At 74.6% G+C, this 56,464-nt stretch carries 59 protein-coding genes (1 of these 59 cut by a window edge); 7 read left to right on the forward strand and 52 right to left on the reverse strand.

Features of this window, described 5'->3' with window-relative positions; translation table 11 throughout:
- Positions 1-390 precede the first annotated feature (390 nt).
- From dapB to HLA93_RS07655, 8 genes are all read right to left on the reverse strand, one after another.
- On the reverse strand, positions 391-1,200 hold the full coding sequence (gene dapB, locus HLA93_RS07620) for a 4-hydroxy-tetrahydrodipicolinate reductase (protein ID WP_222193809.1): 810 nt from the start codon (positions 1,198-1,200) through the stop codon (positions 391-393).
- A 57-nt stretch (positions 1,201-1,257) separates the two neighbouring features.
- Complete coding sequence (locus HLA93_RS07625) at positions 1,258-1,638, reverse strand: VanZ family protein (RefSeq protein ID WP_222193810.1); 381 nt, start codon at positions 1,636-1,638, stop codon at positions 1,258-1,260.
- A gap of 7 nt (positions 1,639-1,645) precedes the next feature.
- The gene (locus tag HLA93_RS07630) at positions 1,646-3,022 is read right to left on the reverse strand and encodes a M16 family metallopeptidase (protein ID WP_222193811.1); all 1,377 of its coding nucleotides are present in this window, start codon (positions 3,020-3,022) and stop codon (positions 1,646-1,648) included.
- On the reverse strand, positions 3,019-5,280 hold the full coding sequence (locus HLA93_RS07635; RefSeq protein WP_222193812.1) for a polyribonucleotide nucleotidyltransferase: 2,262 nt from the start codon (positions 5,278-5,280) through the stop codon (positions 3,019-3,021). Before HLA93_RS07635 ends, HLA93_RS07630 begins: the two co-directional genes overlap by 4 nt.
- A 256-nt stretch (positions 5,281-5,536) precedes the next feature.
- Entirely contained in the window at positions 5,537-5,806 is a 270-nt protein-coding gene (gene rpsO, locus HLA93_RS07640; RefSeq protein ID WP_029339129.1) for a 30S ribosomal protein S15, read from the reverse strand.
- A 226-nt stretch (positions 5,807-6,032) separates the two neighbouring features.
- Positions 6,033-7,004, reverse strand: a complete 972-nt coding sequence (locus tag HLA93_RS07645; RefSeq protein WP_222193813.1) for a bifunctional riboflavin kinase/FAD synthetase — start codon at positions 7,002-7,004, stop codon at positions 6,033-6,035.
- Between the two features lie 37 nt (positions 7,005-7,041).
- Positions 7,042-8,190, reverse strand: coding sequence for a branched-chain amino acid aminotransferase (locus tag HLA93_RS07650; RefSeq protein ID WP_222193814.1), 1,149 nt, complete (start codon positions 8,188-8,190; stop codon positions 7,042-7,044).
- Between the two features lie 195 nt (positions 8,191-8,385).
- Positions 8,386-8,712: an antibiotic biosynthesis monooxygenase family protein gene (locus tag HLA93_RS07655; RefSeq protein ID WP_222193815.1), complete on the reverse strand. Its 327-nt coding sequence runs from the start codon at positions 8,710-8,712 to the stop codon at positions 8,386-8,388.
- A 60-nt stretch (positions 8,713-8,772) separates the two neighbouring features.
- On the opposite strand from HLA93_RS07655, the gene larB reads away from it, so the two are divergent.
- On the forward strand, positions 8,773-9,471 hold the full coding sequence (gene larB, locus HLA93_RS07660) for a nickel pincer cofactor biosynthesis protein LarB (protein ID WP_222193816.1): 699 nt from the start codon (positions 8,773-8,775) through the stop codon (positions 9,469-9,471).
- On the opposite strand, the gene larE is transcribed toward larB, so the two are convergent.
- The 11 genes from larE to rimP all read right to left on the reverse strand — a co-directional run bounded on the left by larE (position 9,462) and on the right by rimP (position 20,248).
- Positions 9,462-10,295, reverse strand: coding sequence for an ATP-dependent sacrificial sulfur transferase LarE (larE, locus tag HLA93_RS07665; protein ID WP_222193817.1), 834 nt, complete (start codon positions 10,293-10,295; stop codon positions 9,462-9,464). The genes larB and larE overlap by 10 nt on opposite strands.
- 21 nt (positions 10,296-10,316) lie before the next feature.
- Positions 10,317-11,237 carry a tRNA pseudouridine(55) synthase TruB gene (gene truB, locus HLA93_RS07670; RefSeq protein ID WP_222193818.1) on the reverse strand — a complete coding sequence of 307 codons (921 nt, stop codon included), beginning with the start codon at positions 11,235-11,237 and terminating at the stop codon, positions 10,317-10,319.
- On the reverse strand, positions 11,234-12,583 hold the full coding sequence (locus HLA93_RS07675) for an MATE family efflux transporter (protein ID WP_308128001.1): 1,350 nt from the start codon (positions 12,581-12,583) through the stop codon (positions 11,234-11,236). Before HLA93_RS07675 ends, truB begins: the two co-directional genes overlap by 4 nt.
- A complete protein-coding gene (locus tag HLA93_RS07680) occupies positions 12,580-13,596 on the reverse strand; it encodes a DHH family phosphoesterase (RefSeq protein ID WP_308128002.1) in 1,017 nt (338 codons plus the stop codon). Before HLA93_RS07680 ends, HLA93_RS07675 begins: the two co-directional genes overlap by 4 nt.
- A gap of 1 nt (position 13,597) precedes the next feature.
- Positions 13,598-13,849 carry a hypothetical protein gene (locus HLA93_RS07685; protein WP_222193819.1) on the reverse strand — a complete coding sequence of 84 codons (252 nt, stop codon included), beginning with the start codon at positions 13,847-13,849 and terminating at the stop codon, positions 13,598-13,600.
- Positions 13,846-14,352, reverse strand: a complete 507-nt coding sequence (rbfA, locus tag HLA93_RS07690; protein ID WP_222193820.1) for a 30S ribosome-binding factor RbfA — start codon at positions 14,350-14,352, stop codon at positions 13,846-13,848. Before rbfA ends, HLA93_RS07685 begins: the two co-directional genes overlap by 4 nt.
- Before the next feature lie 85 nt (positions 14,353-14,437).
- Entirely contained in the window at positions 14,438-14,788 is a 351-nt protein-coding gene (locus HLA93_RS07695; RefSeq protein ID WP_308128003.1) for a DUF503 domain-containing protein, read from the reverse strand.
- 40 nt (positions 14,789-14,828) lie between these two features.
- Positions 14,829-17,867: a translation initiation factor IF-2 gene (gene infB / locus HLA93_RS20840; protein WP_222193821.1), complete on the reverse strand. Its 3,039-nt coding sequence runs from the start codon at positions 17,865-17,867 to the stop codon at positions 14,829-14,831.
- A 61-nt stretch (positions 17,868-17,928) separates the two neighbouring features.
- Positions 17,929-18,321: a YlxR family protein gene (locus HLA93_RS07705; protein WP_222193822.1), complete on the reverse strand. Its 393-nt coding sequence runs from the start codon at positions 18,319-18,321 to the stop codon at positions 17,929-17,931.
- 8 nt (positions 18,322-18,329) lie between these two features.
- Positions 18,330-19,451, reverse strand: coding sequence for a transcription termination factor NusA (gene nusA, locus HLA93_RS07710; protein WP_222193823.1), 1,122 nt, complete (start codon positions 19,449-19,451; stop codon positions 18,330-18,332).
- Entirely contained in the window at positions 19,448-20,248 is an 801-nt protein-coding gene (gene rimP, locus HLA93_RS07715) for a ribosome maturation factor RimP (protein WP_222193824.1), read from the reverse strand. Before rimP ends, nusA begins: the two co-directional genes overlap by 4 nt.
- Before the next feature lie 203 nt (positions 20,249-20,451).
- On the opposite strand from rimP, the gene HLA93_RS07720 reads away from it, so the two are divergent.
- The gene (locus tag HLA93_RS07720) at positions 20,452-20,946 is read left to right on the forward strand and encodes a hypothetical protein (protein ID WP_222193825.1); all 495 of its coding nucleotides are present in this window, start codon (positions 20,452-20,454) and stop codon (positions 20,944-20,946) included.
- A gap of 33 nt (positions 20,947-20,979) precedes the next feature.
- Positions 20,980-21,453 carry a ferritin-like domain-containing protein gene (locus tag HLA93_RS07725; protein WP_222193826.1) on the forward strand — a complete coding sequence of 158 codons (474 nt, stop codon included), beginning with the start codon at positions 20,980-20,982 and terminating at the stop codon, positions 21,451-21,453.
- Positions 21,454-21,499: 46 nt separating this feature from the next.
- Here the strand turns inward: HLA93_RS07725 and HLA93_RS07730 are convergent, their stop codons facing one another.
- From HLA93_RS07730 to dxr, 5 genes are all read right to left on the reverse strand, one after another.
- Positions 21,500-23,425, reverse strand: a complete 1,926-nt coding sequence (locus HLA93_RS07730) for a penicillin-binding transpeptidase domain-containing protein (protein ID WP_308128004.1) — start codon at positions 23,423-23,425, stop codon at positions 21,500-21,502.
- Between the two features lie 73 nt (positions 23,426-23,498).
- Positions 23,499-24,350 (reverse strand): GNAT family N-acetyltransferase, encoded by an 852-nt coding sequence (locus HLA93_RS07735; protein ID WP_222193827.1) that lies wholly within the window; start codon positions 24,348-24,350, stop codon positions 23,499-23,501.
- 37 nt (positions 24,351-24,387) lie between these two features.
- The gene (gene ispG / locus HLA93_RS07740; protein WP_222193828.1) at positions 24,388-25,542 is read right to left on the reverse strand and encodes a flavodoxin-dependent (E)-4-hydroxy-3-methylbut-2-enyl-diphosphate synthase; all 1,155 of its coding nucleotides are present in this window, start codon (positions 25,540-25,542) and stop codon (positions 24,388-24,390) included.
- An 18-nt stretch (positions 25,543-25,560) separates the two neighbouring features.
- A complete protein-coding gene (locus tag HLA93_RS07745) occupies positions 25,561-26,940 on the reverse strand; it encodes a M50 family metallopeptidase (protein ID WP_222194287.1) in 1,380 nt (459 codons plus the stop codon).
- Between the two features lie 13 nt (positions 26,941-26,953).
- The gene (gene dxr / locus HLA93_RS07750) at positions 26,954-28,153 is read right to left on the reverse strand and encodes a 1-deoxy-D-xylulose-5-phosphate reductoisomerase (protein WP_222193829.1); all 1,200 of its coding nucleotides are present in this window, start codon (positions 28,151-28,153) and stop codon (positions 26,954-26,956) included.
- A 121-nt stretch (positions 28,154-28,274) separates the two neighbouring features.
- On the opposite strand from dxr, the gene HLA93_RS22000 reads away from it, so the two are divergent.
- Positions 28,275-28,595: a DUF2631 domain-containing protein gene (locus tag HLA93_RS22000; RefSeq protein WP_222193830.1), complete on the forward strand. Its 321-nt coding sequence runs from the start codon at positions 28,275-28,277 to the stop codon at positions 28,593-28,595.
- A gap of 66 nt (positions 28,596-28,661) precedes the next feature.
- On the opposite strand, the gene HLA93_RS07760 is transcribed toward HLA93_RS22000, so the two are convergent.
- The 9 genes from HLA93_RS07760 to rpsB all read right to left on the reverse strand — a co-directional run bounded on the left by HLA93_RS07760 (position 28,662) and on the right by rpsB (position 38,036).
- Positions 28,662-29,369, reverse strand: coding sequence for a VIT1/CCC1 transporter family protein (locus tag HLA93_RS07760; protein WP_308128005.1), 708 nt, complete (start codon positions 29,367-29,369; stop codon positions 28,662-28,664).
- 5 nt (positions 29,370-29,374) lie between these two features.
- Entirely contained in the window at positions 29,375-30,553 is a 1,179-nt protein-coding gene (gene rlmN / locus HLA93_RS07765) for a 23S rRNA (adenine(2503)-C(2))-methyltransferase RlmN (protein WP_246626131.1), read from the reverse strand.
- Between the two features lie 78 nt (positions 30,554-30,631).
- On the reverse strand, positions 30,632-32,365 hold the full coding sequence (locus HLA93_RS07770) for a hypothetical protein (RefSeq protein WP_222193832.1): 1,734 nt from the start codon (positions 32,363-32,365) through the stop codon (positions 30,632-30,634).
- 151 nt (positions 32,366-32,516) lie between these two features.
- The gene (locus HLA93_RS07775) at positions 32,517-33,176 is read right to left on the reverse strand and encodes a TrmH family RNA methyltransferase (RefSeq protein ID WP_222193833.1); all 660 of its coding nucleotides are present in this window, start codon (positions 33,174-33,176) and stop codon (positions 32,517-32,519) included.
- A gap of 89 nt (positions 33,177-33,265) precedes the next feature.
- A complete protein-coding gene (locus HLA93_RS20860; RefSeq protein WP_222193834.1) occupies positions 33,266-34,501 on the reverse strand; it encodes a phosphatidate cytidylyltransferase in 1,236 nt (411 codons plus the stop codon).
- A 21-nt stretch (positions 34,502-34,522) separates the two neighbouring features.
- Entirely contained in the window at positions 34,523-35,080 is a 558-nt protein-coding gene (gene frr / locus HLA93_RS07785; protein WP_222193835.1) for a ribosome recycling factor, read from the reverse strand.
- Positions 35,081-35,189: 109 nt separating this feature from the next.
- Positions 35,190-35,975 carry a UMP kinase gene (gene pyrH, locus HLA93_RS07790; protein WP_439957964.1) on the reverse strand — a complete coding sequence of 262 codons (786 nt, stop codon included), beginning with the start codon at positions 35,973-35,975 and terminating at the stop codon, positions 35,190-35,192.
- Positions 35,976-36,123: 148 nt separating this feature from the next.
- On the reverse strand, positions 36,124-36,939 hold the full coding sequence (gene tsf, locus HLA93_RS07795) for a translation elongation factor Ts (RefSeq protein ID WP_222193836.1): 816 nt from the start codon (positions 36,937-36,939) through the stop codon (positions 36,124-36,126).
- Positions 36,940-37,064: 125 nt separating this feature from the next.
- Positions 37,065-38,036, reverse strand: coding sequence for a 30S ribosomal protein S2 (gene rpsB / locus HLA93_RS07800; protein ID WP_222193837.1), 972 nt, complete (start codon positions 38,034-38,036; stop codon positions 37,065-37,067).
- A 338-nt stretch (positions 38,037-38,374) separates the two neighbouring features.
- Between rpsB and HLA93_RS07805 the strand changes: the two genes are divergently transcribed.
- Positions 38,375-38,899, forward strand: coding sequence for a M23 family metallopeptidase (locus tag HLA93_RS07805; protein WP_222193838.1), 525 nt, complete (start codon positions 38,375-38,377; stop codon positions 38,897-38,899).
- A 218-nt stretch (positions 38,900-39,117) separates the two neighbouring features.
- The gene (locus HLA93_RS07810; protein ID WP_222193839.1) at positions 39,118-39,762 is read left to right on the forward strand and encodes a DUF4262 domain-containing protein; all 645 of its coding nucleotides are present in this window, start codon (positions 39,118-39,120) and stop codon (positions 39,760-39,762) included.
- 15 nt (positions 39,763-39,777) lie between these two features.
- On the opposite strand, the gene HLA93_RS20865 is transcribed toward HLA93_RS07810, so the two are convergent.
- The 15 genes from HLA93_RS20865 to rpsP form a co-directional block, all read right to left on the reverse strand.
- Positions 39,778-40,581 (reverse strand): phosphotransferase enzyme family protein, encoded by an 804-nt coding sequence (locus tag HLA93_RS20865; protein ID WP_222193840.1) that lies wholly within the window; start codon positions 40,579-40,581, stop codon positions 39,778-39,780.
- Between the two features lie 89 nt (positions 40,582-40,670).
- Positions 40,671-41,468 (reverse strand): RNA polymerase sigma factor WhiG, encoded by a 798-nt coding sequence (gene whiG, locus HLA93_RS07820; RefSeq protein ID WP_222193841.1) that lies wholly within the window; start codon positions 41,466-41,468, stop codon positions 40,671-40,673.
- 48 nt (positions 41,469-41,516) lie between these two features.
- The gene (locus tag HLA93_RS07825) at positions 41,517-42,476 is read right to left on the reverse strand and encodes a tyrosine-type recombinase/integrase (protein WP_222193842.1); all 960 of its coding nucleotides are present in this window, start codon (positions 42,474-42,476) and stop codon (positions 41,517-41,519) included.
- A 159-nt stretch (positions 42,477-42,635) separates the two neighbouring features.
- Complete coding sequence (gene dprA, locus HLA93_RS07830) at positions 42,636-43,859, reverse strand: DNA-processing protein DprA (protein WP_222193843.1); 1,224 nt, start codon at positions 43,857-43,859, stop codon at positions 42,636-42,638.
- Positions 43,856-45,376, reverse strand: a complete 1,521-nt coding sequence (locus HLA93_RS07835; RefSeq protein ID WP_222193844.1) for a YifB family Mg chelatase-like AAA ATPase — start codon at positions 45,374-45,376, stop codon at positions 43,856-43,858. The genes dprA and HLA93_RS07835 overlap by 4 nt, the downstream gene beginning before the upstream one ends.
- Positions 45,376-45,759: a YraN family protein gene (locus tag HLA93_RS07840; protein WP_222193845.1), complete on the reverse strand. Its 384-nt coding sequence runs from the start codon at positions 45,757-45,759 to the stop codon at positions 45,376-45,378. Before HLA93_RS07840 ends, HLA93_RS07835 begins: the two co-directional genes overlap by 1 nt.
- Positions 45,760-45,905: 146 nt before the next feature.
- Complete coding sequence (locus tag HLA93_RS07845) at positions 45,906-46,226, reverse strand: DUF2469 domain-containing protein (RefSeq protein ID WP_222193846.1); 321 nt, start codon at positions 46,224-46,226, stop codon at positions 45,906-45,908.
- Positions 46,223-47,023 carry a ribonuclease HII gene (locus tag HLA93_RS07850; RefSeq protein ID WP_222193847.1) on the reverse strand — a complete coding sequence of 267 codons (801 nt, stop codon included), beginning with the start codon at positions 47,021-47,023 and terminating at the stop codon, positions 46,223-46,225. Before HLA93_RS07850 ends, HLA93_RS07845 begins: the two co-directional genes overlap by 4 nt.
- 89 nt (positions 47,024-47,112) lie before the next feature.
- A complete protein-coding gene (gene lepB / locus HLA93_RS07855; protein WP_222193848.1) occupies positions 47,113-48,177 on the reverse strand; it encodes a signal peptidase I in 1,065 nt (354 codons plus the stop codon).
- Positions 48,178-48,312: 135 nt separating this feature from the next.
- On the reverse strand, positions 48,313-48,669 hold the full coding sequence (rplS, locus tag HLA93_RS07860) for a 50S ribosomal protein L19 (protein ID WP_222193849.1): 357 nt from the start codon (positions 48,667-48,669) through the stop codon (positions 48,313-48,315).
- A 160-nt stretch (positions 48,670-48,829) separates the two neighbouring features.
- Positions 48,830-49,330, reverse strand: a complete 501-nt coding sequence (locus tag HLA93_RS07865; protein ID WP_222193850.1) for an NUDIX hydrolase — start codon at positions 49,328-49,330, stop codon at positions 48,830-48,832.
- Positions 49,327-50,073 (reverse strand): tRNA (guanosine(37)-N1)-methyltransferase TrmD, encoded by a 747-nt coding sequence (trmD, locus tag HLA93_RS07870; protein ID WP_222193851.1) that lies wholly within the window; start codon positions 50,071-50,073, stop codon positions 49,327-49,329. The genes HLA93_RS07865 and trmD overlap by 4 nt, the downstream gene beginning before the upstream one ends.
- Positions 50,070-50,585, reverse strand: a complete 516-nt coding sequence (gene rimM / locus HLA93_RS07875) for a ribosome maturation factor RimM (protein ID WP_308128006.1) — start codon at positions 50,583-50,585, stop codon at positions 50,070-50,072. The genes trmD and rimM overlap by 4 nt, the downstream gene beginning before the upstream one ends.
- A 44-nt stretch (positions 50,586-50,629) precedes the next feature.
- Complete coding sequence (locus tag HLA93_RS07880; protein WP_014742367.1) at positions 50,630-50,866, reverse strand: RNA-binding protein; 237 nt, start codon at positions 50,864-50,866, stop codon at positions 50,630-50,632.
- Between the two features lie 3 nt (positions 50,867-50,869).
- Positions 50,870-51,340, reverse strand: a complete 471-nt coding sequence (rpsP, locus tag HLA93_RS07885; protein WP_222193852.1) for a 30S ribosomal protein S16 — start codon at positions 51,338-51,340, stop codon at positions 50,870-50,872.
- Positions 51,341-51,480: 140 nt separating this feature from the next.
- Here rpsP and HLA93_RS07890 point away from each other — a divergent pair, with 140 nt between their 5' ends.
- Entirely contained in the window at positions 51,481-51,897 is a 417-nt protein-coding gene (locus HLA93_RS07890) for a VOC family protein (protein WP_222193853.1), read from the forward strand.
- 3 nt (positions 51,898-51,900) lie between these two features.
- On the opposite strand, the gene HLA93_RS07895 is transcribed toward HLA93_RS07890, so the two are convergent.
- The 4 genes in view from HLA93_RS07895 to ffh are tightly spaced (at most 59 nt apart) and all read right to left on the reverse strand, a layout consistent with a single transcriptional unit that may run on beyond the window.
- The gene (locus HLA93_RS07895; protein ID WP_222193854.1) at positions 51,901-52,251 is read right to left on the reverse strand and encodes a ribonuclease E inhibitor RraB; all 351 of its coding nucleotides are present in this window, start codon (positions 52,249-52,251) and stop codon (positions 51,901-51,903) included.
- Positions 52,252-52,302: 51 nt separating this feature from the next.
- The gene (locus tag HLA93_RS07900; RefSeq protein ID WP_246626133.1) at positions 52,303-54,039 is read right to left on the reverse strand and encodes a proline--tRNA ligase; all 1,737 of its coding nucleotides are present in this window, start codon (positions 54,037-54,039) and stop codon (positions 52,303-52,305) included.
- Positions 54,040-54,098: 59 nt separating this feature from the next.
- Complete coding sequence (locus HLA93_RS07905) at positions 54,099-55,193, reverse strand: amidohydrolase family protein (protein ID WP_308128007.1); 1,095 nt, start codon at positions 55,191-55,193, stop codon at positions 54,099-54,101.
- Between the two features lie 4 nt (positions 55,194-55,197).
- Positions 55,198-56,464, reverse strand: partial view of a signal recognition particle protein gene (gene ffh / locus HLA93_RS07910; RefSeq protein ID WP_222193856.1) — the 3' portion only. Its footprint extends 308 nt past the window's final position; 1,267 of the gene's 1,575 nt are visible here — the last part of the coding sequence; the start codon falls outside the window, past its right edge — the gene reads right to left on this strand; its stop codon occupies positions 55,198-55,200.

Raw genomic sequence — 56,464 nt, forward strand, 5'->3', positions numbered from 1 at the left:
GCAGTGCCCAGGGATTTGTTACTTGGCACTGACTTTCGGCACGCTGTTGAGTTCTCAAGGAGCGGACGCGCACGAACCCCGACCAATTTCTTGGCCTTCGTTCGAGGCGGCTTGTCCTACAGTACGCCGTGCACGGCTCGCTGTCACACCCTGGGGTCTGACCTCGCGGCTCCCGGCCCTTCCGGCCCGGTCTCGCTCGGCGCAGAGAGAAAGTTACGTGGCCGGACCGGGCTCGTCAAACCGCCTCGGGTCGATCCGGGGCCCCAACGGCCCTCACGGGACCGTTGCCACGGCGAAACCGCAGGTCAGCGTCGTCCGGCGTGCGTCCGGATGTGAGGCAGGTCGCTCCCCGCGGCCCCTCGTCGACGGTCCGGAGCAGAGATCAGCCGCTCACAACCCGAGCAACGACTCGATGCCCACGGTCAGACCGGGGCGCTTGCCGATCTCCCGGACCGCCAGCAGCACGCCGGGCATGAAGGAGGCCCGGTCGTAGGAGTCGTGCCGGAGGGTCAGGGTCTCCCCTGCCGCCCCCATGAGGACCTCCTGGTGGGCGACCAGTCCGGTGAGCCGGACGGCGTGCACGGGGACTCCCTCCACGTCGGCACCCCGGGCCCCGGGCAGCGAGTCGGACTCCCGGGTGGCGTCCGGGGCGGCGGGCACGCCGGCGGCCCGGCGAGCGGCGGCGACGAGGCGGGCCGTGCGGGCCGCGGTGCCCGAGGGTGCGTCGACCTTCCCGGGGTGGTGCAGCTCCACGATCTCCACGGAGGGGAAGAAGCGCGCAGCCTCCTGGGCGAAGCGCATCAGGAGCACCGCACCGATGCCGAAGTTCGGCGCGATGAGCACGCCCACCTCGGGCTTGGGCTCCAGCCACTCCGCGATCGTGGCCAGCCGCGCCTCGTCGAAGCCCGTCGTCCCGACCACGCAGTGGATGTTCTGGTCGATGCAGAAGCGGATGTTGTCCATGACCGAGTCCGGTCGGGTGAAGTCCACGACCACCTGGGCGCCGGCGTCGGCGACGTTGAACAGCCAGTCACGCTCGTCGACCATGGCGACGAGCTCCAGGTCGTCGGCGGCGTCGACCGCGCGGCAGACCTCGGTGCCCATCCGGCCGCGGGCCCCGAGCACCCCCACCGAGATGAGCGGTGCGTCGCCGGAGCTGGCGGAGATGGGCTGGAGGTCGCTGGCCGGCGGAGTGCTCATGCGGCGATGCTCACCAACCGGGGGCCCGGACGCAAGACGGCTCCCGGTCGGTGCCGGTCAACGAGCGCGCATCGCCCGACGACGGGCCAGCAGGTCCCACAGCAGCAGTCCGAGCAGCACTCCGACCACGTCAGCCAGCCAGTCCGCCACCGACGTCGACCGGTTGAGCAGGTCCAGCGACTGGAGCAGCTCGCTGAGCGCGGCGTAGACCACCAGCAGCCCGGCGAGCACCCCGCGCCGCACCCCCGCCCACCGGCCGGTGAGCGAGAGCGCGGCGAACAACAGCAGGTGCACGACCTTGTCGACCCCGGGCGGGGCCGACGGCACGTCCGACGCCGGGGCGAACAGCACCGCCAGCGACACCAGCACCGCCACGGCGAACGCGCCGCGGGCCAGGGCACCGTGCTCGGCGAAGGACGAGGTCGTGGGCTCGGTCACGTGGTCCTCAGGCGGCGAGCAGCCGGTCGAGGTCGCGCTCGCGGTAGGGCCCCACGACGGCCAGACAGGTGGGGCGGGTGAACAGGTCGGCGGCGACCGCACGCACCTGGCCCTCGTCCACCGCGTCCAGCCGGTCGAGGACGGTGCGCACCGGCAGGTACTCCCCGTAGGACAGCTCGCTCTTGCCGAGCCGGCTCATCCGGGAGCCGGTGTCCTCCAGGCCGAGCACCATGCCGCCCTTGAGCTGACCGCGCGCCCGAGCGACCTCCTCGGCGGTGAGCCCGCTTGCGGCCACCTCCGCCAGCCCGGCGCGGACCAGCCGCAGCACCTCGGGCACCCGCTTGGGAGAGCAGCCGGCGTAGACCGAGAAGCTGCCCGTGCCGGCGTAGTGGGTCAGCGATGAACCGACGCTGTAGACCAGCCCGCGCTTCTCCCGGATCTCCTGGAACAGCCGTGAGCTCATCCCGCCCCCGACCGCGGCGTCCAGGACGGCGGCTGCGTACCGGCGCTCGTCCAGACGCCCCATGCCGAGGCTGCCCAGCAGCAGGTGGGTCTGCTCGGTCCGCCGGTGGATCAGCCCCGACGGACGCGCCGGCCCGGCGAGGACGACGTCCTCCCCCCGCCGCAACGGGTCCGGCCGGGCTGCCCCGGCGAGCCGATCACCGAAGGCCGCCGTCACCAGGTCGAGCACCTGCTGGTGGTCGACCCGTCCCGCGGCCGAGACCACGATCGAGGGCACCGCGTAGCGCTCGCGGTACCAGCCGTCGACGTCCTCGCGGGTGAGCGCTTCGATCGAGGCCACGGTGCCCAGCACCGACCGGCCGAGCGGGGTGTCCCCGAACAGCGTCTCGGCGTACAGGTCGTGGACGGCGTCGGCGGGCTCGTCGTCGCGCATGGCGATCTCCTCGAGCACCACCGTGCGCTCGGACTCCAGGTCCGGGGCGGTGTTGAGCGCCTCGGTGACCAGGTCACCCAGCAGCGTCACGGCCAGCGGCAGGTCACTGGCGAGCACGTTCGCGTAGTAGCAGGTGTGCTCCTTGGCGGTGAAGGCGTTCATCTCACCGCCGACGGCGTCCATCGCCGTGGCGATCTCCAGCGCCGTCCGGCTGCGCGTCCCCTTGAACAGCAGGTGTTCGAGGAAGTGCGAGGAACCACCCAGCTCCGGGCTCTCGTCCCGGGACCCGACGCCCACCCAGATGCCCAGGGTCGCCGACAGCACCCCGGGCATGGTCTCGGTGAGCACCCGCAGGCCACCGGGCAGCTCCGTGCGCTCCACCCGTCCGCCGACCTCGTCGACGTCCAGCACCTGCGTGAGACCGGCCGGGGCCGGGACGGACGCCGCAGCGCCCGTCCCGGCCCCGGTCAGGTCGTTCCTCGTGGTCACGCCTCCGCGGGGGCGGCGTCGTCGGCCGGAGCCGCGTCACCGGCGGCAGCGGCGTCGCCCTCGACGACCGGCACGAGGCTGATCTTGCCGCGGGCGTCGATGTCGGTGATCTCCACCTGGAGCTTGTCACCGACGTTCGCGACGTCCTCGACCTTGGCGATCCGCTTGCCGCCACCGAGCTTGCTGATGTGCACCAGGCCGTCGCGGCCGGGCAGCAGCGAGACGAAGGCACCGAAGGCGGTCGTCTTCACCACGGTGCCGAGGAACCGCTCGCCGACCTTGGGCAGCGTCGGGTTGGCGATCGCGTTGATCCGGTCGACCGCGGCCTGGGCCGAGGGGCCGTCGGAGGCGCCGACGTAGATGGTGCCGTCGTCCTCGATGGTGATGTCGGCGCCGGTCTCGTCCTGGATCGCGTTGATCATCTGCCCCTTCGGGCCGATGACCGCGCCGATCTTGTCGACCGGGATGCGCACCGTGGTCACCCGCGGGGCGTACGGGCTCATCTCGTCGGGGCCGTCGATCGCCTCGAGCATGACGTCGAGGATGTGCAGCCGGGCCGCGCGGGCCTGGGTCAGCGCACCGGCGAGGACGTCGGAGGGGATGCCGTCGAGCTTCGTGTCCAGCTGGAGGGCCGTGACGAAGTCCTTGGTGCCGGCGACCTTGAAGTCCATGTCACCGAAGGCGTCCTCGGCGCCGAGGATGTCGGTCAGCGCGACGTACTCCGTCTTGCCGTCGACCTCGTCGGAGACCAGGCCCATGGCGATGCCGGCCACCGGGGCCTTCAGCGGCACGCCGGCGTTGAGCAGCGCCAGCGTCGAGGCGCAGACCGAGCCCATCGAGGTGGAGCCGTTGGACCCGAGGGCCTCGGAGACCTGGCGGATCGCGTAGGGGAACTCCTCGCGGTCCGGCAGCACGGGCAGCAGCGCCCGCTCGGCCAGCGCGCCGTGGCCGATCTCGCGGCGCTTGGGCGAGCCCACGCGGCCGGTCTCACCGGTGGAGTAGGGCGGGAAGTTGTAGTTGTGCATGTACCGCTTGCGGGTGACCGGGTTCAGCGTGTCCAGCTGCTGCTCCATGCGGAGCATGTTCAGCGTGGTGACGCCCAGGATCTGGGTCTCACCGCGCTCGAACAGCGCCGAGCCGTGCACCCGGGGCAGCACCTCGACCTCGGCCGACAGCGGTCGGATGTCGGTGAGACCACGGCCGTCGATGCGGACCTTGTCGCGCAGGATGCGCTGCCGGACGACCTTCTTGGTGACCGCGCGGAAGGCCCCGGAGATCTCCTTCTCGCGGCCCTCGAACTGGCCGGCCAGCGCGGCCTTGACCTCGTCCTTGAGCGCGTCGGTGGCCTCCTCGCGCTCCTGCTTGCCGGCGATGGCCTGGGCCACGGCGAGCTTCTCGGCGGCCTGGGCCTCGACGGCGGCGTAGACGTCGTCCTGGTAGTCCAGGAAGCGGGGGAAGTGCGCCTCGGGCTTGGCGGCCTTGCCGGCGAGCTCGGACTGCGCCTGGCACAGCGCCTTGATGAACGGCTTGGCGGCCTCGAGGCCCTGCGCCACGACCTCCTCGGTCGGGGCGGTGGCCCCGCCGGCGACCAGCTCGACGGTCTTCTCGGTGGCCTCGGCCTCGACCATCATGATCGCGACGTCACCGTCGGGCAGGACCCGGCCGGCCACGACCATGTCGAAGACGGCGTCCTCGAGCTCGGCGTGGGTCGGGAAGCCGACCCACTGGCCGTTGATCAGCGCCACCCGGGTGCCGCCGATCGGGCCGGAGAACGGCAGGCCGGACAGCTGGGTGGAGGCCGACGCACCGTTGATGGCGAGCACGTCGTACAGGTGGTCGGGGTCCAGCGACAGGACCGTGATGACGACCTGGACCTCGTTGCGCAGCCCCTTGGCGAAGGTCGGGCGCAACGGACGGTCGATCAGCCGGCAGGTGAGGATGGCGTCCTCGGAGGGGCGGCCCTCGCGGCGGAAGAACGAGCCGGGGATCTTCCCGAGCGAGTACATCCGCTCCTCGACGTCGACCGTCAGCGGGAAGAAGTCGAACTGCTCCTTGGGCTGACGGCCGGCCGTGGTGGCCGACAGCAGCGTGGTGTCGCCCATGGTCGCGACGACGGAGCCGGCGGCCTGCTTGGCGAGGCGGCCGGTCTCGAAGGTGACGGTGCGGGAGCCGAGGGCCCCGTTGTCGATCACCGCGGTGGCGGTGAAGACGCCGTCCTCGGCGTCGAAGTCGGTGGTGTCTGTGCTGGGTGCGGACATCGTGTCCTCTTCCTACGTCGCATACGGCGACGTCCTCTTCGCGGCGTTCTGCGCCGACGGCGTCCGGGGCGACCGGTCTTCGATCGAAGCCCTCGGGGGTGCGGGTCCTGCGGTCAGGCTCGCTGCGTCCCGGGGGCCACTACCGAGGACCGGTCCACGCGGGGCGTGGCGGCGGGTCGGCCGGTGGGCCCGTGCGGCGGGTGCCGCACGAGTGAGGGGACCGTCCCGGCGTGCGGGAGCGGTCCCCTCGGTGGTGCTAGCGGCGCAGGCCGAGCCGCTCGATGAGCGAGCGGTACCGGTTGATGTCGGTCTTGGCCAGGTAGTTCAGCAGCCGCCGGCGACGGCCGACCAGCAGGAGCAGGCCCCGCCGGCTGTGGTGGTCGTGCTTGTGCATCTTGAGGTGCTCGGTCAGGTCGCTGATCCGTCGGGTCAGCATCGCGACCTGCACCTCGGGGGAACCGGTGTCGTTCTCGACCGTCGCGTACTCGGTCATGATCTGCTTCTTCGTCGCGCTCTCCAGCGCCATGGTGCCTCCAGGGCAGGTCACGTGTGGCCCCCGGTCTGTGTCACGGGGGCAGCATGCACACACGTCGGTCGCCCGACGTCAGGTCAAGGTTACACAGGCGTGCCCGGGAGGCGGCGCCGAGACCGCGCACCGGCGCCCGTCCTGCCGATGCGGAGTGGGGGCGCCGCAGCGGCTCGACGCCTCCGGCGGACGGCACCGGCCGCGTTGCGGGGGTCAGGCTCGCCGGTCACAGCCCGAGGACGGCGCGGGTGCGGGCGACGTCGTCGGCCATGGCGACCAGCAGCTCCGGGACGCCGGGGAAGGAGACCATCGGCCGCAGCCGCTCCACGAACTCGACGCCCACGTGCTCGCCGTAGAGGTCGCCGTCGAAGTCCAGCAGGTGTGCCTCCACCGTGCGCCGCGCGCCGGCGAACGTGGGGTTGCTGCCGACCGAGATCGCCGCCGGGTGCCTGGCGCGGCTGGCCCCGGTGTGGTCCCGGAGCACGAGGGCGCCGGCGTAGACACCGTCGGCCGGGACCGCGGTGTGCGCGGGGCTCTCCACGTTGGCGGTCGGGTAGCCCAGCTCGCGGCCGCGCCGGTCACCGCGCACGACGATCCCGTCGACCCGGTGCGGCCGGCCCAGGGCGAGCGCGGCCGAGGTCATGTCGCCGGCCGCCACGCAGGCGCGGATGTAGGTGGAGGAGATGGTGACCTCGCCGTCGCCGGTGAGGTCGGGCGCCGACCCGACGCTGGTCAGGTCCACCCCCTCCACGCCGAAGCCGAAGCGGCGCCCCTCGGCGGTCAGCGTCTCGACCGTGCCGGCCGCCTTGTGCCCGTAGGTGAAGTTGCGCCCGACCACCACCTGGGCGGCGTGCAGGTGCTCGACCAGCACGGCGTGGGTGAACTCCCCCGGCGCCAGCCGGCTGAACTCCGGGGTGAACGGCAGCACGCACATCGCGTCGACGCCGAGCGCCGCGACCAATTCGGCCTTGCGGTCGGGTGAGGTGAGGATGGCCGGGTGCGAGCCGGGGCGGACCACCTCGGAGGGGTGCGGGTCGAAGGTGAGCAGCAGCGCGGGCCGGCCCAGCGCCCGGGCCCGCGCCACCGCCGTGCCGATCAGGTGCTGGTGCCCGCGGTGCACGCCGTCGTACATGCCGACCGTGACCACGGTGCGTCCCAGGTCCGGTGGCGTCGCCTCCAGGCCGCGCCAGCGCAGCACGCCGCTCCCCTCCCCCGCCGACCGTCGCGAGCTGCGCTCAGGAACCGGACTCGACGCGGTGCAGCCAGCCGTGGCCGTCGGCCACCCGGCCGTGCTGCACGTCGAGCAGGTGCTCGCGCAGCTGCATCGTCAGCGGACCCGGGGTGCCGTCGCCCACGACGAAGTCACCGGTACGGGCCTTGACCGTGCCGACCGGGGTGATCACCGCCGCGGTACCGCAGGCGAAGGTCTCGGTGATCGAGCCGTCGGCCACGCCGGCGCGCCACTCGTCGACGGTGAACTTCCGCTCGGTGACCCGGTGGCCGAGCTCGCGGGCCACGGTGATCAGCGACTCGCGGGTGATGCCGGGCAGCAGCGTGCCGGTCAGCTCGGGGGTGACCAGCTCGGCGTCGGCGCCGGAGCCGAGGACGAAGAACAGGTTCATCCCGCCCATCTCCTCGACGTACCGCTTCTCGGTCGCGTCGAGCCAGACGACCTGATCACAGCCGGCGGCGATCGCCTGCTCCTGCGCGAGGAGGCTGGCGGCGTAGTTGCCGGCGCACTTGACGTCGCCGGTGCCACCGGGGGCGGCCCGGATGTAGTCCTCGGAGAGGTACACCGACACCGGCTGCACGCCGCGCGGGAAGTAGGCACCGGCGGGGCTGGCGATCACGATGAACAGGTACTCGTGGGCCGGCCGGACCCCGAGGAAGGGCTCGACGGCCAGCATGTACGGCCGGATGTACAGCGTCTGGTCCGGCCCGGTGGGCACCCAGTCGCGGTCGGTGTCGACCAGGGCGTCGACGGCGGTCAGGAAGGCGTCGGCCGGCACCTGGGGCATGGCCAGCCGGGCGGCGCTGCGGGCGAAGCGGGCGGCGTTCGACTCCGGCCGGAAGGTGGCCACGCTGCCGTCGGGCTGGGCGTAGGCCTTGAGGCCCTCGAAGATCGACTGCGCGTAGTGCAGGGCCGCCGCGCTGGGGTCCAGCTGCAGGGGCGCGTACCGGGTCAGCCGCGCATCGACCCAGCCGGCGCCGACCTGGTACCGGGCCACGAACATCGAGTCGGTGAAGTACCGGCCGAAGCCCGGGTCGGCGAGCTGCTCGGCCCGCTCGGTGGCCGACCGACGCGGCACGTCCTCCACGACCAGCGGCACGCCCTCGGTGAAGAACCGGGAGGAGGTACGGCTGGGGCTGAGCGTGTCGGTCATGGCTCCCACCTGCTGGTGCGTGTGCTGGAGCGTCGCCCGGCGGTTGCCAGGCCCGCCCGGTCACCCTAGCCCGGCGCTCCCGGGCACCGGCACGTGCGGACCGGACGAGCCGGTGGGCCCACCGTGGTGCGGCCGGACCAGCCGCTGCCCGCGCCGTCGTCGCCGGGTGCGGCGACGACGGCGCGGGCCGCTGGCTCAGCTGCCCTTGGGGGCCGCGGACTCGACGACCTCGTAGCTCCACACGTGCTGCTGCGAGCGCTCGGCGGCCGGGGCCAGGGTGTCGCCCCCGCCGTCGTGCGCGCGGTCGAAGTCCTGGCTGGACTGCCAGGACTCGTAGGCCTCCTCGCTGGTCCACCGGGTGTAGACGAGGTAGGCATCGGTGCCCGCCACCGGCCGCAGCAGCTCGAACCACTCGAAGCCCGGGGTCGTCTCCACCGCACCGGCCCGGCCCTTGAACCGCTCCTCGAACCGGGCGCGCTTGTCCTCGGGCATGGTCACGACGTTGATCTTCACGACGCTCATGCACCGCATCCTGCCCAAGGACGCGCCCGGTGACACGGCGGGTCCGCCAGACTGGGTGGTGTGAGGGACGAGCCGCGCACCGCTGACATCGGCCCACGCACCGCTGACATCGGATTCGCCCGGCTGGACCCGGACCGGGCGGCCCGCACCGGCACGCCGGAGGTGGTCTTCGCCGGCGGCAAGACCCCGGCCCAGACGGTCGGCTGCCTGGCCGGCCTGCTGGACGCCGGGGTGCCGCTGGCCTGGGCCACCCGCGTCGACGAGCCGACCGCCGCCGCGGTGCGCGAACGGTGGCCGGACGCGCACGTCGACCCGGCGGCCCGGGTGGTCTGGGTGGGCACTCCCCCAGCCCCGGTCGGTGAGGTGCTGGTGCTCACCGCCGGGACGTCGGACGACGCGGTCGCCGCCGAGGTCGCCGCGACGCTGACCGCCAGCGGGGTGGGCTGCCGGCGGGTGGACGACGTCGGGGTGGCCGGCGTGCACCGGGTGCTCGCCGTGGCCCCCGACCTCGCCGCGGCCGACGCGGTCGTGGTGGTCGCCGGGATGGACGGCGCCCTGCCCAGCGTGGTCGCCGGGCTGACCGACCGGCTGGTGGTGGCCGTGCCGACCTCGGTGGGCTACGGCGCGGCCTTCGACGGTCTGGCCGCGCTGCTGACCATGCTCACCGCCTGCGCCCCGGGCGTGCTGGTGGTCAACATCGACAACGGCTTCGGCGCCGGTGTCGCCGCCGCCCGCATCGTGCGCTCGGCTCAGCGGTAGCGCACCGGATCGGGCAGCAGCTCGTTCATCGAGCCGGAGCGGAAGCCGCGCGGGTCCAGCTCGACCCGGGCGAACCCGGTCACCGCGGCCAGCAGCTCGGGCCCGACCAGCGGCACCAGCGCGGCGTCCACCTCGACCCGGGCGACGTCCTCGCCGAGGTCCCGGACCCGCAGGTCGCGCACCGCGTGACCCGCACCGGTCAACGCCGCCCGCAACGCCGCCTCGGCGGCCTCGACCCGGGCCAGGCCCGCCGCCGACACCGGCACCCCGTAGGCGATCCGGCTGGCCAGGCAGGCCGCGGCGGGTTTGTCCGCCAGCGGCAGCCCCCACGACCGCGCAGCGGCCCGGACGTCGTCCTTGGTCATCCCGGCCCGGGCCAGCGGTGCCCAGGCCCCCCGCTCGGCGGCGGCCCGGATGCCGGGGCGGAAACCGGCCCGCAGGTCGTCGGCGTTGGTGCCGGTGACCACGTCGGCGATGCCCAGCTTGGCTGCCAGCGGGGTGAGCACCTCGACCAGCTCGGTCTTGCAGAAGGCGCACCGGTTCCCGGCGTTGGCCACGTAACCGGGACGGGACAGCTCGTCGGTGCTCGGCTGCTCGTGCCGCACGCCCAGCCCGATCGCGAACTCGTGCGCCGCGCTCCGCTCAGCCGCCGGCAGGCTCGGGGAGACGGCGGTGGCCGCCACGACCCGGTCGGCGCCCAGCGCCCGCACCGCCGCCGCCAGCACCACCCCGGAGTCCACCCCACCGGAGAAGGCGACCAGCACCGCGGGGACGGCGGCCAGCTCGGCGTCCAGCAGGGCCAGCCGGTGCTCCAGTGCGCTCACCCTCCGCAGGGTGCCACCGGGTCAGCCGGCCGGGAAGCCGACCGCGACCCTGGCCAGCGGGCCGGCGTCCTCGACGAGTGCGACCAGCCGGCCGTCCGGGGCGATCGCGGCGTGCAGCCCGGGGGCACCGGTGGCCGGCACCCGCTGGCCGTACCCGAGCGCCACGGCCTCCTCGGCGGTGAGCTCGCGGGCCGGGAACACCGCCCGTGCGGCGTCGGCCAGCCCCAGCACGCCCGGGCCGGCACCGTCGGCGGACAGCGCGCCCGCGGCCTCCTCGACCGGCCGGGCCGCGCCGGTGGCGAACGGCCCGGAGGAGGTGCGCCGCAGGGCGACCAGGTGGCCGCCCACGCCGAGGGCTGCGCCGACGTCCCGGGCGATCGCCCGGATGTAGGTGCCGGTGCTGCAGCGGACGGTCACGTCCACGTCGACGAGGTCAGCGGTGGGCCGGGCGACCCGGTGGACGTCGATCGAGTGGACGGTCACCGACCGGGCGGCCAGCTCGAACTCCTCACCGGCCCGCACCCGGTCGTAGGAACGCCGGCCGTCGACCTTCACCGCGCTCACCGACGAGGGCACCTGCTGCAACGGGCCGACCTGGGTGGCCAGCGCCGCCCGCACGGCTTCCTCGGTGACCCCGCCGGCCGACGCGGTGGCGGTGACGTCGCCCTCCCGGTCGTCGGTGACGGTGGACTGACCCAGCCGGATCGTGGCGTCGTAGGTCTTGTCCGACCCCGAGAGGTGGCCGAGCAGCCGGGTGGCGGCACCGACACCGAGGACCAGCAGCCCGGTGGCCATCGGGTCGAGCGTCCCCGCGTGGCCGACCTTGCGCACCGACAGCACCCGGCGGGCCCGCGCCACGACGTCGTGGGACGTCATCCCGCCGGGCTTGTCGACCAGCAGCAGGGACGGCGGGACGTCGGCGTCGGGCTTCTTCGGGCTCACGCCGACACGCTCTCACCCAGCCACGCGCTCCCCCGCACCCGCACGCCCACGGCGACCAGCCGCAGCACGATGAACAGGGTGAGACCGGACCAGACACCGGCCAGCCCCCAGTCCAGCCAGCCCGACAGCAGCGACAGCGGCACGAAGCCCAGCAGCGCCGCGGCGAGGGTCACGGTGCGCAGCCAGGCGACGTCGCCGGCGCCCATGAGCACCCCGTCCAGGGCGAACACCACGCCGGCCAGCGGCTGCATCAGGGCCAGGAACCACCAGACCAGCCCGGCCTGGGCCAGCACCGCCGGGTCGTCGGTGAACAGCCCGGGCAGCACCGGGCGCAGCGCCACCAGCAGCACCGCGACCAGCAGCCCGGTGCCCAGCCCCCAGCGGACCACCCGGGCGGCGGTGGCCCGGGCGTCGTCCGGCCGGCCGGCGCCCAGCGCGGTACCGACCAGCGTCTGCGCGGCGATGGCGTAGGCGTCCAGCACCAGGGCGAGGAACAGCCACAGCTGCAGGGCGATCTGGTGGGCGCCCAGCTGCGCGGTACCCGACCGCGCCACCACCGCGGCCGCGGCGGCGAAGGAGAGCTGGAGGACGGCGGCGCGCAGCAGCAGGTCCCGGCCCAGCACCAGCTGGGCGCGCAGCGCCGCGGGCCGGGGACGCCAGGGCACGCGCGTGCGCGCCAGCTCGCGGGCCAGCGCCCGCACGAACAGCGCCGCCGAGACGGCCTGCCCGACGACGTTGGCCACCGCGGAACCGACCAGCCCCAGCCCGGCGACGTGTACCAGCAGCGGGCAGAGCACCAGGCTGACCAGGCTGCCGGCCAGCACGTACCCCATGGGGCGGCGCAGCTCCTGGACCCCGCGGAGCCAGCCGTTGCCGGCCAGCGCGACCAGCAGCAGCGGCAGCCCCGGACTCGCCACCCGCAGCCACTCCTCGGCGGCGTCGGCGACCGGCCCCGCGCCGCCGGCCAGCAGCCGGGTGAGCGGCCCGGCGACCACCTGGAAGACGACGGCGAGCAGCCCGCCCAGGGCCAGCGCCAGCCAGGTCGCCTGCACCCCCTCGCCGACCGCGCCGGCCCGGTCGCCGGCCCCCGCCCGGCGCGCCGCGCGCGCGGTGGTGCCGTAGGCGAGGAAGTTCAGCAGCGCGGCGACGTAGGCCAGCAGCCCGCCACCGACGGCCAGGCCGCCGAGGCTGACGGTGCCGAGGTTGCCGACCACCGCGGTGTCCACCAGCAGGTAGAGCGGCTCGGCGGCCAGCACCACGAGCGCCGGTGCAGCCAGCGCCGGGATCGACGGCCGCGCGGGCACGGCCGGCCCGCCGCCCTGCCGTCCGGGGGACGGCGTCGTCACAGCCCGCGGGCCAGCTCCATGCGGAGCTCGTCCATCGTGCCCGGCAGGTCGTGGGCCGAGGTGTACCCGGCCGCGGCCCGGTGCCCGCCCCCGCCCAGGGCCATGGCGACCCGGGAGACGTCGGTGGCCCCGCGCGAGCGCATCGAGACCACCCACGAACCGTCGTCCTGCCCCTTCAGGACGCAGGCGACGTCGGCCTCGGCGGTGGCACGGACGACGTCCACCAGGGCCTCGAGCTGGTCGGGGGCGAGCCCGTGCTCGCGGGCCTCCGCACCCGTGGACCAGGTCCAGACCACGCCGGCGCCCACCTCGGGCTCCAGCACGGCCCGACCGGTGACGACGGAGAGCAGCCCCAGCCACCCGAACGGCGCGGTGTCGAACAGCCGCCGGCTGATCGCTGCGTGGTCGATCCCGGTGCGCAGCAGCCGGGCGGCCAGCTCGTGGGTGCCCGGTGAGGTGTTGCCGAACCGGAACGACCCGGTGTCGGCAGCCAGCCCGGCGTAGAGGCAGGTCGCCAGCTGCTGGTCCAGCTCGACGTCCAGCTGCTCGAGCAGGTCGGCGACCAGCACCACCGTCGCGGCGGCCTGCGGGTCGACCAGCCGGACCGCACCGAAGCCGGGGTTGCTGGCGTGGTGGTCGACGACGACCGAGCGCCCGGCCGACCCCAGCAGCGGGGCCAGGCAGCCCAGCCGGCCCGGCGAGGCGGCGTCCAGGCTGACGAACAGGTCCACCTGCGCCGGCAGGGCGGCCGGGTCGACCAGCTCAGCGGCGCCGGGCAGCCAGCCCAGGGAGGAGGGCAGCGTGAACGGCTCGGGGAACGTGGCCAGCACCCGCGCGCCGCACCGGCGCAGCCCCTCGGCCAGGGCCAGGGTGCTGCCGAGGGCGTCCGCGTCGGGCTGGACGTGCCCGGACAGCACCACGGTGGCCCCGGCCCGCGCTGCCCCGGCCAGCGCCTGCACCGCGTCGTCGCGCGCGGCCAGCAGCGGACCGGAGGAGATCGAGGCGGTGGTCACCTCAGCTCGGTTCCTCGGGGCCGGGGTCGGCGTGCGGGACGGCGTTGCTCTCCTCGCCGACCGAGCCGCCGCCCACGGCGTAGTGCGAGCCGTCGTCGGGCTCGTCGGCAGCGATGCTGTCGGTCGTCCCGATGTCGCCGGTCTTGCCCCCGGCGGTGGGGTCACCGTCGGCGGGCTCGTCCCGGCCGCCGAAACCGACGCCCGGGTCGGCGGCCGGGTCCGCGTACGGATCGGGGTCGACGGCGCCGGTCACCGGGCGCTCCGCTCGGTGGTGGGGGCGTCGGCGGGGTCGGTCAGCTCGGCCGCGTCGTCGTCCTCGTCCAGCTCGTCCTCGTCGACGGCGGGCTTCCGGTACGGGTCGGCGTCCCCGGCGTACTGGGCGCCCTCCCGGCTGCGGGCCAGCTCGGCGTCGGCGTGCCGGACGCGCTCGAGCGCCTCCTCCAGCTCGCGGGCCGTGTCGGGCACGGCGTCGGCGACGAAGGTCAGCGTCGGCACGAACTTGATGCCGGTCTGCTTGCCGACGGTCGAACGCAGCACCCCGGTGGCGCTGGCCAGGGCCCGCGCGGACTCCTCGACCTGGAGCGCGTCGCCGTAGACGGTGTAGAACACCGTCGCCTCCCGCAGGTCACTGGTGACCCGTGAGTCGGTGATGGTGACCATCCCGAGGCGGGGGTCCTTGATCTGCGTCTCGATCGTGGCGGAGACGATCTGGCGGATGCGCACCGCCAGCCGGCGTGCGCGGGCCGGGTCAGCCATCGGTCCTCCTCGAGTGTGGATGGAACGGCCCCTCGCAGGGGCCCGTCGCGAGCCTGCGAGCGATGGTGGCGAGGGGGTCCTTCGGTCAATCGGTGTCGCTGGTCAGCTGCCGGTGTGTCGACAGCAGGGTCACCTCCGGCCGCTCGGCCAGCAACCGCTCACAGGCGTCGAGGACGTCGGTCACCTGGCTGGCCACACCCGCCACCGTGGCGACCCCGACCTGCGCACGACGGTGCAGGTCGGGGTCGCCCACCTCGGCGGCGGCCACGGCGAAGCGGCGCCGTAGCTCGGCCACGATCGGCCGGACCACGGCACGCTTCTCCTTGAGCGAGTGGACGTCACCGAGCAGCAGGTCGGCGGCGAGCGTGCCAGTGAACACGCCCACCGCCTCCTTGGTGCTCAGTGCCGGCTCGGCTCCCTCGCTGGGCCCCGTCACCCGCGAGCGGGTGACGGGGCCCAGCCGAGAGCGTCCTTCGTCAGGCGCGCGGCTTCTCGCGCAGCTCGAAGGTCTGGATGACGTCCTCGGGCTTGATGTCGTTGAACGACCCCAGCCCGATGCCGCACTCGTAGCCCTCGCGGACCTCGGTCGCGTCGTCCTTGAAGCGACGCAGCGACTCGACGGTCAGGTTGTCCGCGACCACGGCGCCGTCCCGGATGAGACGGGCCTTGGAGTTGCGGACGATCGTCCCGCTGCGGACCAGCGAGCCGGCGACGTTGCCGATCTTCGGGACGCGGAAGACCTCGCGGACCTCCGCCGTGCCCAGCTGGACCTCTTCGTACTCGGGCTTGAGCATGCCCTTGAGCGCGGACTCGATCTCCTCGATGGCCTGGTAGATGACCGTGTAGTACCGGACGTCCACGCCCTCGCGGGTGGCCAGCTCGGTGGCCTGGCCCTCGGCCCGGACGTTGAAGCCCAGGACGATGACGTCGTCGGCCAGCGCCAGGTCGATGTCGCTCTTGGTGATCCCACCGACGCCGCGGTGGATGACCCGCAGCGAGATGTCGTCGCTCACCTCGATCTTCATCAGCGCCTCTTCGAGCGCCTCGACGGTGCCCGAGTTGTCGCCCTTGATGATCAGGTTGAGCTGACGGGTCTCCTTGAGCGCCGCGTCGAGGTCCTCCAGGCTGATCCGCTTCCGCATCGACGCGTTCTGCGCGTTGCGGATCCGGGCCTGACGGCGGTCGGCGATCTGCCGGGCGATCCGGTCCTCCTCGACGACGAGGAAGGTGTCACCGGCACGCGGCACGGAGGTCAGGCCGACGACCTGGACCGGACGGGCCGGCAGGGCCTCCTTGAGCTTGTTGCCGTGCTCATCGAGCAGCGACCGGACGCGACCGTAGGCGTCGCCGGCCACGATCGAGTCGCCCTGGCGCAGGATGCCGCGCTGGACCAGCACCGTGGCGACGGGGCCACGGCCCTTGTCCAGCTTGCCCTCGATGACCACACCCTGCGGGTCCTGGCCCACGTTGGCGCGCAGGTCGAGGGAGGCGTCGGCGGTCAGCAGGATCGAGGTCAGCAGGTCGTCGAGGCCCTGACGGGTGGTCGCGGAGACGTCGACGAACATCGTGTCGCCGCCGTACTCCTCGGCCACCAGCCCGTACTCGGTGAGCTGCTGACGGATCTTGGCGGGGTTGGCCCCCTCCTTGTCGATCTTGTTGACCGCGACCACGATCGGCACCTCGGCGGCCTGGGCGTGGTTGAGCGCCTCGACCGTCTGCGGCATGACACCGTCGTCGGCGGCCACGACCAGGACGACGATGTCGGTGACCTTCGCGCCGCGGGCACGCATCGCGGTGAACGACTCGTGACCCGGGGTGTCGATGAAGGTGACCGGACGCTCGTTGCCCTCCAGCTCGGTGACGATCTGGTAGGCGCCGATGTGCTGGGTGATCCCACCGGCCTCCTTGCCCGCCACGTTGGCGTGCCGGAGCGCGTCCAGGAGCTTGGTCTTCCCGTGGTCGACGTGGCCCATGACGGTGACGACCGGCGGACGGATGCCCCAGTCGTCCTCGTCGTCGCTCTCCTCGTCGCCGAAGGTGAGGTCGAAGGTGTCGAGGAGCTCGCGGTCCTCGTCCTCCGGGCTGACGACCTGGATGACCCAGCCGATCTCGGCACCCAGCAGCTGCAGGGTGTCGTCGTTGACCGACTGCGTCGCGGTGATCATCTCGCCCAGGTGGAACAGGGCGGTGACCAGCGCGGCCGGCTCGGCGTTGATCCGCTCGGCCAGGTCGGTCAGCGAGGCGCCACGGGGCAGCCGGACGGTCTGCCCGTTGCCGCGGGGCAGCGAGACGCCGCCCATGCTCGGCGCCGCCATGGAGTCGAACTCCTGACGCCGCTGCTTCTTGCTCTTGCGTCCACGGACCGGGCCGCGACCACCCGGACGCCCGAAGGCACCCGCGGTGCCGGCACCCGAACCACCGCGACCGCGGCCACGGCCACCGCCGCCGCCACCGGGACGGAAACCACCGGCCGGTGCACCGCCGCCGCCACCGGGGCCACCGCCGCCGGGACGGAAGCCGCCGCCACCACCGGGACCACCCGGACGGCCACGGCCGCCGGGGCCACCGGGACCACCGGCGCGACCGCCACCGGCGGGGCGCGGCGGCATCATGCCGGGGCTCGGACGCTGCGGCATCATGCCGGGGTTGGGCCGGGGCCCACCCGGGCCGGCGGCCGGACGGGGCCCACCGGGACCGGACGCCGGACGCGGACCACCGGCACCGGGACCCGGACGGGCGCCGCCCGGAGCCGGACGCGGCCCACCGGGGCCGGCCTGGTTGCCCGGACCTGCCTGGCCGGGAGCGCCGCCGGGACGCGGGCCGGGGGCCCCGCCGGGACGCGGGCCGGGGGCACCGGGCCGCGGAGCGCTGCTGAAGGGGTTGTTCCCCGGACGCGGAGCCGGGCGGGGGCCGGGTCGCGGACCCGGTCCTGCCGGACGCGGGGCACCCGGGGTGGCGCCGCCCTGGGCGGGTGCACCGCTGGGGGCACCACCGGGACGCGCGCCGGGGGCAGCCGGGGCGGCCGGCGGCTGCTGGGTGGGGGCACTGGCCGCCGGTGCCTGCGGAGCCGGCCGCGGCGCGGGCCGGGGACCGGGACGCGGGCCGGGGGACGCCGGGCGGTCGGGCGCCGACGCCTGGGCCGGAGCCGGCGTCGTGTCCTGGACCGGAGCCGGGGCAGCCGGCGCCTGGGGCGCCGGGGTCTGCGGAGCGTCCGGTGCTGCCGGAGCCGGTGCTGCCGGAGCCGGTGCTGCCGGAGCCTGGGCTGCCGGAGCGGTCGGACGCGGGGCGGGAGCGGACGGACGCGGGCCGGGGCGGGCGCCGGAGGCACCGTTGCCGCGGCCGCTGGGGGCGCCGTCACCGGGGAACGCCTCGCGGAGCCGTCGGGCCACCGGGGCCTCGACGGTGGAGGACGCGGACTTCACGAACTCGCCCTGCTCCTTGAGCTTGGCGAGCACTGTCTTGCTGTCGATGCCGAGCTCTTTCGCGAGCTCGTGTACGCGGGCCTTGCCTGGCACGGGTCTCCTCTTGGTGAGGCCGGCGGCTGGCCCGCTCGACCTCTAGATCAGTGGTACATGGTCATCGTGACGACTTCACAGGTGGCTCATCCGAGGACGTCCTGCTCTCGACGTGCGGACCGGCCGGGTGCTGGTCCGACTGTGTGGTGACATCTCTCGTGCGTCCGTCCGGGGAGCGTTCCGCCGGATCGGTGACCGACCGTCGGACGTGCTCCTCGATCGGACCGGTCTCCAGCATGGTGCTGCAGCGCAGCGCCCGCGGGAAGGCCCGACGCCGAACTGCTGCCTGCAAGCACTCCGTCGTGGGGTGCAGGGACGCACCCCGGCCGGGGAACCGCCGCCGCGGGTCGGGGGTCAGCTCCCCGTCCCGGACGACGACACGCAGCAGATCGGTGACCGGTGCGCGGCCCCGGCACCCCACACAGGTGCGCACCGGGATCGACGAGTCGGCCATCGGTGAGTCTAGCGCGCCGCGGGGCCGGGATGTTCCGCCCGGCGAGCGGGCGGCCGGTGACCTGCCTGCGGGCCGCGGGCACCCGGTCGCTGTCCCTGCAGACCGGGCCGCAACGGCGCCCGTCCGACGCCGGGGGACGCGGCCGCGTCGTCGGCCGGCTGGGCGTCGCTGCGGATGTCGATCCGGCAGCCGGTGAGCCGGGCGGCCAGGCGGGCGTTCTGCCCCTCCTTGCCGATGGCCAGCGACAGCTGGTAGTCGGGCACCACGACCTGGACGGCGCGGGCCGCCGCGTCGACCACCCGCGCGCTGCTGACCCGGGCCGGGGACAGCGCCGAGGCGACGAACGTGGCGTCGTCGTCCGACCAGTCGACGATGTCGATCTTCTCGCCGTGCAGCTCGCTCATCACGTTGCGCACCCGCTGGCCCATCGGCCCGATGCACGAGCCCTTGGCGTTCAGCCCCGGGACGCTGGTGCGGACGGCGATCTTCGAGCGGTGTCCGGCCTCGCGGGCCACCGCGACGATCTCCACGCTGCCGTCGGCCACCTCGGGGGCCTCCAGCGCGAACAGCTTGCGCACCAGGTTGGGGTGGGTGCGCGACAGCGTCACCTGCGGGCCGCGGAACGTGCGCGCGACCGAGACGACGTAGGCCTTCAGCCGGCTGCCGTGCTCGTAGCGCTCGCCGGGCACCTGCTCGGACTGCGGGAGCTGGGCCTCCACCTTGCCGATGTCGACCAGCACGAAGCCCTGGTTGTTGCGGCGTTCGTGCGCCTGCACGATGCCGCTGACGATGTCGCCCTCCGTGCCGGCGTACTCCCCGAAGGTCTGCTCGTTCTCCGCGTCCCGCAGCCGCTGCACGATCACCTGCTTGGCCGTGCTGGCCGCGATCCGGCCGAAGTCGGAGGGGGTGTCGTCCCACTCGTGCACGACCTCGCCGTCCGGGCCCAGCTCCTGGGCCAGGACGGCGACCTCGCCGCTCTTGCGGTCGATCTGCACGCGGACGTGCTTGGCCGCCCCGTCGGCGTGCCGGTAGGCCGTCACCAGGGCGGTCTCGATCGCGTGGAGCACCGTGTCCGCCGGGATGCCCTTCTCCCGCTCGACCGCCTTGAGCGCGGTCACGTCGATGTTCACTTCTTGCCTCCTCGTCGCGACCGGGCGTCCCGCGGCGCGCGACCCGGGGCCGGTCGCCCGGGCCTCCCGCTCGCGTCGGCCGTGCTGGTCCCGGTCGGGTGGTGCTCGTCGTCCTGCATGTCGTCGGTGTCCTGCGTGTCGCCGGTCCCGTCGTCGTCCGCGTCGTCGTCGAGGTCGTCCTCGAGGTCGTCGTCGTCCTCGTCGTCACCGGGGTCGTCGCCCCCGGCCAGGTCGACCAGTGCGGCGTCCCGGTGCCCGGCCGGGCGGGTGAACTCCACCTGCACCCGCGCCTCGCCCAGCTCCGCCCAGCCCACGGTGCGCTCCCCCGCGGCCCTGGGCAGCTGGCCCTTCTTGGTGCCGCCCTTCTGCACGGCCAGCACCACCCCGTCGTCCTCGACCCGCACCACCCGGCCGGTCAGCTGCTCCCGGGCAGCGGCCGGGCCCACGGCCACCGTGACCAGCCGGCCGACGTTGCGCCGCCAGTGCCGTGGCAGGGTCAGCGGACGGTCGACCCCGGGGCTGGTGACCTCCAGGACGTAGGGCGACCGGCCCAGCGCCTCGTCCTCGGCGTCCAGGACCTCCGACAGCGCGCGGCTGAGCTCGGCGACGTCGTCGAGGCTCACGCCCTCGTCCCGGTCGACGACGACCCGCACCACCGACCGCTGGCCGGCCGGGCGGACCACGAGCTCCTCCAGGTCGTAGCCGGCGGCGGTGACCGCCGGCTCGACCCAGCCGGTCAGCTTCACGGTGACCGGGTCGGCGGCGGGGCCGTCGGTGTGTGCGCCTCGCGTGGACACCGGCTGCCTCCTGTTGTGTGTGCGCCGCTCGCGCCGGACGACGGTCCGGTGGGCCACCGGGCGGCCCCGTCCGGGCCCCGGCGTGCTGCGGGTGGACCTCAGGCTACCGCCCGCACCTCCAGCACCACCGGTCCCGCAGGTCGGCCGGGCCCATCGGTGCGTTCGACGGGCACGGCGGCCCACGGCTGCCAGGATGGACGGCGATGTCCGTACCCCTGTCCTCACCGTTGCACGCGGCCACCTTCAGCCGGCGCAGCCTGCTGGCCGCCGCCCTCGCCGGCACCGCACTGGTGGCCGCGGGGTGCACCGACAGCTCCGGGGACGCCGCCGATGCGGTCACCCCCGCGCAGGTCGACCAGCTCGCGGCCGCCGTGGCCGTCCAGGAGCAGCTGGTGTCCGCCTACGACCGGGCCCTGACCGCCGACCCGGCCCTGGCCGGCACCGTCACGGTGCTGGCCGACCAGGCCCGCGCCCAGCTGGAGCGGATCCGCGCGGCGGCACCGGGCGGGGCCGCCTCGACCGCGGCCGGCACGTCGGCCGCACCGGACCCGGCCGGGGTCCGGGCGTGGCTGCGGACCCGGGTGTCCACGGCGGCGGCGGCGCACGCCGCTGCCGCCCCGGAGTTCACCGGGGGCCGGGCCGCGCTGCTGGGCAGCATCGCCGCCGGGCTCCGCGGGCAGGAGGCACAGCTGGCATGAGCGCGCACGCCAACAGGACGGGACGGGACGGCGATGGCTGACCAGGGCAGCACCACCTCCGGCTCGGCGACGGCGGCCGAGGACGCCGCGCTGCAGGAGGCCCTGGCCGCCGCACACACCGCCATCTGGGGCTATGGCGTCGTCGGCGCGGCGCTGCCGGTGGAGGCCCGCGAGCCGGTGGTCGCCGCCGAGCTGGCCCACCAGGACCTGCGCGAGCAGCTGACCACGCTGCTGACCTCGCGCCGGGTGGAGCCGGTGGCCGACGAGGGCGGCTACCGGTTGCCGTTCCCGGTGCTCTCCCCGGTCGACGCCGCGGCGCTCGCGGTCACCCTGGAGGAGGGCGCGGCCACCGCGTGGACCTGGGTGCTCGACCAGGCCACCGAACGCAGCACCCGGGAGCTGGCCGTGACCGCGCTCACCGCCACGGAGCTGCGGACCGTCGGCTGGCGCGCCCAGGCCGGCGTCACCCCGGCGACCACCGCCTTCCCCGGCCTCCCCGCGACCTGAGTCCCGAGGTCCCACCGCGCGGGCGGCGGGACCTCGGGACGGGTCGTCAGAGGGCGCCGAGGAACGCGTCGGCGACCGCCACGGCAGCGCTGCTGGACTGGCCGGCCTCCACCAGGACGGCGAAGGCCAGGTCGCCCTGTGGGCCGCCGAGCTGGTAGCCCATGAACCAGCCGTGCGAGTCCGGCGGGGTGTTGGTGCCGAACTCGGCGGTGCCGGTCTTGCCGTACACCTCACCCCGGTCGGAGAGGGCCGAGGCCGTGCCGCTGAGCACCACCTGGCGCATCATCGGCCGCAGCTGGTCCAGCACCGCCTGACCGGGGCCGGCCGGCGCGGCGCCCGCGGCGTCGGCCCCCACCACCTCGACCGGCGCCGCCGGCGTGCCGCTGGCGATGCCGGCGGCGACCAGGGCCAGCTGGGCGGGGCTCATCAGCACCTGGCCCTGGCCGATGGCGTCGGCGGCCTTCGTGGTCCCGGTGCTCGTGGTCGGCACCTCACCGCTGAAGACGCCCACCGGCAGCTGCCAGTCGGCACCGACGCCGTAGGAGGCGGCCGCGGCGTTCAGCGCGTCGTCGGGCAGGCCCATCGCCTGCTGGATGAACGTGGTGTTGCAGGACTGGGCGAACGCCTCGGCGAAGGGCACCGTGCCCAGGTCGAACTGGTCCTCGTTCTCGAACTCCCGGCCCTCGACGACCGTCGTCCCGGGGCAGGGCACCGCGGTGTCGGGGGTGACCGCACCGGCGGAGAGCAGCGCGGTCGCCGTCATCGTCTTCATGCTGGAGCCGGGCGGGTACTGCCCGGACAGCGCGTTCGACGGGTTGGCGGCCTCGTTCGAGCTCACCGCCAGCAGCTCGCCGGTGCCCGGCCGCACCACGACCAGGTGGCTGGCCAGCGGCTGGCCGGCCACCGCGGCGTCCGCGGCGTTCTGCACCGCCGGCAGGAGCGGCGTCTGCACCGGAGTGCCGGGCACGGGGTCGACGGTGGCGACGACCCGGCCGGCGTCGGAGAGGCTCTCGTCGGTGCTGGCCACCGCGACGGTGAAGCCCGGGGTGCCGGTCAGCTGCTCCTGGTGGGCGCGCTGCAGGCCGGACAGGCCCAGCCGGTCACCGGCGGCGTAGACCTGCTCGCCGTCCTCCCCCGCGGTCTCCTCCAGCACCTCGGCGGTGGCCTCCCCCACCCGTCCGAGCAGGGCCGCACCGAAGCGGGCGGTCGGCGCCAGCAGCCGGCTGCTGGTCGGGAAGACCGCGCCGGGCAGGTCGTAGACCTGGGCGCGGATGGCCTCGAAGTCCGGCCGACGCAGCGTGATCACCGGCACGAACTGCCCGGCCGGGGCGGCCTGCACGTCGGCGGTGATCTGCTCGGCGGAGACCCCGGTCGCGGCGGCCAGCCCGGCGGCCAGCGCCGGCAGGTCGGTCACCTGCGCCGGATCGACCCCCACGTTGACCACCTCGGTCTCGGTGAACAGCGGCGCCCCGGTGCCGTCGGTGATCGGCGCCCGCTCGGGCAGCGACCGGCTCACCACCAGGTGCTGCCCCTCCCCCAGTTCCGGGTGCACCGCCGTCGGCTCGGCGACGACCTGCCAGCCGTCGTCGCCCTCGCGCAGCTCCAGCGCGGCGTCGTACGTCCAGTCCGGCGCGGCCGCGAGGTCCCAGGTGGCCTGCCAGTCGACCGTGGCGGCGCCGTCCGCCACCTGCACGTCCCCGAGCTCGGCGGCCAGCGAGGCGTCCGGCAGGTCGGTCGCGGTCTGCTCCAGCAGCGCGGTGGCGGCCGCCGGGTCGGTGGTGCGGTCGGCGGCAGCCGCGGTCTCACCACCGGACCAGTCGTCCAGGAAGGCCTGCGCGGCCGCCCGCACGTCGTCGGTGGGGTCGCTGGAGCAGCCGGCCAGCAACGGGACGAGCAGGACGACGGCCGCCCCGCCCACCGCCGTCAGCCGGCGCGCCGTCGTGCCACTGCTGGTCAGCTCTCGGCTTCGCACTCCCCCACCCTGGCAGATGACCGGTGCCGATCCGGAAGTGCACGCCGCAGCAGCCCCTCCCGCCCCAGCGCGACTAGAAGAGGACGGAGGCGTACGTGCCGACCTGCCGGAAGCCGACCCGCTCGTAGGCCGCCCGGGCGGCCGCGTTGTAGTCGTTGACGTAGAGGCTGACCACCGGGGCGATCGCCGTCCGGGCGTACTCGACGACGGCGGCCGTGCCCCGCTGGCCGATGCCCTGTCCCCGGTGCCGCGGGGCCACCCACACGCCCTGCAGCTGGCACGCCGCCCGGGACACCGCGCCGACGTCGGCCTTGAACAGCACCTCGCCGTCCTCGATCCAGGCCAGCGCCTGACCAGCCCGCACCAGCTCGGCGACCCGCGCGCGGTAGCCGGCACCGCCGTCGGACCGCAGCGGGCTGACCCCGACCTCCTCGGTGAACATGGCGACCGCGGCGGGCAGCAGGGTGTCCAGCTCCCCGAGGCCGACCGGGCGCACCCCGGGCTCGGCCGTCACGGCCGGGGGCCCCTCGATCGCCAGCAGGGGCTGCCGGGCCCGCACCTCACGGGCCGGCCCCCAGGACGGCGCGAGCAGCTCCCACAGCGGCAGCACCGAGGCTGCCGGGCCGACGATGGTCGAGCAGCGCCGTCCGGCCCGGCGGGCCAGCTCGGCGAAGGCGGTGGCCGCCGCCGGTTCACAGCCCGGCCGGGCGAACGGGATCAGGTTGGCCCCGGCCAGGCAGACCGCGTCCAGGCGGCGGCCGGAGTGCAGACCCCACAGCGGGGCGCCCAGCGAGCCGGGCGCCGTCCCGTACGTCTCGATCCGGCCGGCGAGCATGCACGCCCCGACCGGGTCACCGGCCAGCAGCTCGGTGACCGCGGCCTCGTCCCCGGCGTCCAGCACCCGGGCAGGCGACGACCGCAGCACACGCACCACGTCCCCGGTCGGCCGGCTCAGCAGCCGGTCAGGAGACGGTGACGACCGGCGGGCCCGACGGCGTGCCGTCGGCGACCTGCGCCTCGGCGATCCGCATGGCCTCCTCGATCAGCGTCTCGACGATCAGCGACTCGGGCACGGTCTTGACCACCTCGCCCTTGACGAAGATCTGGCCCTTGCCGTTGCCGGAGGCCACCCCCAGGTCGGCCTCGCGGGCCTCGCCCGGGCCGTTGACGACGCAGCCCATGACCGCCACCCGCAGCGGCACCTCCATGCCCTCCAGGCCGGCGGTGACCTCGTTGGCGAGCTTGTAGACGTCGACCTGGGCGCGGCCGCACGAGGGGCAGCTGACGATCTCCAGGCCGCGCTGACGCAGGTTCAGCGACTCCAGGATCTGGTTGCCGACCTTGACCTCCTCGGCCGGCGGGGCGGAGAGGGAGACCCGGATCGTGTCGCCGATGCCCTGGGACAGCAGTGCCCCGAAGGCGACGGCCGACTTGATCGTGCCCTGGAAGGCCGGGCCGGCCTCGGTCACGCCGAGGTGCAGCGGGTAGTCGCACTGGGCGGCCAGCAGCTCGTAGGCGCGCACCATGACCACCGGGTCGTTGTGCTTGACCGAGATCTTGATGTCACGGAAGTCGTGCTCCTCGAACAGCGAGCACTCCCACAGGGCGGACTCGACGAGGGCCTCCGGGGTGGCCTTGCCGTACTTGGCCAGCAGCCGGCGGTCCAGCGAGCCGGCGTTGACGCCGATCCGGATCGGGGTGCCGGCGTCCTTGGCCGCCTTGGCGATCTCGCCGACCTTGTCGTCGAACTTCTTGATGTTGCCCGGGTTCACCCGGACGGCGGCGCAGCCGGCGTCGATCGCGGCGAAGACGTACCGCGGCTGGAAGTGGATGTCGGCGATCACCGGGATCTGCGACTTCTTGGCGATGATCGGCAGCGCCTCGGCGTCGTCGGTGTCCGGGACGGCGACGCGGACGATCTGGCAGCCGGAGGCGGTGAGCTCGGCGATCTGCTGCAGCGTGGCGTTGATGTCGGCGGTCTTCGTGGTGCACATCGACTGCACGCTGACCGGGGAGTCGCTGCCGACGCCGACGCCGCCGACGTCGAGCTGGCGGGTCTTCCGGCGCGGGGCCAGGACGGGCGGCGGAGAGGCGGGCATGCCCAGCGAGACGGTCACGAGAAGTCAGTCTCCCACTTACTGCAGGGTGATCGGGTTGACGATGTCGGCGACCAGCAGGGTGCCCGACAGCAGCACGAACAGCGCGGCCACCACGTAGGCCACCGGCATCAGCCGGGCGATGTCGAAGGGCCCCGGGTCGGGGCGGCCACGCAGCCGCGCCACCGTCGACCGCGCCTTCTCGTACAGGGCCCCCGCCACGTGCCCGCCGTCCAGCGGGTAGATCGGCAGCAGGTTGAACAGGAACAGCACCAGGTTCACGCTGGCCAGCAGGCTCAGGAAGAAGCTGAGCTTCTCCAGCGCGCTGAACTCGGTCAGCGCGAAGTACTCCCCGGAGATGCGGCCGACGCCGACCACGCCGATCGGCCCGTTGCGGTCCCGCTCCTCGCCCAGGAACGCCGCGCGGAACAGCTGGGGCACCCGCTCGGGGATCTCGACGAGGCGGGCGACCGACTGTGTGATGACGTTCGCGAAGTAGCCGGGCACGTCGCTCAGCGACTGGCGGGCGAACCCGGGCACCGGGCTGACCCCCAGGTACCCGGCGGTCATCGTGTCCTCGCCGGTCTGGTCGGTGTAGACGGTGGTGGCGATCGGGGTCACCGTCAGCTGCCGGCGCTCGCCGTCCCGCTCGATCGTCAGCGCCACCTCGTCACCGGGGTGGGCGCGGATCGCGTCCTGGACCGTGGTCCAGCTGGCGTGGTCGGTGGGGTCGATCGCCTGGCCGTCGATGGCCACGATCGTGTCCCCGGGGCGCAGGCCCGCCTCGGCGGCCGGGCTGGCGACCGGGAGGGCGCAGTTCGCCGTCCCCTCCTCGCACACCTGGCCGGCGTCCGCGCCCGAGGTGACGATCGGCACCTGGCACGGGTCGTCGGCCGTCGCGCTCTCGGCGCCGGCGGGGACGACGCAGGCAGGCACGCTGCGCACCTGGGTGGTGAGCACGCTGGTGCCCAGCACGGTGAGCACCAGGGTGAAGAAGACGACCGCGAGGACCAGGTTGTGCAGCGGCCCGGCGGCCATCACGATCACCCGCTGCCACCAGGGCTTCTTGTAGAAGACCCGGTCGCCGTCGGTGGGCAGGACGTCGTTGAGCGCCTGGCCGCGCACCTCGGCGATGAAGCTGCGCATCCGGGTCGCGCGCCTGCTCTCGCCCTCCTCGGCCGGCGGGATCATGCCGACGATCCGGATGAAGCCGCCCAGCGGTACGGCCTTGATCCCGAACTCGGTCTCCCCGCGGCGCCGGGAGAACACGGTCGGGCCGAACCCGACGAAGAACTGCGGCACCCGCATGCCGAACTTCCGGGCCCAGTAGAAGTGCCCGAACTCGTGGAAGCCGATGCTGAACAGCAGGCCGACGGCGAAGGCGACGAATCCGAGGACCGTCAGGAGGAACCCGCTCAGCTCAGCTCCTTCATCAGACGTCCCCGCCGATGGCGGCGCGGGCGTGCTCCCTGGCCCACTTCTCAGCGGCCAGCACGTCCTCGACGGAGGTGGGTGCGCCGAGGTCCGGCGCGGCGTCGAGAGTACGCGCGATGACCTGCACGATCCCTGGGAACGACAGGTGTCCGGCTGTGAATGCCGCGACCGCCTCCTCGTTGGCCGCGTTGTACAGCGCCGGCACGACGCCGCCGGCCTCGCCCGCCTGCCGCGCCAGCCGCACCGCGGGGAACACCTCGTCGTCCAGCGGTGCGAACTCCCAGGTGCTGGCGGCCGACCAGTCCAGCGCCGGCTGCACGTCGGGCAGCCGGTCGGGCCAGGCCAGCGCCAGCGCGATCGGCAGCCGCATGTCCGGCGGGCTGGCCTGGGCGATGGTGGCGCCGTCGGCGAAGGTGACCATCGAGTGCACGATCGACTGGGGGTGCACCACGACGTCGATGTCGGCGTAGGGGACGTCGAAGAGCAGGTGCGCCTCGATCAGCTCCAGCCCCTTGTTGACCAGGGTCGCGGAGTTGATGGTGACCACCGGACCCATGTCCCAGGTCGGGTGGGCCAGCGCCTGCTCGCGGGTGACGCCGGCCAGCTCCTCGGCCGTGCGGCCGCGGAAGGGCCCGCCGCTGGCGGTGAGGACCAGGCGGGCCACCTCACCGCGGGCGCCACCGCGGAGGCACTGCGCCAGCGCCGAGTGCTCGGAGTCGACCGGCACCAGCTGACCCGGCGCGGCCGCAGCGGTCACCAGCTCGCCCCCGGCCACGAGGGACTCCTTGTTGGCCAACGCGACGGTGCGCCCGGCCGCGAGCGCCGACAGGGTCGGCCGCAGCCCGATCGACCCGGAGATCCCGTTGAGGACGACGTCGGCGGGGCGGGTGGCCAGCTCCTCGGCGGCGCGGGGACCGGCCAGGATCTCCGGCAGCGCGTAGTTGCCCTGCGCCCAGCCGCGGTGCTGGGCGGCGGCGTAGAAGGCCAGCTGCAGGTCCTGGGCGGCGGTGGCCCGGGCCACCGCGACGGTGCGCACGCCCAGGGACAGCGCCTGCTCGGCCAGCAGGGCGACGTCTCCGCCGCCGGCGGCGAGCCCGGTGATCCGCAGCCGGTCGGGGTTCTGCCGCGCCACCGCGATCGCCTGCCGGCCGATCGACCCGGTGGACCCCAGCACGGTGACCTCGCGCGGCTCGCTCATCTGCACTCCTCGCTGCGCTCGTCGCGGCGTGCCCGGTGCCGTGCCCGCCGGCGGCCATCCTCGCAAGACCCGCCCGGGCGGCCACCAGGTGTGCCGCGAACGGGCCTGTCATCATGAGGGGGTGAGCGACGTGACCGGCCGGGGACAGGGCCACCAGACCAGCGCCCAGGTAGTCGAGCAGTCCAACCGCGAGGAGGGCATCGCCCGCGCGGGTGGCTCTCCCGTGACGCACGAGCGGCCCGAGGACTGGGGCTGGCACGCCGAGGCGGGCAAGGTCGGCCGGATCGTCGGCTGGCTGTTCGTCCTGGTCATGCTGAGCTTCCTGGTGGGCAACCACGAGGGCCGCGTCGAGGACCTCTGGGTCCTGGGGTTCGCGCTCGCCCTCGTGGTCATGCTGCTGTGGGACGTCCGCCGGCGGAAGAACGCCTGGCGCTCCCGCTGAGCTGCTCCCTGCACAGCACAGAGGCCCGCTCCCCGACCGGGGAGCGGGCCTCTGTGCGATCGGGAGTCACCCGCCGACGCTGACGCCGATCGCGGTGCCGATCAGGTAGGTCGCGCCGGCGGCCACGGCACCGAACAGCAGCTGTCGCCCCGCCGACCACCACCAGGACCGCGGGGTGAAGCGCGAGGACAGCGCCCCGGCCGCCGCCAGGCCGGCACCGCCGCACACCAGCGCGATCCACAGGGTGCTGAACCCGAGCAGGAACGGCAGCAGCGGGACGACGGCGCCGATCGAGAAGGTGACGAACGAGGACACCGCGGCCACCTTCGGGGACGGCGTGTCCTCCGGGCTCAGCCCCATCTCGGCCACCACATGCAGCCGCAGGGCCGTCTCCGGGTCGCGGGACAGCTGCACCGACACCTGCTCGGCGAGGTCGTCGTCCACCCCGCCGCGGCGCAGCAGCGCGACCAGCTCGCGCCGCTCACCCTCGGGGTTGCGCAGCAGCTCCCCGCGTTCCTTGGCGACCTCGAGCGCGAGCTGCTCGTTCTGGGTGGTCACCGACGTGTACTCGCCCAGCGCCATCGAGATGGCGCCGGCGACCAGGCTGGCCATCCCGGAGAGGACGACGGTGTGCGCCGCGGCCCCGCCGGCCCCCACCCCGGCGACGAGCGCGGTGTTGGTGACCAGGCCGTCCATGGCGCCGAACACGGCCGCCCGCAACCAGCCTCCGGACACGTCGGCGTGGCTGTGCTCGTGCACCTCCGCGTCGATCACCGCGGTCAGCCCTGGTCCGACTCGGCTCCCAGCGGCACGCCGTCCTCGACGCCCGGTACCGGCACCGCGACGCTGGGCACGCCGTCGACCTGGTCCGCGGCGGCCAGCTGCCCGCAGGCGCCGTCGATGTCCGACCCACGGGTGTCGCGCACCGTGGTGGGCACCCCGGCGGCACGCAGCCGGGCGACGAACTCCCGCTGCGCCGGCAGCGGGCTGGCGTCCCACTGGCTGCCCGGGGTCGGGTTCAGCGGGATGAGGTTGACGTGCGCGAGCCGCTTCGCCAGCAGCTTCCCGAGCAGGTCGGCCCGGAACGGCTGGTCGTTCACGTCGCGGATCAGCGCGTACTCGATCGAGTAGCGGCGGCCGGTGCGCCGGGCGTAGTCGTCGGCGGCGCCGAGCACCTCCTCGACCTTCCAGCGGGTGTTGATCGGCACCAGGGTGTTGCGCAGCTCGTCGTCGGGGGCGTGCAGGCTGACCGCGAGGGTGACGTTGAGGCCCTCCTCGGTGAGCTTGCGGATCGCCGGCACGACCCCGACCGTCGACACGGTCACCGACCGCTGGGACAGGCCGAGCCCGTGCGGCGTCGGGCTCAACAGCGCGTCCAGGGTCTTGCGGACCCGGGCGTAGTTGGCCAGCGGCTCCCCCATGCCCATGAAGACGACGTTGGACAGCCGCCCCGGGCCACCGGGGATGTCGCCGGCGGCCATCGCCGCAGCCGCGGCGACCGCCTGGCCGATGATCTCGGCGGCGGAGAGGTTGCGGGTCAGGCCGTTCTGGCCGGTCGCGCAGAACGGGCAGGCCATGCCGCAGCCGGCCTGGCTGGAGATGCAGACGGTGGCCCGATCCGGGTAGCGCATCAGCACGCTCTCCACCAGGGCGCCGTCGTGCAGCCGCCACAGCGTCTTGCGGGTGCGGCCACCGTCGGCGGACTGGTGTCGCACCGGGGTCAGCAGCCCCGGCAGCAGGGCCGCGGCGAGGTCGTCGCGAGCGGCGGCCGGCAGGTCGGTCATCTGCGCCGGGTCGGTCACCCCCGCGTAGAAGTGCCGGCTCAGCTGGTCGGCGCGGAACGCCGGGTGGCCGAGCTCGGTGACCGCAACCCGGGCCTCCTCACGGGTGAGGTCGGCCAGGTGGCGGGGCGGCTTGGTGCGGCGGGGGGCGTCGAAGACCAGGGGCAGGGCAGTCATGGCACCGTCCATGTTCCCACTCCGCGGGCGTCCAGGGTGAGCCGGTGAGGGTGAGATGGCTCCCCGGAGGGAGCGCGGTCAGTCCCGCTCGGGCTGAGCGGTCGATGACGGCTGCACACCGCCCGGCTGCGCGGTGGTCGTGAGCGGAGCAGTCGCGGTCGGACCGGCGGTGGCCGTCGGCGTCGCGGTCGGCGCGGTCGTGGTCGGCGGGGTGGTGGGCGGGGTGGTGGTCACCGGAGTGCTCGGGTCGCCGGGCACGGGAGCCGTCGGGTCGGTCGGCTCCGTGGTCCCGGGGTCGGTCGGCTCGGGCCCGGTGGGCTCGGGGTCGGTCGGCGCGCAGGCCGCGGCGAGGACGACGGGGTCGGTGGCGTCCTCCTCCCCCTGCTCCGGGTCCGGGTCCGGGTCCGGGTCCGGGGTGTCGCCCTCGGGCACCTCGACGTCCGGGCACTGCGACTCGTCGGGCGGGTCGACGTCGACCCCGTCGCCGCCGCCCGGTACGGGCGCCGGGAGCGGCGGACGCACGACGACCGGTGGCGCGGCCACCGAGGCCGCCGTCGTCGGCTGCTTGGTGGGGACGGCTGCTCGCTGCGGGGTGGCGGTCGACCGGGTGGCCGCCCGCGCGCGCTCGGTGGGCCGCTCGGGGCTGTCGACGGCCTCGACGGCGGCCTCGGCGACGGGAACCGGGGCCGTGGTCGGCTCCGCGGCCTCGGCCGGCGACTGCCCGGCGCGGACGATGGGCGTCCGGGTGGCGGGAGCCGGGGTCGAGCCGGCATCCCGCTGGACGGCCGCCACCTCGGGCCGGTCGCCACTGGAGGAGTCCGGCAAGGCGAAACCGGCGATGACGGCGGCGAGCAGCAGCACGGCCAGCGGCAGCAGCACGCGGGCACGTCGCCGCCGGACCGCCGGCGACGCCACCTCGTCCCGCGACGCCCCCTCGGCCCGCTGCGCGGCCGGCGCGGCCGAGCGGGTGGACGACGGCTGGCCGGCCAACGCCTCACCGGCGCGGATCGCCTCCTCCCACGCGGCCAGCTGCGCGAAGGCCTGCTCCTCCGCGGCGCGCCGGGCGGCCAGCTCGGCCTCCTGCAGATCGGCCAGCGCCGCCTCGATCCGGGGCGGGAGCGGCCGTCGCGCAGGCCTCGCCGGGCTCGTCGCCGCACTCACGCCCGACTGCGGGGCCGGGTCGCTCGTGGGGCCGGTCACCGGCTCGTCGTCCGGGTCCACCGCAGGGACAGCTGCGGCGACGGGCGCCGGCTCAGCCGTCTGGTCACCTGCCGGCGCAGCGAGGCGCTGGACAGGATCTGGCGACGCCTCGGCCGGGGCTGCGTCCGGCTGCTCGTGCTCGACATCGGCCGGGGCGCCCCGCTCCGGGGCGGTCGGGGCACCGGTCAGCTGGGCGGCGCTGACGTCGTGGACGTGACCCGCCGGGACCTCCTGCGGCGCAGCCGGGACGTCGACGGCCTGCGTCGCGGGGGCGTCGGCCTGCGGCGCGGGCGGGACGTCGAGGGCCTGCGCGGTGGGCGCATCACGGACCTGGGCGGCCGGCGCGTCGTCCGGCAGCGCGGCCGGGAGGTCCTGCACCTGGGCGGCCGTGGCGTCGGCCGACTCCTCGGCCGCCGGCTGGGCATCACCCTCCGCCGGGGGCGGCCCGTCGGCGTGCTCCGGGGAGGCGGACGAGCCGGCCCACTGCGGGAGCCACGCCTCGTCCCACGGGTCCTCGGCCGGCTCGACGTCCACCGAGGCCGGGGTCGCGTCCTCCGCGCCCGTCGGGGTCTCCTCCGGGGTGCCGGGCTCACGCACGTCCTCCGACCTCATGACCCCTCCTCCCGGTCGGCCTGCCGCCCGACCACCGGTCGTGGTCGGGATGCGGCGGCCGAGCCCGAACGATCATGCTGACGGAGCGGCCCTCGGCGTGGCGGTAGGCGCGGCGTGACCGGAGCACCACAGTGCGCTCAAGACGCGGGGCTCAGTTCGGCAGGTCTGCACCAGTCAGCCCGGCGTGCTGGCGCACCCAGGCGTGCATCGCGATGCCGGCGGCGACCCCGGCGTTCAACGACCGGGTCGAGCCGAACTGGGCGATGGACACGGTCAGCTCCGCGCCGTCCCGCGCGGCCGGGGTGAGCCCGGGCCCCTCCTGGCCGAACAGCAGCAGCGACCGGCGGGGCAGGTCGGCGGTCTCCAACGGGACGGCGCCGGGCCCGTTGTCGACCGCCACCACCGCGAGCGACTCCCCTGCCGCGTGTGCCAGCAGCGCCTCGATGTCGGTGTGGTGCCGCAGGTGCTGGTACCGGTCGGTGACCATCGCCCCGCGCCGGTTCCACCGGCGTCGACCCACGACGTGCACCTCCGCAGCCAGGAACGCGTTGGCGGTGCGGACGACGGTGCCGATGTTCAGGTCGTGCTCGAAGTTCTCGATCGCGACGTGGAAGGGGTGCCGGCGCCGGTCGAGGTCGGCGACGATCGCCTCCAGCGTCCAGTAGCGGTACCGGTCCACCACGTTCCGGCGGTCCCCGTCGGCGAGCAGCTCGGGGTCGTACCGCGGGTCGGTGGGCCACGGGCCCGGCCAGGGGCCGACGCCCACCGACCCGCCCCACTCGGTCGGGCCGATCTCCAGTCCCTCGGTCATCGCCGGGGATGGTGCCACGCCGGCGACCGCCGCACCGCTGGTCCCGTCCCTCCCGCGGGGAGCAGGGGGCCCGTCGGCGTGGACCGGGGCTAGACCGGTGCGACCACCGAGAGGATCAGCCAGGCCACGGCAGCCGAGGGCAGCAGCGAGTCCATCCGGTCCATGAGGCCGCCGTGCCCGGGCAACAGGTCGCCCATGTCCTTGATGCCCAGGTCGCGCTTGATCAGCGACTCCCCCAGGTCACCGAGGGTGGCGGTGAGCGCGATCGCCACGCCGTACAGCACGCCGCCCCACCAGGGGCCGTGGAAGGTCAGCGTGACCAGCAGGGTGCCGATGAGCACGCAGGCCGCGACCGACCCGGCCAGCCCCTCCCAGGACTTCTTCGGGCTGATCGACCTGGCCAGGGGGTGCCTGCCGAAGAGCACGCCGGCGGCGAAGCCACCGACGTCGCTGCAGACCACCGTCGCGATGAAGGCCAGCACCCGGGCGACGCCGTCGTCCGGGGCCAGGAGGAGCACCGCGAACCCGGCGAGCAGCGGCACGTACAACGCGACGAACACCGCTGCGGAGGCGTCCCGCAGGTACCCGACCGGGCCGTCGCCGAGCCGCCAGAGCAGCACCGCCACCACGGTCAGCAGGAAGCCGACCACGAGGCCGGACGGGCCGCGGGTCCAGGCCAGCGTGAGCATGGCCAGTGCTCCCACCACGACCGGCGTACGGGGCGGTCGGTGCCCGCCCTTCACGAGCGCGCCGCTGAGCTCGACGACGCTGATCAGCACAGCGGCGCCCAGCACCGCCAGGAACGCCGGCCGCCACACCAGCAGCGTCGCCACGATCACCGCGCCCAGGCCGACCCCGACCCCGATCGCAGCAGCCATGTCCCGGCCGGCCCGCCCGGTCGCCCGGGGGGCGCCACTGGGGGTGTCCTGCGGCGGCTCACCGGTCGCCTCGGCGCCCGGCGCGTCCGGCACGGCGGTCAACGGGGGCGCGTCGTCCCCGACGACGGCGAGTGAACCGGTGGGGACGTCGTCCCGCTCGTCGGTCCACGCGTCACCGAGCAGCGCAGCCCCGGCGTCCTCGGGTGCCCGGTCCCAGGTCATCCCCACCGTGCTCGGACCCGGCACGTCCTCGGGCGCCACCCGCGGTGCGGGCCGGCTGGGCAGCGGCGGTACCGGTGGCTGGCCGATCCGCACCACCGGCCCGTCCTCGTCGTCCCGGCGTGGGACGGCGTCGCCCGGGCGCGGGACACCGGGCGTGCCCGTCCGGCTGCGGGCACGCTCACGCCCCGGGCCGGGCGGCTCGGGGCGGTGCGGGTCGGGGTTCACCTGCGGGCGTCCGGGTTCGACTCAGACGTCGAGGAGCTCGGTCTCCTTGTTCTTCATCGCCTCGTCGATGCTGGCGACGTGGGACGCGGTGAGGTCGTCCAGCTCCTTCTCGGCACGACGCACCTCGTCCTCGCCGGCCTCGCCGTCCTTGGCGATGCGGTCCAGCTCCTCCTTGGCGCGCCGGCGCACGTTGCGGATGGCGACCTTGGCGTCCTCGCCCTTGGAGCGGGCGACCTTCACCAGGTCGCGGCGGCGCTCCTCGGTCAGCTGGGGGAAGACGACGCGGATCAGCGACCCGTCGTTGGTCGGGTTGACGCCCAGGTCGGAGTTGCGGATCGACTTCTCGATGGCCTGCAGCTGGGTGGCGTCGTAGGGCTTGATGACCGCCATCCGCGCCTCCGGCACCGTGATCGAGGCCATCTGCGGCACCGGGGTGGGAGCACCGTAGTAGTCGACGACGATCTTGTTGAACATGGACGGCGCGGCGCGGCCGGTGCGCACGGAACCGAGGTCCTCGCGGGCGACCGACAAGGCCTTGTCCATCCGCTCCTCGGCGTCGAGCAGGGTGTCGTCGATCACGGGGTTCTCTCCTCCTGCGGCAGCTGCCGCCGTGCTGGCCGGGGTGTGGGGCGGGTCTGGCGGTGGGACGGCGTCCGGCGTGCGCCGTCGGCGGTCAGGAGCCGGCCGGTCAGGCCTGCTCGCTGATCAGGGTGCCGATCCTCTCACCTGCCACTGCCCGCGCGATGTTGCCGTCACGCAGCAGGTTGAACACGACGATCGGCATCTGGTTGTCCATGCACAGGCTGATCGCCGTGGCGTCGGCGACCTTCAGCTGCTTGGCCAGCACCGTGCCGTAGTCCAGGTCGCGGTACATGGTGGCCGCCGGGTTGGTGCGCGGGTCGTCGTCGTAGACGCCGTCCACCCCGTTCTTGGCCATCAGCAGCACCTGGCACTCGATCTCCAGGGCGCGCTGGGCCGCCACGGTGTCGGTGGAGAAGTACGGCATGCCGGCCCCGGCGCCGAATATGACCAGCCGGCCCTTCTCCATGTGCCGGATCGCCTTGCGCGGGATGTAGGGCTCGGCGACCTGCCCCATGGTGATCGCCGTCTGCACGCGCGTCTCCAGGCCGGCCTTCTCGCAGAAGTCCTGCAGCGCCAGGCAGTTCATCACCGTGCCGAGCATGCCCATGTAGTCGGCGTGGCTGCGGTCCATGCCGGCCTGGGACAGCTCGGCGCCGCGGAAGAAGTTGCCGCCACCGACGACGACGGCCACCTGCGTGCCCGCACCCACCACGGCGGCGAGCTGCTCGGCCATGCTGCGGATGATCACCGGGTCGACGCCTACCTTGCCACCGCCGAACGCCTCGCCCGAGAGCTTCAGGAGCACCCGGCGGTAGCCGGACCCGTCCAGCGGGGCGAAGGCGGTGGGGGCGGACTTCAGCGTCCCCTGGGTGGCGGGCTGGGTGTCGGTCACGAGCGTCCCTCGGTTCGGTGTCGGGTGGATCGATCCTGCCCCATCCCGGCGTCGGTCTCCCGCGCTGCCGGGCCTGGACAGGCCACCGGCCCCGTCCTCCGGGCGGAGGGAGCGGGGCCGGTGGGTGTCACGGTCGTTCGGGCCTGGATCAGGCCTGGCCGACCTCGAAGCGGGCGAACCGGTCGACGGTCAGACCGGCGTCGGCGATGATCTGCTTGACGGTGCGCTTCGGCTCGGTGATCGAGGGCTGCTCCAGGAGCACGAAGTCCTTGAAGTAGGCGTTGACCCGACCCTCGACGATCTTGCTGATCGCCTGCTCGGGCTTGCCCTCCTCCTTGGCCGTCTGCTCGGCGACCCGACGCTCGGTCTCGACCGCGTCGGCCGGGACCTCCTCGCGGGTCAGGTACCGCGGCCGCGCGGCGGCGATGTGCATCGCCAGCGAGCGGGCCGCGTCCTCGTCGCCGCCGGAGTACTGCACCGCGACACCGATGGCCGGGGGCAGGTCGGTGGCGCGCTTGTGCAGGTAGACGGCGGTGGTGCCCTCGAAGGCGACGAACCGGCTCAGTACCAGCTTCTCGCCGATCCGGGCGGACTCGGACTCGATGAGGGCGGCGACGGTCTGCCCGTCGACCTGGGCGGCCAGCAGCGCGTCCACGTCGGCCGGCTTCTCGGCCAGGACGACGTCCAGCAGACGCTCGGCCAGCGTGACGAAGTCGGCGTTCTTGGCGACGAAGTCGGTCTCGCAGTCGAGCTCGAGCAGCGCGCCGTCGCGGCTGACCACGACGCCGTTGGTGGTCGAGCGCTCCAGGCGCTTGCCCACGTCCTTCGCGCCCTTGACGCGGAGGAACTCGATGGCCTTGTCGTAGTCGCCATCGGCCTCGGTCAGGGCCTTCTTGGAGTCCATCATGCCGGCGCCGGTGGCGTCACGGAGACGCTTCACGTCGGCTGCGGTGAAAGCAGGCATGTCACTTCCTCTGATCTGGTGGTGGTGCGGGGCGCGGACCCCGCGAGTTGAGGTGCCGGCCGGAGCCGGGCATGCGGCGGCGCCGCCCTCCCCGCGGTCAGGCGGGGACGAGCGGCGCCGACCGGTCAGCCGTTCTGCGCGCCCTGGGTGCCGGTGCTCTGGTCACCGGTGGCGGGGACGCCCTCGACCGGAGCGACCTCCTCGGCCGTGACGGCCGGCGGGGCGGCCGGGGTCTCGGGCAGCTCGGTGGCGACGGCCTCAGTCGCGACGGCCGGAACGCCCTCCGCAGCCGGCGCGGCGGCGTCGGCGGTGCCGCCGGTCAGCAGCTCGCGCTCCCAGTCGGCCAGCGGCTCGGCGGCGGCCGGGGCCTCGGCGCCGTCCTCGCCGCGACCGGCGTTGGCCTGCGCGGCCGAGCGGGCCATGAGGCCCTCGGCGACCGCGTCGGCGATCACGCGGGTCAGCAGCGCGGTGCTGCGGATCGCGTCGTCGTTGCCCGGGATCTTGTAGTCGACCTCGTCGGGGTCGCAGTTGGTGTCGAGGATCGCGACGACGGGGATGCCCAGCTTCCGGGCCTCACCGACGGCGATGTGCTCCTTCTTGGTGTCCACGATCCAGACGGCGCTGGGCACCTTCTGCATGTCGCGGATGCCGCCGAGGGAGCGCTCGAGCTTGGCCTTCTCGCGGGAGAGGACCAGCTGCTCCTTCTTGGAGAGGCTGACCAGCGCGCCGGTCTGCTCGAGGTCCTCGAGCTCCTTGAGCCGGGCGAGGCGCTTGTAGACGGTCTGGAAGTTGGTGAGCATGCCGCCCAGCCAGCGCTGGTTCACGTAGGGCATGCCGACGCGGGTCGCCTGCTCGGCGATGACCTCCTGCGCCTGGCGCTTCGTGCCGATGAACATGATCGAACCGCCGTGGGCCACGGTCTGCTTGACGAACTCGTAGGCCTGGTCGATGTAACCCAGCGTCTGCTGGATGTCGATGATGTAGATGCCGTTGCGCTCGGTGAAGATGAACCGCTTCATCTTCGGGTTCCAGCGACGGGTCTGGTGCCCGAAGTGGACCCCGCTGTCGAGCAGGTTCTTCATGCTGACGACTGCCACGTGGCGCCGCCTTCCTTCTCGTGCGCGGGCGGCCAGGGGCCGCCGTCGCGCTGCTCGGTTGTCGCGGGCGCACCGGGAGGTGCGCCGCCCTGGTGTCCGGCCGCGCCACCGAACCCGCCCGGAGGGGCGGGACCGAGGTGGCGACTGCCCCGCTGGGCTCGCCAGGTGCACGAGCGGCGGGAAGAGGACACGCGAAGTCGATCCGCCGGAGGCGGACCGCAGGACCAGCATACGCGGTGCTGGGCGGTCACTCGACCGGCCCGTCCCCAGGTGTGCCGGCCGTCCACAGCTCCGCTCCGCAGCCCCCGACCCGCGCACCCGGCCGGCAGGGTCCGGACGTGCTCGCCCCCCGACTGCTCACCGTGCTCCTGGTGGTCTGCGTCCTGGTCACCGGGCAGCCCACCCCGTCGGCCGGCGCGCCACGGCCTGCGAGCGCCCCGCCGGCCGCCAGTGCCCTGTGGGGCTGGCCGCTGGCCCAGGACCCCGAGGTCACCCGGCCGTTCCTGCCGCCACCGGGGCCCTACGCCGCCGGGCACCGCGGCGTCGACCTGGCCGGGGCCATCGGCCAGCCGGTGGTGGCCGCCGGGGCCGGCACCGTGGCCTTCGCCGGCATGGTCGCCGGGCGGCCGGTGGTCAGCGTGGACCACCCGGACGGCCTGCGGACGACGTACGAGCCGGTGCGGCCGGGGGTCGCCGCCGGTCAGCCGGTGTCCCGCGGTTCGCCCCTCGGAGTGCTCGACGGCGGCCATGCGGGCTGCCCGGTCGAGGCATGTCTGCACTGGGGGCTGCGCCGTGGGGAGGTCTACCTCGACCCGTTGTCCCTGCTCCGCCCCCCGCGGGTCCGGCTGCTGCCCTGGCCGTGATCGACCTGGGTCCACGCGCTCCGCCGCAGGCGCGCTCCGGTCCGGGCCACCCCCTGCCCAGGCGTCCCCGGGACAGCCGGGAGCCGGCTCGGCCGCGACCCGCCCTCGGTCCGACCCGGCCTCGTGGGCACGTCCCGCTCCTCCCGCACCGGGCCGGCACCGGGGCGGCTGCGGTGCGGCCCCCGCTGGCCGGGCGACGCCGGCGCTACCGTCCTGTTGTGCGATTCCGACGCAAGCGTGCCCCGAAGCCGGGCGACACCGAGCAGAGCGGCGCTGGTCCGGACGGCGCGGAGCAGGGCACCCCCGGTCCGACCGGCTCGGCACAGGCCGGCGCCCCGGCCGACGGGACGGCACCGGCCGACGTCGACCCGGGCGACGCCGTGAGCCAGGTCGCCGGAGAGCACGGCGCCGAGGAGCAGGACGCCTCCCAGGTGCTGGCGGACCTGCGCCGGGTGGTCGACCGGTTCGGCTGGGCGGTGCTGCACGGTGGCGGGACCTCCCCCGCCGATCCCCGCTACTCCTACACGGTCGGGCTGTCGGCCTGGCAGCACCCCGAGGTGGTCGTCGTCGGGCTGCCCTTCCCGGCCGGCGAGAAGTACCTGAACCTGGTGGGCGAGGCCGTCCGCGCGGGCGCCCGGTTCGGTCCGGGTGTCTCCACCACCGCGCTGACCGACCCCGACTCCCCCGTGGTGTTCCTGACCGTCGAGGACACCGCCCGGCTGTCGGTGGCCGAGCAGTTCTCCGGCTCGGTCGAGGCGCTGCAGCTGATCTGGCCCGACTCCACCGGTCTGCTGCCCTGGCAGGAGGGGCACCGCAACCCGCCGGGGGCCCAGCCGCTGCTCGGCCCCCGCCCGGGCGACTGACGCCGGCGACCGAGGTCAGAGAGCGGCGGCCAGCCTCCCGGACTCTGCGGCCAGCCAGGCCACGGTCCGGGGCAACCGGTCCTCCAGGCCGTCGTCCCACCACCGGCGGAAGACGGGGTCGGCCTCGGCGGCGGCACGGGAGGTGAGCAGGAAGTTGGCCACCATCCGGTTCGCCACCGGCACCACCGCGGCGCGCTGCTCCGCGGTCATCCCGTAGGCGTCGGCGAAGGCGCGCACCCGGGCCGGCACGTCCGCCTCGACCAGCGACGGCGCGCGGTCCACCGGGGCCGCCAGGGGCGCCCACCAGTACAGGGCGTTGGCGAGGTCGGCGACGCGCGTGGTCGGCCGGGCGAGGTCGAAGTCGATCAGCGCGGTCGGCAGGCCGCCGTCGAACACCACGTTGCCGGGGCAGTAGTCCATGTGCGACACCAACTCCGGTTCGTCGAAGAGCGGCACCACCCCGTCGGGACGCACGCCGGGGACCCCGCCCCAGACCGCATCGGCCGGCAGGGCCCACCCGTCCGCCGCGTCGTGCAGGCGACGGATGAGGGCGCCCAACGTCCCGAGCGCGCTCGCGCTGGTGGCGTGCTCCGGGAGCGGCTCCACCGGCACCTCACCGGCCACGTACGACAACACCTCGCGCCCCTCCGCGTCACGCCCGAGCGGCTCGGGGCAGTCCGTGAAGCCCCGGCTGCGGACGAACGCCAGATAGGCCTGGACGGTGGCCGTGAACGGCCGCACCGGACGGCGCACCGTCCCCCCGACCCGGACGACGTGCGTGACGCCCTCGCTGGCGAGCGTCTCCTCGGCGTCGGTCACCGCCGCACCGTAGCCGCCCGCCGACCCACCCGAGCGTGCACGCGGAGGCGGCCACGGACGGCGCCGCGGTGATCCGCCGGGAGAGCCGGTCAGGCGATGTCGGCGAGCTTGGTGCGCAGGTGCAGCACGGCCTTGGTGTGCAGCTGGCAGATCCGGCTCTCGGTGACGCCGAGGACCCGGCCGATGTCGGCCAGCGTCAGGCCCTCGAAGTAGTAGAGGCTGACGACGACCTTCTCCCGCTCAGGGAGCTGCTCCACCGCCCGGGCCAGCAGCTGCCGGGCCTCGCCGTGCTCGGCCATCGCCTGCGGGTCCAGGGCGGCGGTGTCCTTGAGCGTGTCGCCCAGACGGGGCGCGGAGCCGTCGTCGTCGACCAGCAGCTCGTCGAGGGCGACCACGTTGACCAGGGAGAGCTGGCCGAGGAACTTACGGACGTCCTCGACGTCCATCTCCATCTCGTCGGCGACCTCTTCGTCGGTCGGGCTGCGCTGGAGCCTGGCCTCCAGCGCAGCGACCGTCCGCTCGTACTGCCGCGCCTTCATCCGCACCGAGCGCGGGATCCAGTCGGTGGAGCGCAGCTCGTCGATGATCGCGCCACGGATGCGGGCCATCGCGTAGCTCTCGAACTTGATCTCCCGCGAGGGCTCGAAGCGGGTGATCGCGTCGATCAGCCCGAAGGTGCCGTAGGAGACCAGGTCGGCCTGCTCGACGTGCGCGGGCAGACCACTGCCCACCCGGCCGGCGACGTACTTGACCAGCGGGGCGTAGTGCAGGATCAGCCGGTCGCGCAGGTCGGTGTCCCGGCCGGCCACGTAGCGCCCCCAGAGGTCGACGACGAACGAGTCCGGGTCCTCGCTCGCACCGACCTGCTGGACCGTTGCCTCAGACACCCGCACTCCCCCGCTCGACCGTTGCCGTTCCGTTCATCGGCGCACCTCTCACGCTCGGGGATGGGCCTGGGCGTGGACCGCCCGCAACCGTTCGACCGTCACGTGTGTGTAGACCTGCGTCGTGGCGAGGCTAGCGTGACCCAGCAGCTCCTGGACGCTGCGGAGGTCGGCTCCGCCCTCCAGGACGTGCGTGGCCGCCGAGTGCCGGAGGCCGTGCGGGCCGACGTCGGGGGTGCCCGGGGCCGCGGCCACCGCGGCGTGCACGACGCGGCGGGCCTCCCGGGCGTCCAGCCGGCCACCGCGCGCGCCGAGGAAGAGCGCCGGTCCGCTGCCGGCCGTGGCCAGCACCGGCCGGCCCCGGGTGAGCCAGTAGTCCAGCGCAGCGGCGGCCGGCGCACCGAAGGGCACGCTGCGCTCCTTGCGGCCCTTGCCGAGCACCCGCAGCAGCCGCCTGTCCCGGTCGACGTCGTCGACGTCCAGGCCGACCAGCTCGCCGACCCGCACGCCGCTGGCGTACAGCAGCTCCACCACCAGCACGTTGCGCAGCCGCAGGGCCGTGTCGGTGGGCTGCTCGTCGTCCACCGCCGGGCGGGCGGCCTCCTCGAGCACCGCCCGCGCCTGGTCGGCGCCCAGCACACCGGGCAGGGTGCGGTGCGCCCGCGGGCTGGAAAGCCGCAGCCCGACGTCCTCGGCCACCTGGCCGCTGCGGCGCAGGTGGGCGGTGAACGAGCGCGCCGAGGCAGCCCGCCGCGCGGTGGTCGACCGTGCGTCCCCCCGGGCACGCCCCTGGGCCAGCCAGCTGCGCAGGGTGGCCAGGTCGAGGTCGGCCACGGTGCGCCCGCTGCGCCGGACCAGGTGGTCCAGCAGCGAGACGACGTCCCCGACGTACCCGCGGACGGTGTGCTCGGAGAGGTCCCGCTGCAGTCGCAGGTGCTCCTCCCAGGCCTCCAGCGACTCGGCCAGCGCAGGCGGCAGCCCCGCGCGCAGCTCTGCGGTCCCTGTGGGCATGGGCGCAGCGTCCGTCGGCGCGCCCGGCCGGTCAACCCGCCGCGCCGAAGAGATGGGTTGTCCGCAACCAGCTCGAGCCGCCCGGCACCGGTCCAGGCCCTCCGGCTGCTGTCACCTGAGGGACCACAGTGGCCACAGGAGCCGTTGCCCGACGGCGGCTCATGATCGGGGAGCCGTCGCCGTGACCCGCCAGCCGGTGCCGGTCCACTCGACCAGCTCGGCCAGCTCCAGGGCCGGCAGGACCCGCAGGACGTCGAGCACGGTGCAGCCCGCGACGGCGGCCAGCCGCTCGGGCGGCACCCCGGCGCGCACCGGGCAGGCGTCCAGGACCCGGCGAGCGACGTCCGACAGCGAGTCACGGGCCCGCACGGGCCGCTCCGCCGGCGGGGCCAGGTCCTCCCCGAGCCGGCCGACGGCCTCGAGGACGTCGGCCGCCGAGGTGACCAGACGCGCTCCCTGCTCGGTGTCGCGCAGCAGCTGGTGGCACCCCACGCTCATCGCCGAGGTGACCGGGCCGGGCACCGCCATCACCTGCTTGCCCAGGTCCCGGGCCCGGTGGGCGGTCGCCTGCGCACCGGACCGCGCGGCGGCCTCGACCACCACGGTGCCGCGGGTGAGTGCCGCGATCAGGCGGTTGCGCACCAGGAACCGGTGCCGCAGCGGAGCGCAGCCCGGCGGCCACTCGCTGACCAGCAGCCCTGCGTCCAGCACGCGCGCGAACAACGCGGAGTGCGACGCCGGGTAGGCGCGGTCGACCCCGCAGGCGAGCACCGCCACGGTGGGTGCCCCCGCGGCCAGGGCGCCGCGGTGCGCGGCGGCGTCGATGCCGAAGGCACCACCGGAGACCGTCGTCCAGCCCCGCTCCCCCAGCCCGTGCGCGAGTTCGGCGGCGACGTGCTCGCCGTAGGCGGTCGACGCCCGGGCGCCGACGAGGGCCACCGACCTGTCGACCACGTCGGCCAGCGGCGGCTGCCCGCGCACCCACAGGGCCAGCGGTGGCACCAGCGTCAGGGTCCGGTCGCGACCGTCCGCGTCCTCGGCGGAGGAGGCCACCGTCAGGCAGTGCAGGGCCTGCGCCGGCCACTCGGCGTCCTCGGGCACGACCAGCCGGGCGCCGCACCGTGCGGCACGGTCCAGGTCCGCACTGCCGGTGTCCTCGCCGGCCCGCGCGCCGGCCAGCGCCTGCACCGCCGGCGATGCCGTACCGGCGCGCAGCGCAGCGGCCGCCGCCACCGGCCCGGCCTGCTCGACGAACCGCCACAGCGCCACCGACCCCGGCTCCACCGCCCGGGACAGCAAGGCCCGGGCCCGGCGCACCTCGGGCGCGGCCTCCCCCACCTGGCGCTCCCCCACCTGGCGCTCCCCCACCTGGCGCTCCGTCACGCCGCCACCCGCTGCAGACGCATGCCGAGCGCCTCCGCGACGTCGTCGGCGGTCGGCACCGGGTGCCCCGCCAAGTCCGCAACAGTCCAGGCCACCCGCAGCACGCGGTCGAAGCCGCGCACCGACAGCGAGCCACGCTCCAGCGCCCGCTCGGCCAGCGCCAGAGCCGCGCGCGGCACCGGCCAGCGCTCCCGGAGCAGCCGGCCCGGCACGTCGCTGTTGAGCGCCAGACCGCTGCCGGCCATCCGCTCGGCCGCGGTGGCCCGCGCCCGGCGCACCCGCTCGGCCACCGTGGCGGTCGACTCCGGGCTGCCCAGCCCGTCGAGCCAGGCCGCGCGGGTGACCGGGGGCAGGGTGACCCGCAGGTCGATGCGGTCCAGCAGGGGCCCGGAGAGCCGGGACTGGTAGCGGCGCCGCTCCAGCGGGCTGCAGGTGCAGGCCGTGTCACCCGCCGCGCTCGCGCACGGGCAGGGGTTGGCCGCCAGCACGAGCTGGGCACGGCACGGGAAGGTCGCCGCGCCGCTGGCCCGGGAGATCGTCACCGACCCGCGCTCCAGCGGCTGGCGCAGCGTGTCCAGCACCGTGTGGGGGAACTCGGGCGCCTCGTCCAGGAAGAGGACCCCGCGGTGGGCCCGGCACAGGGCGCCCGGGCGGATCTGACCGGAGCCACCGCCGACCAGCGCCGCCATCGTCGCCGAGTGGTGCGGCGCCTCGAAGGTCGGCCGGGTGACCAGCGGCGCTCCGGCGGGCAGCGTGCCGGCGATGGAGGCGATCGCGGTCACCTCGAGCGCGGCCTGCTCGTCCAGCGGTGGGAGCAGCCCGGGCAGCCGTTCGGCGAGCATCGTCTTCCCGGCACCGGGCGGTCCGCTGAGGAACAGGTGGTGGCCACCGGCCGCGGCGACCTCCACCGCCCGCCGTCCGGCCGCCTGGCCGACCACGTCGGCGAGGTCCGGCCCGGGCGGAGCGGGGTCGGTCACCGCCCGCTCGTGCGGTGGCAGCAGCGCCTTCCCCGCCAGGTGCGCCACCACCTCGCGCAGGCTGCCGGCGGCGAGGACCTCGACGCCCTCGACCAGGCCGGCCTCGTCCGCGTTCTCCTGCGGCACGACGACCTGCCGGTGCCCGGCCCGCACAGCTGCCAGCACCGCCGGCAGCACACCGCGCACCGCGCGCAGGGAGCCGTCCAGCCCGAGCTCGCCCAGCAGCACCAGGTCCCGGACGGCGGCCCCGGGCACCACGCGGGTGCCGGCGAGCACCGCCACGGCGAGCGCCAGGTCGAAGCCGCTGCCCTGCTTGGGCATCGCCGCCGGGGAGAGCCCGATCGTCACCCGGCGCAGCGGGAACTCGTGGCCGCTGTTGACCACCGCGGCCCGCACCCGGTCCACCGACTGGCGCACCACCGCGTCCGGCAGCCCGACGAGCACCACCGTGGGCACACCGGGTGCCAGGTCGACCTCCACCTCGACCATCGCGCCCTGCACGCCGGCCAGCCCCACCGACCAGGTCCGCGCGAGCGCCATCAGAACGCGTTCCGCAGGTGGGTGACCCGAACCGGGCCGGTGGGCGGCACGTGCACCCCGACGACGTCGAAGCGCAGGTCGGGCGCGTGGTGGTCGTGAGCGGCCAGCCAGGCGCTGGCCAGCACCCGCAGCCGGCGGCGCTTGTCGGCGGTGACCGCCTCCGCCGGTGGCCCGAAGCCGGTGCCGGTGCGGGTCTTGACCTCGCAGAACACCAGCGCGTCGCCGTCCCGGGCGACGACGTCGAGCTCACCGCCGCGGCAACGCCAGTTGCGGTCGAGGACCAGCAGGCCGGCGTCGGTCAGCGCCCGGACGGCGACCCGCTCGCCGTAGGCGCCGAGGGCGGCGCGGTGGTCGGCGGACTGGGTTCGGCGAGGACTCGGCACCCGTCGACCGTGGCGGTCGGTGCCGGTGCCCCACCAGGCTCTGGACCTGGTTGTGGACGGTGCCCCCGGCTGTGGACGACGACCGGCGGGCCGGGGTCACCGGCGGCCAGGGTGCCCGGGTGTGCTGCAGCCGGGCCAGTGGCCGATCAGGGCAGGCGGGGGTTGTCCGGCAGCTCGAGGTCGGGCTTGTCCAGCTCCTCCACGTTGACGTCCTTGAACGTCACCACCCGCACGTTCTTCACGAACCGGGCCGGGCGGTACATGTCCCACACCCAGGCGTCGGAGAGCCGCAGCTCGAAGAACACCTCTCCCCCGGCGTCGCGGACCTGGAGGTCGACGCTGTTGGCCAGGTAGAAGCGCCGCTCGGTCTCCACGACGTAGGAGAACTGGCGGACGATGTCCTTGTACTCGCGATAGAGCTGCAGCTCCATCTCGGTCTCGTACTTCTCGAGGTCCTCGGTGCTCATCGCGCGTGCTCCATCGGTGCCGGGGACGTCAGTGCCGCGACCGGGGCCCCGGGCGGCACCGGACCATCATCGTGCATGCCGGTCGCAGTCGGCAGGGGCGGCGTCCGGACGGCGTGTGCGTCCCGGGCACGGGCGACGTTGACGAAGCGCATCCGGTGCTCCGGGCACGGCCCGTGCCGGTCGAGCGCGGCGCTGTGCGCGTCGGTGATGTAGCCCTTGTGCTCGGCGAACCCGTACTCCGGGAACCGGCCGTCCAGCTCCAGCATCACCCGGTCCCGGGTGACCTTCGCCAGCACCGAGGCGGCCGCGACGCAGGCGGCGACCCGGTCGCCCTTCCACACCGCGAGGGAGGGCTGTACCAGGCCGCTGACCGGGAAGCCGTCGGTCAGCACGTACTCGGGGAGTGGGTCCAGGGCACGCACCGCCCGGCGCAGCGCCTCGATGTTGGTCACGTGCATGCCCCGGGCGTCGAGGTCACCGACCGGGATCGCCACCACCGACCAGGCGAGAGCGCGGTCGACCACCTCGGCGTAGACGTCCTCGCGGGTGGCGGCGTTGAGCAGCTTGGAGTCGGCCAGACCCGGCACCTTCCCGCGCCGTCCCGGCGGGAGCACGCACGCCGCGGCGACCAGCGGCCCGGCGCACGCGCCACGGCCTGCCTCGTCCGCGCCGGCGATGGTGGCGAAGCCGCGCTGCCGCAACGAGCGCTCCATGGCCCACAGGTCGTCCGGGACGTCGTCACGGGTCGTCCGGCGCCCCGACGGACGGGGTGCGGCGGGAGCAGGTCGAGCAGCCATCGCCTGCCGACCCTACGTCGGTGCGGCGACCCCGTCGCCAGGGGTCGCGGGACGGACGGCGCCGGTCACCGGCCGCGCGGCGGCGCCGGTCAGCCGGCGTCGGCCTCGCGGCCGGGCCGGGTCTGCGCGGGACGACGGACCCGCCGCCACCCGGTCCGCGGCGGTCGTCGCGACGGGCCGGTCAGCCGGGCGCCACGGCGGCGCCGCCGCCAGGCGGTGAGCGGCGCGGCCCCGGCCAGCCCGAGGGCGTACGGCGCGGCGAGGGCGGCGGTGTCCTGGACCGGGGTCGGCTCGCTGCCGGTCGGGGCGAGCCCCTCGGCCTGCCCCTGCTGGATGTCGGGGCTGTCGAGCACGCCGAACCGGTCCAGCGGCCAGACGATCAGCGCCGCCTTGCCGATCACGTCGTCCACCGCGATGGTGCCGGCGTGCTCGTCGTCCATGTGGGCCTTGGAGTCGGCCGACGCCGAGCGGTGGTCGCCCATCACCCACAGGCGCCCCTCCGGCACGTGCACCTGCCCGAACTCCCGGCCGGTGGAGGTGCCGGTGCCCAGCGGGGCGTCCTGGTAGATGTACGGCTCGTCCAGCGGCTCGCCGTCGACCAGGACGCGCCCCTGCGGGTCGCAGCACTCCACCGTCTGGCCTCCGACGGCGATGACCCGCTTGACGTAGTCGTCCTCGCTCGGCGGTGCGACCCCGATGGCCCGGCCGAGCGTCAGCAGCGCGCCGGACAGCCAGTTGCCGGGCTCCTCGACGGCGATCTCCGGCGACCAGGTGTCCGGCCCGCGGAAGACGACGATGTCGCCGGGCTCGGGCTCGCCGAACCAGTACGGCACCTTGTTGACCAGCACCCGGTCGCCGGTGCAACCGGTGCATCCGTGCAGCGTCTGCTCCATCGACCCGGAGGGGATGAAGAAGGCCTGCACCAGGAAGGTCTTCACCAGCAGCGCGAGCACGAAGGCGATCACCAGCAGCACGGGCAGCTCGCGCAGCAGCGAGCCCTTCTTGGCCCGCTCCTGCCCGCCCCGGCGGCGGCCGGACCCCGTGGGGGCGCCGTCGGCGGTGTCGCGCGCGGTGGACCCGGCGGTCGGCTCGGTCGAAGCGGACTGCCCGGTGGGGCGGGCGTCTGCAGGCTCAGCGGGCCCGTGCGTGCTCATCGCGGCCCAGCGTACGGTCCGCCGACCGGGGTGGCCGCCGACCCGCCCGCCGGGCGCCGTCGCCGTGGACACACCCCACGAACGCGAACGGACCGGCTGCGCAGTGCAGCCGGTCCGTTCGGGGAGACGCTGGGGTCAGCGCGAGACGAACTCGCGCTTCTCCTTGATCTTGGCGGCCTTGCCGCGCAGCTCGCGGAGGTAGTAGAGCTTTGCCCGGCGGACGTCACCGCGGGACAGCACCTCGATCTTCTCGACCACCGGGGTGTGCACCGGGAAGGTGCGCTCCACGCCGACGCCGAAGCTGACCTTGCGGACGGTGAAGGTCTCGCGGATGCCGCCGCCCTGGCGCCGGATGATGACGCCCTGGAAGACCTGGACACGCGAGCGGTTGCCCTCGATGACCCGCACGTGCACCTTCACGGTGTCCCCGGGTCGGAAGTCGGGGATGTCGTCGCGCAGCGACGCGGCGTCGAGGGCGTCCAGGGTGTTCATCGCAGCAGTCCTCAGTCCTAGCGGGAAAGTCGTCGTGACTCGGGCAGCGGTTGCCCACTGCAGCCGTGCCGGGTGGCTGCGCTCCACCGCCCGGTGGGGGACGGAGCCACCGTCGGCGTGGAGCCGACGGCCTGCAGCAGCTCTCTACTGTGCCACATCTTCAGTCGACCACGCGTGGCGGCCCCGTCCACGGGCCCCGGAGCACCTCGGGGAGCGCCGTCCCGAGGTCCCGGGGGGCGAACCGCTCGGCGCTGTCGGCGATCTCCGCCGGCGACCACCAGCGGTGCGGTTCGTCCAGCTGTCGCTCCAGTTCGGTGCGTCCGCTGACGTCGACCTCGTGCACCACGTCGCGCAGCACGAAGAAGGTCTCCCGGGCGTCGAGCAGGGTGTCCCCCCACCGGCCCTGCCAGCGACGGAGCCAGACCGGGCCCTCCAGTGCGGCCGGCGCGACGACCAGGCCGGTCTCCTCGGCCAGCTCGCGCACCGCCGCCGTCCGCAGGTCCTCGCCGTCCTCGACGCCACCGCCGGGGGTGAACCAGTACTCGACGTGGCCGGGGTCGGTGCGCGGCTGCAGGCCGCGCCCGCCGAACAGCAGCACCCGCTGCCGGGGGTCGAGCACGACCACCCGGGCCGAGGGACGCACCCAGACGCCGTCGCTCACGCCGGCGGGTCCGCGTCCAGGGCGGCGCGGTCGGCGGTGGTGAGCGCGCCGTCGGGCAGCGCGGCGAGCAGGTCGGGACGACGGTCGGCGGTGCGGCGCAGCGACTCCGCGCGCCGCCAGCGGGCGATCGCGGCGTGGTCGCCGGACAGCAGCACCGGCGGGACCTCGTGCCCGCGCCAGGTCGCCGGCCGGGTGTAGGAGGGGCCCTCGAGCAGCCCGTCGGCGTGCGAGTCGAACTCGACGGAGTCGGCGTTGCCGACCACGCCGGGGATCAGCCGGGTGACCGCCTCGACCATGACCAGCACGGCCGACTCGCCACCGGCCAGCACGTAGTCACCGATCGAGACCTCCGACACCGGCCCGGCCTCGGCGGCCCAGTCGGCGACCCGCTGGTCGATGCCCTCGTAGCGGCCACAGGCGAACACCAGCCCGGGCTCGGTGGCCCACTGGGCCGCCACCGCCTGGGTGAACGGCCGGCCGGCCGGGGTGGGCACCACGAGCCGGGTGCCGGCCGGGCGGACCGCCTCCAGCGCGCGCCCCCAGGGCTCCGGGCGCATGACCATGCCCGGCCCGCCGCCGTACGGGGAGTCGTCGACGGTGCGGTGCACGTCGTCGGTCCACTGCCGCAGGTCGTGCACCCCGACGGACACCAGGCCCCGCGCGGCGGCCTTGCCCAGCAGCGACTGGCCCAGCGGGGCGAGGTACTCGGGGAAGATCGTGAGGACGTCGACGCGGAACGTCACAGGTCCAGCAGCCCCTCGGGCGGGTCGACGACCAGGCGCCCGGCGGCCACGTCGACGGTGGGGACGATCGCGGTCACGAACGGGACGAGCACCTCACCGCCCTCGGGACGGCGCACGACGAGCAGCTCGGTGCCCTCGTGCCGGACGGCGGTGACCGTGCCGACCGGGGTGCCGTCGGGCAGCTCGGCGGCCAGCCCGACCAGCTGGTGGTCGTAGAAGGACTCCGGGTCCTCCAGCGGGGGCAGCTCGGCGACGGGCACCAACAACTGCGTGTTGCGCAGGGCGTCGGCCTCCTCGCGGTCGGCGACCACCGTGCCGTCGGTGCGCGCCAGGGTGAGCAGCAGCGTGCCGCTGTGCCAGCGGGCGGCCTCGACCGTGAGTGGGCCTCGCGGGGCGGGCTCGGTGAGCAGCACAGACCCGGGGGCGAACCGCAGGTCGGGGTCGTCGGTGCGCACCTCGACGGTCACCTGACCACGAACACCGTGGGGTCGGCCGATGCGGCCGACCACCACGGTGTCGGTGGAGTGCGGGGTGGCGCCGGAGGCGCCGGGAGTGCTCAGCGCCCGTCGGTGTCGACGACGTCGACCCGCAGGCCGCGCCCACCGACACCGGTCATGACCTGGCGCAGCGCCTTGGCGGTGCGCCCGCCGCGGCCGATGACCTTGCCGAGGTCGTCGGGGTGGACCCGGACCTCGAGGGTCTTGCCGCGACGGCCGTTGACCAGGTCGACCACGACGTCGTCGGGGTTGTCGACGATGCCCTTGACCAGGTGCTCGAGCGCTTCTTCGAGCACGTCTTACTCGGCGGGCGTCTCGGCCGCGGCCGGCTCGGCGGCAGGCGCCTCAGCAGCAGGCGCGTCGGCCGGAGCGGCGTCGGCCTTGGGAGCGGCCTTCTTCTTCGGGGTGGTGGCGTCGGTGGCCGGCTCGCCCATGGCGGCGCGGGCGGCCTCCTCGTAGACGGCCTTCTTGTCGGCCTTGGGGGCCGCGACCTTCATCGGGGCCGGAGCCGGCTCGCCCTTGAACTTCTGCCAGTCACCGGTGACCCGGAGGATGGCGGCGACGGCCTCGGTCGGCTGGGCGCCGACACCGAGCCAGTACTGCGCGCGCTCGCTGTCGACCTCGATGAAGGACGGGTCCTCCTTCGGGTGGTACTTGCCGATCGTCTCGATCGAACGACCGTCCCGCTTGGTGCGGGCGTCGGCGACGACGATGCGGTAGTACGGCGCGCGCATCTTGCCCAGGCGCATGAGCTTGATCTTGGTGGCCACGGTGTGTGGTGTGCTCCTCGAACGTGTGTGGTTGCTCGCCGGACGGACGCGTGGGGGTACGCCGGGGCGGAGCGATGGACACGGGCGGGGAACGGTGAGAGGGCCGCCACCGCCGTGTTCGACAGACCATGATGCCAGACGTGGCGACTGCTCATGAACCCCAGCCCGGCGTCCTGCACCACATCGAGCTGTGGGTGCCCGACCTGACCCGGGCCACCCGGTCGTGGGGCTGGCTGCTGGGGGCGCTCGGCGCGCAGCCGTTCCAGTCCTGGGAGCACGGCCGCTCGTGGCGCTGGGCCGACGGGAGCTACCTGGTCGTCGAGCGGTCGCCGGCGCTGACCGGCGACCGGCACGAGCGCCGCGCCCCCGGCCTGAACCACCTGGCGTTCTGGGCCGGCTCCCCGGCGGAGCTGGACGCCCTGGTCGCCGAGGCGCCGGCGCACGGCTGGTCGCTGTTGTTCGGCGACCGGCACCCGTTCGCCGGCGGCCCGGACCACCGGGCGGCCTACCTGGCCGACGCCGACGGCTACGAGGTGGAGCTGGTCGCCCGCACCTGAGGGTCAGTCCCCGGCGTCGTCCGGGGGCACCAGGAAGCCACCCCAGCCGTCGTAGTGGCCACCGTGCCGGCCGATGATCCCGACCACCTCCCGGGTGAAGGCGGCCGCGGTCTCGTGGTCGACGGCGGTCATCGCGCTGAACTCCAGCCAGACGGTGAGCAGCCGGCGGTACAGCCCGTCGACCCGGTACCCGGCCGCGGTGAGCTCCTCACCGGCCGCCGTCGCCGCCGACCGGGTGCGGAACCCGGCCAGGTGGTCGATCGGGCGCGGCGCGTGCACCCGGTCACCGTGGCCGAGGTTGGCCTCCACCGTCTGCGCGGTCAGCCGCAGCTGCTGCTCCAGGTCGTCGGCCACGGCAGCAGTGCACCACGCCGCGCCCGGCCCGCCGCGCAGGCGGGCCGGACCTCAGCTGCGGACGGCCGCGAGCACGGCCTCGCGGGCGTCGGCGACCGGCACCTCGGACCGCTCCCCCGTGGCCCGGTCGCGGACCTCGATGACGCCCTCGGCCAGGCCGCGGCCCACGGTGACGATGGTCGGCATCCCGAGCAGCTCGGCGTCCTTGAACTTCACGCCCGGGGACACCTTCGGCCGGTCGTCCAGCAGCACGGTCAGCCCGGCGGCGACCAGCTCACCGGCGAGGGTCTCGGCGAACTCGAAGACGGCGGCGTCCTTGCCGGTGGCGACCAGGTGGACGTCGGCCGGGGCGACCTCGCGCGGCCAGACGAGCCCGAGCTCGTCGTGCATCGACTCGGCGATCGCGGCCACGGCGCGGGAGACGCCGATGCCGTAGGAGCCCATGGTGACGGTGACGAGCTTGCCGTTCTCGTCGAGCACCTTGAGGTCCAGCGCCTCCGCGTACTTCCGTCCGAGCTGGAAGATGTGGCCCATCTCCACGCCGCGGGCGAGCTCCAGCGGGCCGGAGCCGTCGGGAGCCGGGTCCCCCGCCAGCACCTCGGCGGCCTCGATCACGCCGTCCCAGCTGAAGTCGCGGCCGGCGACCAGGTCGAAGACGTGCCGGCCGGCCTCGTTGGCGCCGGTGACCCAGCGGGAGCCGGGGACGACGCGGGGGTCGACCAGGTAGCGGATGCCGGACTTGCCCTCGGTGCCGAGCACCTGCGGGCCGATGTAGCCCTTGACCAGGTCGGGGTGGGCGGCGAAGTCGGTGAACGGCTCGACCTCGGCCGGGGCCACCTGGGCCTCCAGCCGCTTGGTGTCGACCTCACGGTCACCGGGCAGGCCGATGACCAGCGGCTCACGGGTGCCGTCGGGGTGCACCAGGGTGACCACGACGTTCTTCAGCGTCTGCGCCGCGGTGTAGCCGGCGTCGGGGAACAGCTCGTCCGCCACCGCGACCAGCGTGTCGATGGTCGGGGTGTCGGGGGTGTCCTCGACGTGCGCCTCGGGCAGCCCGTCGAAGGGGATCGACTCCGGGACGACGGTGGCGACCGCCTCGACGTTGGCGGCGTACCCGCCGGGCGAGCGGACGAAGGTGTCCTCGCCGATCGAGGTGGGGTGCAGGAACTCCTCGCTCTTGGAACCGCCCATCGCCCCGGACATCGCCGAGACGATCACGTACTCCAGGCCCAGCCGGTCGAAGATGCGGATGTAGGCCTCGCGGTGGGCGGCGTAGGAACGGTCCAGCCCGGCGTCGTCCACGTCGAAGGAGTAGCTGTCCTTCATGGTGAACTCACGGCCGCGGAACAGCCCGGCGCGGGGCCGCGCCTCGTCCCGGTACTTGGTCTGGATCTGGTAGAGCGAGACCGGCAGGTCCTTGTAGGAGCCGTAGAGGTCCTTCACCAGGAGGGTGAACATCTCCTCGTGGGTGGGGCCGAGGAGGAAGTCGTTGCCCCGGCGGTCCTGCAGCCGGAACAGGTTGTCGCCGTACTCGGTCCAGCGGCCGGTCGCCTCGTAGGGCTCGCGCGGCAGCAGCGCCGGGAAGTGCACCTCCTGCGCGCCCATCGCGTCCATCTCCTCGCGGACGATGCGCTCGACGTTGCGGAAGACCCGCCAGCCCAGCGGCAACCAGGTGAACCCGCCCGGCGCGGCGCGGCGGATGTACCCACCGCGGGCCAGCAGCCGGTGGCTGGGGACCTCGGCATCCGCCGGGTCGTCACGCAGGGTGCGCAGGAACAGGGAGGACATCCGCAACAACACGGCGCAAGCATCCCAGGCGCCTCCCCGGCGCCGTCCATCGGTTTCGCTCAGGCGACGACGCGGCCGCGGAGCACGGTTCGTTGCGGCCGCTGTAACGAGTCGAGGTCGGCGCGCGGATCGGTGTCGTAGACGACCAGGTCGGCCGGGGCGCCCTCCTCGATGCCCGGCAGCCCCAGCCACTGCCGCGCAGCCCAGCTGCCGGCGGCCAGGGCCGCCTCGGCGGGCAGCCCGGCGGCGTGCAGCGCGCGGATCTCGTCGGCGATCACCCCGTGGTCGATGCCGCCGCCGGCGTCGGTGCCGGCGAACACCGGGACGCCCGCGTCGTACGCCGCGCGCACCACCGCACCGGAGTTCGCGTACAGCCGCCGCATCGTGGAGGCGTACGCGGGGAACCGCTTCTCCCCCGCGGCCGCGAAGCCGGGGAAGTTCTCCACGTTGACCAGCGTGGGGACGACGGCGGTGCCCCGGCGCGCCATCTCCCCGACCAGCTCCTCGGTCAGCCCGGTGCCGTGCTCGATGCAGTCGATGCCGGCGGCCAGCAGGGCCGGCAGCGCGTCGGTGCCGAAGGTGTGCGCGGTGACCCGGGCGCCCTCGGCGTGGGCGGCCTCGATCGCCGCGGTGAGCACCTCGGCGGGCCACTCGGGGGCCAGGTCGCCGATGCCGCGGTCGATCCAGTCACCCACCAGCTTGACCCAGCCGTCGCCGCGCCGGGCCTGCACCCGCACCTGCGCGACGAGGTCGGCCGGCTCGAGCTCGATGGCCAGGCCGGGGATGTAGCGGCGCGGCGCGGCCAGGTGCCGGCCGGCCCGGATCACCCGGGGCAGGTCGAGGTGCTCGTCGAGCACCCGGGTGTCCACCGGCGAGCCGCAGTCACGCAGCGCCAGCACTCCGGCGTCCCGCTCGGCGAGCGCCTGGGCGCGCAGGTCCTCGACCCCCGGCAGGTGCTCACCACCCCGCCCGAGGCCGACGTGGCAGTGCGCGTCGACCAGCCCGGGCAGCAGCCAGCCACCGCGGCTGACCGTCTCCGCGCCCGGCACCGGCTGATGAGTGATCCGCCCGCCGGTGACCCACAGCTCGCGGTGCTCGCCCTCGGGGAGGACGACGCCGGACAGGTGCAGATCGGGCAGAGCGGGGCCGGTCACCGGTTCAGCGGCCCTGCTGGTCCTTGAACTGGCTGAAGTCCAGCTTGCTCAGGTCGGGCATCGCCTGCCCGGGCGGCAGACCCGGCAGCCCGCCCGGCGCACCGCCGGGGAGCTGACCGGGGAACCCGCCGCCCATGGCACCGGGGGCGCCGATCGGCCGGCGGGCCGGGCCGCCCTTCTTGCCGCCCTTGCCCTTCTTGCCCTTGCCGCGCGCCTGCACCTGGTTCTGCCGGCCGCGCTGCTTCTTCGACATGGGGCCCATGCCCGGCATGCCCATGCTGCCGGCCATCTGGCCCATCATCTTCTGGGCCTGGGCGAAGCGCTCCAGCAGCTGGTTGACGTCGGTGACGCTCATCCCGGAGCCGTTGGCGATCCGGACCCGCCGCGAGGCGTTGATGATCTTGGGGGTGGCCCGCTCGGCCGGGGTCATCGACCGGATGATCGCCGCGGTGCGGTCCAGGTCGCGCTCGTCGACCTGCGCGAGCTGCTCCTTCATCTGCCCGGCGCCGGGCAGCATGCCGAGCAGGTTGGCGATCGGGCCCATCTTGCGGATGGCCATCATCTGCTCGAGGAAGTCCTCGAGGGTGAAGCCCTCCCGGCTGGCCAGCTTGCCGGCCATCCGCTCGGCCTGGTCGGCGTCGAAGGCCTGCTCGGCCTGCTCGATCAGGGTGAGCACGTCGCCCATGCCGAGGATGCGCGAGGCCATCCGCTCGGGGTGGAAGACGTCGAAGTCGGCGAGCTTCTCACCGGTCGAGGCGAACATGATCGGCTGACCGGTCACGTGCCGGACCGAGAGCGCGGCACCACCGCGGGCGTCGCCGTCGAGCTTGGTCAGCACGACGCCGGAGAAGCCGACGCCCTCCTGGAAGGCGGTCGCCGTGGTGACGGCGTCCTGGCCGATCATCGCGTCGACGACGAACAGCGTCTCGTCGGGTGAGACGGCGTCCCGGATCCCGGCCGCCTGGGCCATCAGCTCGGCGTCGATGCCCAGCCGGCCGGCGGTGTCGACCACGACGACGTCGTGCATGGTGCGCCGGGCGTGGTCGATCGAGTCGCGCGCGACGGCGATCGGGTCGCCCACGCCGTTGCCGGGCTCCGGGGCGTAGACGTCGACACCGGCCTGACCGGCCACCACCGACAGCTGCTGCACGGCGTTGGGGCGCTGCAGGTCACAGGCGACCAGCAGCGGGGTGTGTCCCTGGGCCTTCAGCCAGCGGCCCAGCTTGCCGGCCAGCGTGGTCTTACCGGCACCCTGCAGACCGGCCAGCATG

The sequence above is a fragment of the Modestobacter italicus genome (assembly GCF_019799965.1).
Lineage (GTDB): Bacteria > Actinomycetota > Actinomycetes > Mycobacteriales > Geodermatophilaceae > Modestobacter > Modestobacter italicus_A.

What these genes read in the sequence shown, in the direction of transcription:
- rpsO (WP_029339129.1), bottom strand. Translation starts at nt 5,806, where the DNA reads ATGGCGCTGGAGAGCGCGACGAAGAAGCAGATCATGACCGAGTACGCG.
- HLA93_RS07835 (WP_222193844.1), bottom strand. Translation starts at nt 45,376, where the DNA reads ATGGCGCTCGCGCGGACCTGGTCGGTGGGGCTGGCCGGCGTGCAGGGC.
- lepB (WP_222193848.1), bottom strand. Translation starts at nt 48,177, where the DNA reads ATGAGCACGCACGGGCCCGCTGAGCCTGCAGACGCCCGCCCCACCGGG.
- HLA93_RS07900 (WP_246626133.1), bottom strand. Translation starts at nt 54,039, where the DNA reads ATGTCCTCCCTGTTCCTGCGCACCCTGCGTGACGACCCGGCGGATGCC.
- dapB (WP_222193809.1), bottom strand. Translation starts at nt 1,200, where the DNA reads ATGAGCACTCCGCCGGCCAGCGACCTCCAGCCCATCTCCGCCAGCTCC.
- HLA93_RS07655 (WP_222193815.1), bottom strand. Translation starts at nt 8,712, where the DNA reads ATGAGCGTCGTGAAGATCAACGTCGTGACCATGCCCGAGGACAAGCGC.
- rplS (WP_222193849.1), bottom strand. Translation starts at nt 48,669, where the DNA reads ATGAACACCCTGGACGCCCTCGACGCCGCGTCGCTGCGCGACGACATC.
- HLA93_RS07705 (WP_222193822.1), bottom strand. Translation starts at nt 18,321, where the DNA reads ATGGCCGACTCGTCGATCCCGGTGCGCACCTGTGTGGGGTGCCGGGGC.
- HLA93_RS07770 (WP_222193832.1), bottom strand. Translation starts at nt 32,365, where the DNA reads ATGAGGTCGGAGGACGTGCGTGAGCCCGGCACCCCGGAGGAGACCCCG.
- HLA93_RS07825 (WP_222193842.1), bottom strand. Translation starts at nt 42,476, where the DNA reads ATGCCCACAGGGACCGCAGAGCTGCGCGCGGGGCTGCCGCCTGCGCTG.
- tsf (WP_222193836.1), bottom strand. Translation starts at nt 36,939, where the DNA reads ATGCCTGCTTTCACCGCAGCCGACGTGAAGCGTCTCCGTGACGCCACC.
- HLA93_RS07850 (WP_222193847.1), bottom strand. Translation starts at nt 47,023, where the DNA reads ATGGCTGCTCGACCTGCTCCCGCCGCACCCCGTCCGTCGGGGCGCCGG.
- dxr (WP_222193829.1), bottom strand. Translation starts at nt 28,153, where the DNA reads ATGAGCGAGCCGCGCGAGGTCACCGTGCTGGGGTCCACCGGGTCGATC.
- HLA93_RS07725 (WP_222193826.1), top strand. Translation starts at nt 20,980, where the DNA reads ATGGCTGACCAGGGCAGCACCACCTCCGGCTCGGCGACGGCGGCCGAG.
- HLA93_RS07635 (WP_222193812.1), bottom strand. Translation starts at nt 5,280, where the DNA reads ATGTCCGCACCCAGCACAGACACCACCGACTTCGACGCCGAGGACGGC.
- rlmN (WP_246626131.1), bottom strand. Translation starts at nt 30,553, where the DNA reads ATGACTGCCCTGCCCCTGGTCTTCGACGCCCCCCGCCGCACCAAGCCG.
- HLA93_RS07720 (WP_222193825.1), top strand. Translation starts at nt 20,452, where the DNA reads ATGTCCGTACCCCTGTCCTCACCGTTGCACGCGGCCACCTTCAGCCGG.
- HLA93_RS07650 (WP_222193814.1), bottom strand. Translation starts at nt 8,190, where the DNA reads ATGACCGACACGCTCAGCCCCAGCCGTACCTCCTCCCGGTTCTTCACC.
- HLA93_RS07775 (WP_222193833.1), bottom strand. Translation starts at nt 33,176, where the DNA reads ATGACCGAGGGACTGGAGATCGGCCCGACCGAGTGGGGCGGGTCGGTG.
- rbfA (WP_222193820.1), bottom strand. Translation starts at nt 14,352, where the DNA reads ATGGCTGACCCGGCCCGCGCACGCCGGCTGGCGGTGCGCATCCGCCAG.
- HLA93_RS07845 (WP_222193846.1), bottom strand. Translation starts at nt 46,226, where the DNA reads ATGAGCACCGAGGACCTCGAGAAGTACGAGACCGAGATGGAGCTGCAG.